Raw genomic sequence first — 57671 nt, 5'->3', positions numbered from 1 at the left:
GTACGTATCTGCCAAATAAATGACATCATAGTCACTATAATCATTTGGCAAATTCTTTTCTACAACACTTTTAGTTTCATCATTTGGGACCGTACCATAATAATCGCGTTCTACGTCATAAGGTTCATTATTTAATCTATATTTATAATGGTTTAAAAACCAATTCACCCCTAAGTGCTCTCGGTAAGACTCATTCGGAACGGTTTTATCTATAATGGCCACATTAAGCTGTTTTTCATCTTCTAAGTACCACCATGTAATAGGGATTATCATGAGGACTAGTACGACCATAACCCCTATATAGATTCGTTTCATACACTTTTCTCCTTTTCAGCAATGCCGACACGTTTCATATTACCCCAGTCACTTTTTCTTAAGACAAAACGAAGTAATCCCTCACAGCGCCAGAATAATGTTAGTGGGCGATACCAAAAAATTTCTGTAAACGCTAAAAGAATCATGCGTAACAACTCTCTTTTTTTCGGATACGTATTCATACTCCATGATTCAAACAATACTGCCGCTATTGAAAAAATAACACCATAAATAACGAATAGTAGTAGCAGCATGAGTGCAACCTCATAATAAATTTTCCCTAAGAAAAAGGCTATGACAATATAAATATATCCTCCTAACTCGACAAGAGGCCCTAGACATTCCACTAGCCAAAAATACGGGAACGAAAGAAATCCAATCATTCCATATCTAGGATTCAAGGTCATTTTTTTATGCTTCCATAGACTTTCAAATAACCCTTGATGCCACCTTCTTCGTTGATTGCGTAGTACTCCTAATGTTTGAGGTGCTTCCGTCCAGCAAACTGGGTCAGGTACAAATTCAATACGCTTATTTTCTTTTTTTTCTTTTATAAGTCGATGGATATTCACCACCAGTTCCATATCTTCCCCAATAATATTGGTTGAATATCCACCTGCTTCAACAGCCCATTTTTTAGAGAAAACACTAAATGCTCCTGAAATAATAAGGACTAAATTGAATTTACTTAACGCTATTCTCCCCATTAAAAATGCCCGCAAATATTCGATTACTTGCATGATTACTAGGTAATTACTAGGTAATTGAGTTTCATAAATAGAGCCAAACTGCATCTTCGCGCCATTTGCAATACGTATATTACCACCTGCTGCAATGACCTCACCATCAGATAAAATGATAGGCTTCATCACCCGCAGCAAGGATTTTTCATCTAAAATGGAGTCACCATCAATGGAGCAAAAATACGGATATTGAGATACATTAATACCCACATTTAGCGCATCAGCCTTACCACCATTTTCTTTATCTACTAAAATACAATTTTTATAGATTTCAGATTCATATATTTGTTTAATGTCTTTTGTAGGGATGTTAGTTCGAACAATTTTATTGATTGGCTTCATTTGAAAATGTTCGATGACCGTTTGAAGGGTTTGATCTGTAGATCCATCGTTAATAATGATAATTTCAGTTTGAGGATAACGTAAATTCAATAATGAATATACTGTATCTACAACTCCTACTTCTTCATTGTAAGCAGGAACAAGTAACGATACCGGTTTTGAATAAAAGGCATCGATATGTGCATCATCATACTCTGATAGATCGAGACGATAGCGTTTTCTTAAATCCAGCATAGCAATGATGAACATTGTACAATATGACACGATAACGAACAGCATATAAAATAAAATAATGCCCCCAAAAAACATCATGCAATAATCAATTATTTTCATTTACTTCCCCTCTTTTCTCGCTGCAATTTCTTGGGCCATTTCAATTGCATATTGATCATTTGAGGATTCAATGAATTGCTGTAATTTGGCAATACCATGTCGATCTTCTACAATCGTTTTTGCCGCTTGGGAACGTACCCACCAATTCTCATCTTGAAGAAGCTGCTCTAAATAACTATAAGTGTAAGTAAGCGGTACATGCTTGAAAATTTTGGCAACCATTAACCTGGCTTCCCACATTTCAGAAGTCACAAAAGAGACAAAGGGATCCATCTCATCAATAATTCCTATTTCATATAGCCCTTTTAATGCTCTGATGTTAATTTCCGGTGTATCATGGTGTAATAATTTTTTTAATTCATCCAAATACTCCATATTTCTTTTTACAGCAGCAGTATCAATAACAGCAAATTGCATTTTGGCCGACAAACTATTAAAATCATGGAAAAATCGAATAAATACATTATCATCTAATAATATAAATAGTCTTCTATATTCACTTTCAGCGTAATTTACATTGGAATTTTTTATTTTCTCCATAAATAAATCTGGTTGGAAAAGCGAGTATATTTTCATTAACTGGAAATATTCTTCATCTGTAATGTTATTTTTTTCGAATTCTTGGCACTTCGTTAGCAATTCATCTATTTGTAAGTCTGCAATTCGATAGAGGGCATTCATTCGAATACTCCATCGTTTACTGGATAAATCTTTTTCGTAGAATGCTTTTAAATATTGATTGGAGAATTGTTTAATTTTTAGTTCCACCTGTTCATTCCTTATATTCTTTAAATAGGATGAAAAAATTTTTTCAATAGCTTCTACTTGGGCGCTTCCTCTAGGTACCAATACGATACTAAATAATGCGTTATTGAATAAGTAATCATACCAAAGTTGAGAATAATTTTGTAAATAACGGTCACGAACTTTTTCAAAATAGCTTTCACGCTGTCGCTGAACAAGTAAATACATTAAAAAGATAAAGAGCACAACTAATAAGAAAGAAATTATTGCCAAAAGCGTCGAAACAGTCAGCTTGATCATTGCCAAAACCTCGCAAACGTTCTTTTAATTTTGGCTTCGAGCAAACGTAAATTAAATGGTTTGACAATATATTCATCAACACCGCCCTCATAAGCATTAAGCGCTGCCCCTTCAGAATTGCGTTCTGACATCATATAAATAATAAATTTCTTTTCATTTGGCATATGTCGTAAGATATGCAATATTTCTAAGCCATTTTTCAGAGGTAAAATATCATTCATAAGAATTAGATGCATATGCCCTGATTTATAATCATCCGATTGTAAAAAGCTATAGCCATCCTCGTAAACCTTTACATCTAAAGAAAAATAAGGGATATTTATTTGCTTAAGCGTTGACTCTAATACTTGTCTAAAAATGGCGTTTTGCTCAATAATACTAACTTTCACTAATTCAGTTGGTTGCTCACAGTAATCCTTTACCTCTGCTATACTCCATGTTAATTGCTCATCCCCTGATAACATCTGTTTATTTTTATTTAACAGCTCTTCAAAAATAACGTTATTATTTCTTATTTCTGTTATAGAGGCCTTTAATGCAATCTGTTGGAACTTCCGTTCTGCTTTTAAGATGGCAAATATTCGTTTTAAAAACGCCCTAGCTTCTACATCACTACTTTGTAAAAAGAAGATGCCCCAATGATCCCCGTCGGATAATTGAAAAAGCAAGTCTGTCTTGCGTATTTTTGATTGTAAAAACGAGGTAACTTGATCATTCACATTTTCATTCAGTTGTGTAGCATTAGCTGTTTTTAAAAAGACTGCTGTTATAGTAAGGCGTGATCTAATAACACTTTCTCGCCATATTTTAAAGTAGCGCTCTACTTCATGTTCTTGCATGATGTCATGGGTGAATTTTATATCATTCATTAGAATCACTCCATCTAGTTTTTTCTTATTATTACTTTCTATCATTTATTTCGTAGATTAACAACATTACTATAGTAATAAATGTGACTAAACAATAAATAGACGTCATAAAAAATACATAGTTTCTCATCAATTTAACTACAAATAAAAAAGAGTACATAAGTCGTTAAACTTATGTACCCTTTTATAAAATTTTTAATTCTTATTTTACCGGTACTACTGCACCTTTCCACTCTTCTAAAATGAAGTCTTGGATTTCTTTAGATGTTAATACTTCTAATAATTTTTTAATTTCAGGTTTTGATTCATCACCTGCACGTACAGCGATGATGTTAACATATGGAGATTCTTTATCTTCAAGAGAAATAGCATCTTCAATTGGGTTTAAACCGTTATCGATGGCAAAGTTAGAATTGATAAGTACTGCATCGCCTTCATCGTTTTCGTACATTTGTACAAGCATTTCTGGGGCAGTATTTGCATCGAATTTAAAGTTTTTAGGATTTTCTTCAATATCCTTTAATTCTGCTGCTGTTTTATCAATGCCTTCTTTTAATTTGATTAAGCCTTTAGCCTCTAACAATGACAGCATACGACCATGGTCAGATACTGAGTTAGAAAGTAAAATTGTTGCGCCTTCAGGCAGGTCTTCTAACGTTTTATATTTTTTAGAGTAAATACCGATTGGTTCAATATGAACGCCACCTGCATTAACGAAATCATAGCCATTGTCTTTAATTTGTAGCTCTAAGTAAGGAATGTGCTGGAAATAGTTTGCATCAAGTGTTTTTGAGTCTAAATCTTGGTTTGGTAGAACATAATCTGTATACGTTTCAATTTTAAGGTCTATGCCTTCTTTAGCTAAGATCGGTTTTGCTTTTTCTAAAATAACTGCGTGTGGTGTATTAGAAGCACCTACTTTTAATATTACGTTTTCTTTGCTATCTGTTTGATCGCCAGATGCTGATTTTTCATCTTCTTTTTTATCTGTACCGCAAGCTGCTAATGCTAGTACAAGTATTGATAAAAATAATCCTGCTAATAACTTTTTCATTTATGACACTCCCTTTTATTTGTTTAAAATATGTTAGCGGTAAAAACCGGAATAACCCCTTTTTCTTGCTAGCGTTTATCAATTTTCTCGGTAATTAAATCACCAATCCATTGAATAATAAATACGACTACTAAGATCAAAATAGTTGCCATTAATGTCACATCTTGGCGATTTCGCTGGAAGCCGTCTAAGAAAGCTAAGTTACCAAGACCACCTGCACCAATAATTCCTGCCATCGCTGTATATCCTACAAGAGCAACAGCCGTTACAGTGATACCAGAAATCAAAGCTGGTAATGATTCCGGAACCAATACTTTCCAAATAATCGTAGAAGTTTTTGCTCCCATTGAACGGGCTGCTTCAATCACACCTTTATCAATTTCACGTAACGCAATTAATACCATACGAGCATAAAACGGTGCTGCACCGATAATTAAAGCAGGTAACGCCGCATTGGCACCGCGAATTGTACCTAGTAAAAACTTCGTAAATGGAATTAATAAAATAATTAATACGATAAATGGAATGGAACGGAAAATATTAACGAGTGATCCTGTTAAAAAGTTAACGATTTTATTTGCCCATAACTGATTGGGGCTAGTTAGAAATAGAACAATACCAATGACTAACCCAAGAATAAATGTCACAACCGTTGATATAGCTGTCATGTATAAAGTTTCATAGGTAGCTTGCCACATATTTTCCCAGTCTACATTCGGAAAGAGATTAGTTAGCATTTTCAATCACCTCCGTCTGTACTTCCACTGTATTTAAATAACGAAGGGCTTCAGTGACGTTTGTCTGAGAGCCATCAATTTGCACAATCAATGTACCATATGCACCATTTTTTGTTTGCGAAATATTTCCGTGAACAATACTTACTTCTACATCAAATTGTTTCACAAGATGTGAGATGACAGGCTGTTCTGTTTTTTCACCAACAAAAATCAATTTGACAAGTTGTCCAGTTGGATAGTTTGTTTTAATTTGTGCTACCGTATCCTGTGTTTCCTTAGTGTCTGTAATTTGAGATACAAACTTCTTAGTAATAGCCGCCTGTGGGGCTTGGAAGACTTGTAATACCTCACCACGTTCCACAATTTCGCCTGCCTCCATCACCGCTACACGATGACAAATTTTGCGGATGACATGCATTTCGTGGGTAATCAGGACGATTGTTAAGCCTAAGCGTTCATTTATATCTACGAGTAAATCAAGAATGGCATCCGTTGTTTCAGGGTCGAGTGCGGATGTCGCCTCATCACATAGTAAAACCTCTGGATTATTCGCTAATGCACGTGCAATTCCTACACGCTGCTTTTGTCCCCCGGAAAGCTGGGATGGATATGCCTTATCGCGCCCTTCTAAGCCTACAAGGGCAATTAATTCCTTCACACGCGCTTCACGTTGAGCCTTTGGGAAGCCTGCGATTTCTAAAGGGAATGCAATATTTTCGGCAACTGTTCTTGACCAAAGTAAATTAAAATGCTGGAAAATCATACTTACCTTTTGTCTAGCTGCTCTAAGCTTTTGCCCTTTTATCGATGAAAATTCTTGATTGTTCACCGTTACTGTTCCTGCTGTCGGTTTCTCTAAACCGTTTAATAAACGAATCATGGTACTTTTACCAGCACCACTATAGCCGATAATGCCAAAAATTTCACCTTTATTAATAGTAAGGTTGACGTCTTTGACTGCCGTTAATTCGCCATTTGCTGTTTTGTATTTCTTTGTAATATTTTGAAGCTGGATCATAGCGAATACTCCTTTTCTCATATAGAAAACCCCTTCACTCACAGACAAGTAGAAGGGGTCACGTATGATACGTTAAACCGTTCTCTCATCTTTCAAAGAAAAATCTTTGGGTGATTTGGCACCTTTTCACATTGTGATGGTTGCCGGGCTTCATAGGGCACTTCCCTCCGCCACTCTTCATAAGAGTTCGATATATTTAATGTTTTAGTAATATATTTGATACTTTACCACGCTAGTAAAGTTCAGTCAATTGATTTTTTTAACAATTCATATAAAAATGGTACGGATTGAAAAGCATAAATCTTTTCTGTCACTTTTCCGCCATCACTGATGAGTAGACATGGAACACTTTCAATTTGATGCTCATAAGCTATGTGTTCCAAAAAGTTGATATTTGCTTTACCAATTTGTAGCTGTGGCAGTAATTGCTCAATAATGGACATCATTTTAGATGCCACTGCACACGTTCCACACATCGGTGTATATAAATAAAATGCAGTTTTCTCTCCCGACTGTTTAGCCGCTTCCCACTGCTCTATTGACCATTCTTCCATTTACTCACGCAACCTTACAAAATATATTCATTATGGATTGAAAAATGTGCACGCAGTAAGATCATTGCTAGCACTTTTCTTGGTGTCGTTTCTACTTCCTTGTATGTTGGCATTGTGCGCAGATGCTCAGCCTCTGGATAATGTCTGTCCATTAATGCACGTAGCTTATCACCAGAAGTATCTGCATCAAAAAAAGTAAATAGCTCACAGCCCTCATAGGGATCCAGTAGTTCTTCTAATTGATGCACACCAATTGTACCATTCGTACATAGTATTGTAACATTCTCATTCAAAATAGGCTCAATTTGTAGCTTATCTGAGCGCCCTTCTACTATCAAGCATTTTCCCTCGAACATTACGCCACCTCCATTTAGAGATCCCCACTTATAAGTCATTATATAACAAAAAACGCCGGTAGTTTCCGACGTTTTTCGATTATGGCTTGTCTTATTCAGCGATCATTTCTTCGTATTGCTCTGCTGTCATTAGTTTCTCAACTTCTGATGCGTCAGCAGGCTCAACAACGATCATCCATGCTTTTTCATATGGTGATTCATTAACGAATTCTGGGCTATCTTCTAAATCTGCATTTACTTCAACTACAGTACCTGAGATTGGTGCATATAATTCAGAAACAGTTTTTACTGATTCTACGCTACCGAATGGATCATCTGTTTTGATTTCGTCGCCAACTTGTGGAAGCTCAACGAATACGATATCTCCTAATTCAGATTGTGCGAAGTGAGTAATACCAATACGTACTTTTCCATCTTCTACTTTTACCCATTCATGTTCTTCAGAGTATCGTAAGTCTTTAGGTGTGCTCATGCAAAAAACCCCTCCATAAATATGTAATATATTCACTTTCAGTGTGCCATACTTCTCCTATAAATACAAGGTTTAATACGGTTATTTCCAAGCTTGCTCAAAATCTACTTCTTTAAAACCTAAAGTAACTTTTTTTCCATCTGTCACGATGGGACGTTTCATTAACATGCCATCTGAAGCAAGTAGCTCAAGCTGCTCATCCTCCGTCATTTCCGCTAACTTGTCCTTTAAGCCAAGCTCACGATATTTCATGCCTGAGGTATTAAAAAATTTCTTCAAAGGCTGTCCACTAGCTTGCCAAATAGCTGTTAGTTCTTCTTTAGTGGGAGGTTGCTCTGCGATATGTACCTCTTCATAGGAAACCTCATGCTCATTTAACCACTTCTGTGCCTTTTTACATGTTGTACATTTCGGATAATGGAAAAATTGAATCGTCATTACAATGCTCCTCTTCTGTCTTTTTCTGTAGTATACCATCATAGTTGTTTTCAATGGTGAACTTCACTCTTTTTTGTAAGTTTATCCACCAGTTGTGCAAATTTATCCGCTCCTTTTACGATTATCCATCTCATATAAAAAACCTAGCTATCTTTTGCAGATAGCTAGGTTAAATTTGCACTATTATACAATATATTTTTCAGCATCAATTAATTTAACGGAAGCCTCACGCTTCTTCGCAATTAAATTGTATGGATTATTACGCGTTAGCTTACGCAGTGCAGATAATGTCATACGGGCTGCATCGCCATCCGCTGAAGCAAGAATTGTGTCTTTTGCTTCTTTTTCGATTTCTGCGAATGCTTCTTGGCAGAAAATTTGTGTGTATAGCAATTTTTGATGTGCTTTTTCAGCACCGTCACGAGCAATTGCTTTTTCTGTACGTAAGACAGCTGATTCCATTGCAAATAATTGGTTAGCTATATTCGCAATGTTTACCAATACTTCTTGCTCTTGATCAAGCTTTGCACCAAAGCGTTGTGCTGCTAATCCTGCAGCTAATACAGCAATCTTCTTGGCATTTTTCACTAAATATTTTTCTTGTGCTAACGGCTCTGTACCGATATCCTCTGGCATTAGCATAAGCAGCTCTTGCTGTAAATTTTGGGCAACTTGTAATAATGGTAGCTCACCCTTTAGCGCCTTTTTCATAAATGTGCCAGGTACAATCATGCGGTTAATTTCGTTTGTACCTTCAAAAATTCGATTAATACGAGAATCACGGTAAATACGCTCTACCTCATATTCAGCCATAAAGCCATAACCGCCATGAAGTTGGACAGCTTCGTCAGCAATATAGTCTAAAGTTTCTGAACCGAATACTTTAGCAATAGAGCATTCAATGGCATATTCAGCAATCGCTCCTGCAATTACTTTACCTTGCTTTTGCTCTTCTAGGCTTAATTGGCTTAAGCGATCCTCAAATAGGCCCACAGTACGATAGTTTAATGATTCTGAAGCATACAATTGAGAAGCCATCGTTGATAATTTTTCTTTTGTCAGATTGAAATCAGAAAGCTTTGTCTTAAACTGCTGACGTTGGTTTGTATACTGAATAGCTAACTCCAATGCACGTTTCGATCCGCCAATTGTGCCCACGCCTAGTTTATATCGACCAATGTTTAAAATATTGAACGCAATGATATGCCCACGACCAATTTCGCCTAATAGATTTTCTACAGGTACTTCGGCATCTTCCAATACCAATGTACGAGTTGATGATGATTTAATCCCCATTTTCTTTTCTTCAGGACCAACTGAAACACCATTGTAGGCACGTTCTACGATAAAGGCAGAGAATTTATCGCCATCAATTTTTGCGTAGACCACAAATACATCAGCAAAGCCTGCATTCGTAATCCACTGTTTTTCACCATTTAAAATATAATGTGTGCCAGCTTCATTTAATTTTGCAGTCGTTTTTGCACCTAGAGCATCTGAACCTGAACCTGGCTCTGTTAATGCATAGGCAGCGATTAATTCACCTGAAGCAAGCTTAGGTAAATATTTTCTCTTTTGATCTTCATTACCGAATAGAACAATTGGTAATGACCCAATACCAACGTGGGCACCATGTGTGATTGAGAAACCACCTGCAACAGACATTTTTTCAGCGATTAAAGCTGAAGAAACTTTGTCTAATCCTAACCCTTCGTATTCTTCAGGCACATCTGCTCCAAGTAAGCCTAATTCGCCTGCACTTTTTAGGAGACGCACTGAATGCTCAAATTCATGGTGCTCTAAATTTTCCACTACTGGTAAAACTTCATTTGTAACGTATTCCTCTGTTGTTTTAGCAATCATTTTATGCTCGTCAGTGAAATCTTCCGGTGTAAATACACGATCTAATTCCACATCTTCAATAAGAAATCCGCCACCTTTAATGAAATCAGTTGTTTTTTCAGTCATGATTAATTCCTCCCAATATATCTTTTTGTTAGTTGATTCCCCTAATGATCATGTATAGAAAAGCTTGACGTATACAATGTTCGGAGGCAACCGTAAACAGTACACCTCAAGCTGATCTAGCAAAAATTATAGAATTTCAAATACGCCAGCAGCACCCATGCCGCCACCAATACACATTGTCACTACGCCATATTTCTTCCCTTGACGCTTCAATTCATGAATTAGCTTTAATGTTAAAATAGCTCCCGTTGCGCCTAGTGGATGACCTAATGCAATCGCTCCACCATTGACATTGACTTTCTCTTGGTCGATGCCTAAATGACGTACCACCTGTAATGACTGTGAAGCAAATGCTTCATTGATTTCCCATACATCAATATCTTCGATGGATAAACCTGCAATTTCCAACGCTTTTGGCACTGCCACGATAGGCCCGATACCCATTACTTCAGGAGGTACACCGCCAACTGCAAAGCCTAGGAATTTTGCCATTGGTGTCAGTCCTTGCTTATCAGCCTCTTCACGATCCATTACTAGTACAGCTGCTGCACCATCAGAAGTTTGAGAGGCATTGCCCGCCGTTACACTGCCTTTTACGTGGAAAGCTGGACGTAGTTTGGCTAAACCTTCAACTGATGTACCTGGACGTACACCTTCATCCATACTGAATGTGAATTTTTTCACTTGTGGTTTATTGTTATCGTCTACGTAATGCTGTTCCACTTCAATTGGTACAATTTCATCATTGAATTTACCTTCTTTAATTGCCTTTTCAGCAAGCTCATGCGAGCGAACAGCAAAAGCATCTTGGTCTTCACGACTAACATTATATTGACGAGCTACTTCCTCAGCTGTATGCCCCATGCCCATATAATACTGTGGAGCCGTTTCTGCTAAAGTCGGATTTAAACGTGGTGTATTCCCTACCATCGGCACCATGCTCATGGATTCTACACCACCAGCAAGAATAGCCTTTGAGTGTCCTAGCATAATTCGCTCTGCTGCATAAGCAATTGCCTGTAAACCTGATGAGCAAAATCTATTGATTGTCAGAGCAGGCGTTGTATCTGGTAATCCAGCTAGTGCCCCAATACTACGTGCTACATTCATTCCTTGCTCTGCTTCTGGCATTGCACAGCCTAAAATTAAATCATCAATTGGCCCTTCATAGCCTGCTCTTTTCAATGTTTCTTTGACTACAACAGCACCAAAATCATCTGGTCTTACTGTTGCTAAAGAACCTTTTTTTGCTTTTCCAATTGGAGTTCGTGCTCCTGCTACAATAACGGCTTCACGCATCGTATTAATCCCCCTTTGTTTCATGTGCAAGATTGATCTATTTCGTCAATTAGTTACGAAGTGGTTTACCTTTTAACAGCATGTGTTGCATTCTCTGCTGTGATAGCGGATCAGCAACAAGACTAAGGAATGCCTCACGCTCTAAGTTCAATAAATATTGCTCATCGACTAATGTGCCGTACGGAACCTTTCCACCTGCAATAACATAAGCTAATTTTTTAGCAATTTTTAAATCATGTTCGCTAATAAAGCCTGACTCAAACATCCCTTGCGCACCGATGAGTAATGTACCATAGCCTGATGCACCGACCACTGGCACTTTTGTTGGTACAGGTGGTTGATAGCCCGCTTCGTAAAGTGCTAATGCAACCTGCTTCGCATCATACAATTGATGATCTGGATTAACTGAAATACCATCCGCAAAGTTTAGGAAATTATTTTCACGTGCTTCCTCACCAGATGTTGAAACCTTCGCCATCGCAATTGTTTCAAATACTTTATTAGCAATATGTTGATAGTCTACCTCTACGCCGTTTGGTAAGCCCTTTAGGAATTTCTGATAGAGCGCTTTATTTCCGCCACCACCTGGGATTAATCCAACCCCTACTTCCACTAAGCCCATATATGTTTCCATTGTTGCTTGAATATGTGCAGCTGGTAAGCAAACCTCTGCTCCTCCGCCTAATGTCATGGCAAACGGTGCTGCTACAACAGGCTTACGTGAATATTTAATTTTCTGCATAGCATCTTGGAATGCTTTAATGACGAAATCTAGCTCAAATATATTATCATCCTGTGCTTCTACCAAAATCATTCCTAGATTTGCCCCAACACAGAAGTTTTTCCCCTGATTACCGATGACTAAGCCCTTATAGTTAGCCTCTACTTCATCTACCGCAAAGTTAATCATTTGAATAATATCCAAGCCGATTGCATTGGATTGCGAATGGAACTCCAGTAATGCAATTCCATCCCCTAAATCTATTAAACTAGCACCTGTGTTTGATTTAATCACACCATGCTTTTTCTTATAACGTTTTAAATTAATCTCTTTTTCATTGACTGGCACTTTCACATATTGTGAACCATTATAGTAAGCTAAATCTCCGTCTAATTCTGTATAGAATGTCTCCACGCCATTTGCTAACATCTCTTTGACAAAAGCAGGTACCTCTCGGCCCTCAGCCTCCATTTTCGCCACAGAGTCTTTTACGCCTATAGCATCCCAAATCTCAAATGGCCCTTGTTGCCAGCCGAATCCCCATTTCATCGCGTTATCAATGGCTACGATATCATCTGCAATCTCCCCATGTAGCTGTGCAGAATAAAGGAGCGTTGGTGCAAAAATCCCCCATAATAGCTCGCCTGTACGATCCTTTGCATAGGTTAACGCCTTCACTTTATTAGCCAATCCACGAGTTTGTTTTGCCATTTCAATAGAAGGTGTTTTTAATTTTTTGGCTGGACTATACGTTAAGGTTGCTGGATCAATCTCATGTATCTCTTTTCCTTGTTTTAAGAAGAAACCTTGACCTGATTTTGCTCCTAGCCAACCGTTTGTGACCATTTTTTGTAAAAATTCAGGTACTGCAAATACTTGCTGCTCCTCACCTGTTGTTTGATCGTAAACATTTTTCGCTACATGAATGAATGTATCTAAACCAACTACATCTAGCGTACGGAAAGTTGCAGACTTTGGACGGCCGATAAGCGGACCTGTTACAGAGTCTACCTCACCAACAGAGTAACCACCTTTTAACATTTCCTGTAAAGTGATAAGTAAACCATATGTTCCGATGCGGTTGGCAATAAAGTTTGGTGTATCTTTTGCAAGTACAACTCCTTTACCAAGCACATCTTCCCCAAACGTTTTCATGAAGCTAACTACTTCAGGTGCAGTTGTATTGGCAGGAATCACTTCTAATAATTTTAAATAGCGAGGTGGGTTGAAAAAATGTGTGCCAAGAAAATGCTTTTGAAAATCATCTGAACGTCCCTCTGCCATCGCATTAATGCTAATACCAGATGTATTTGAACTAATGATTGTTCCTGGTGAACGAACCGCATCAATTTTTTCATAAAGACTTTGTTTAATTGGTAAATTTTCTACAACAACCTCAATAATCCAATCTACATCTTTTAGTTTCCCTAGATCGTCTTCAAAGTTGCCAACTGATAATAGTGATAAATTTTTCTTAGAAGTAAGTGGTGCTGGCTTTTGCTTTAATAACTTTTGCAAAGCTCCGTTTACAATACGATTTCTAACAGCTGGATGCTCTAAAGAAAGGCCTTTTGCTTCTTCCTCTTGCGTCAGTTCCTTCGGTGCTATATCCAATAGTAATGTTGGTATACCGATATTTGCTAAATGTGCTGCAATTCCAGAGCCCATCACCCCAGAACCTAGAACAGCTGCTTTTTTAATGTTGTAAGTCACAAGCAATTCCCCCTTATTCTCCCATTGAATGAATAGCCATTCATTTTTTGGCCAAAAAAATATCAAGTGTTCCTTAGTGAATTTTTTGTCCTTTTGTTGAATGAGATTCCCTCCACTCAACCAAGCACGACTAAGGTTTATCTTCGCTCCAAAATGACACTTCTTAATGAATGAAGATAAAACTACTTTTCTGTTTTTAGTGTAGATTATTTTGTCTAATTTAGCAATCTTTTTTCAAGAATTATTTTTGCAGTATACATCTTTTTTTGTTTTTAACGAGCTAAAAGAGGACAAGAAGTAGCGATTGAAACGGCCAAACAGAAAACTTTCAGATTGCGAGAAAAATGTGTAGAATGGAAAGCAAGGAGAGTGAATACTTAATGAAAACTATTACTACTGCAGAACAATTTAACGAATTAATCGCTGGCGACCAAAAAGTTTTAGTGAAATTTTATGCTGGCTGGTGCCCTGATTGCACACGTATGAATATGTTCATCGATCCAATCATTGAAGAGTACAACCAATATGATTGGTATGAGCTAAACCGAGACGAGCTTCCAGAAATCGCTGATAAGTACGATGTTATGGGAATTCCAAGTCTATTGATTTTCCAAAATGGTGAAAAACTTGCACACTTACATAGTGCAAATGCAAAAACACCTCAGCAAGTAACAGAATTTTTATCTGCTCAACAATAATGGCGAGAGAGCTGCATTTCTTCTTGAAATGCAGCTCTTTTTGAAAGGAGTTTATTATGCGTCAACAATTGGCACTACGAGGGGCTTCACAATATGAGATTTCCATTGCATCAAGCTATCGCAATTCTGCCTGTGGACCTACTACGATTCATGTCATCTTAAAATTTTTAAATGAGTCAGCTCCTTCTATTAATGAGCTATATAAACTGCTTGGTGGTACAAAAATTGGCTTATTCAAATGGAGACTGATTCACAATCTTCGTCAATTGCTTCCAACGTGGGATATTCGAACATGTTCATTAAAGGAAGCTCTACAGGAAATTGACGCAGGTCGACCAGTTGCTATGCGTTTTGATCGCTATTTTAGCCTTCAGTGGCGTGATAAAAAATCAACCTTTGCTTATCATTGGGTACCGCTTATAGGCTATGAGATAAAAAATGATGAGCTATGGCTAATATTCCATGATAATGGTGGTCCACAACGTGATAGCCAAATTCGTCAGGCTCTCTATAAAGACAACGAAAAGGTATTATCCTTCGTGAAAATGGTTCCTTACTAGAGCAAATATCGATTAGCCTTCTTTTTGCTCTCTATTCTTTTCCTTACAATAAAAAAAGCAGAGCATATAACTATACTCTGCGATGATTGATTAAATAAGCGAATACAAAGAACGGGCGTGCTTGGCAATTAGTGTGTAGCCACGCTCTTCTATTGCTTTAAAAATATGTGGTTCGTAAGTTGGTAACACAAGGCTTGTAAAATCAGCGTCAATTGGTACATTGGTTTGAATCGTTGCAAGCTCATGTGATAGCTGCAACATATCTAAATTATCTTGAATTTTTGTTCTTTGACCTGGCTTCAATTCACCGAGTGATGCCAGTATTTTGTCTATTGAGCCATATGTTTGAATAAGCGTTAACGCTTGTTTTGGGCCAATCCCTTTCACACCTGGATAGCCATCACTTGAATCACCCATAAAGGCTTTCACCTGTGCAAACTGTGAAGGTTCAATACAATATTCTTCTTTAAAGCGAGCATGTGTATAAATATCGTATTCTGTATAGCCCTTTTTCATAAACGCAATTTCTGTAGACGGCCTTAAAAGCTGAAGTAAATCCTTATCACCACTAATGACCGTAATGTCTGCCTCGTCCTGCCATTTCGTTATCATGGAGCCAATTAAATCATCTGCCTCCATGCCCTTCACCCCGAAATTTTGCCAACCCATTTGCTGCGATAAATTTTTCGCCATATCAAATTGTGGTAGCATTTCCTCTGGAGGTGCTGGGCGATTCGCTTTATAGCCATCAAATAAATCATTGCGGAATGTATGTGCGCCCATATCCCAGCAAACAGCCATATGTGTTGGCTTCATAATAGTTTGTGCTGTTAGAACATGTCGCACAAATCCTTGGGCCCCATTCGTAGGTGTTCCATCTGCCAAGCGAATAAAATGCCCCATGGCAGCCGAAGCGAAAAAAGAACGGAATAACAGTGCCATACCGTCGACAATCAATAATCTTGGTTTTGTTGTCATCATAAATTTCCTCTCTATTACAATACAAAGTTTGTATTTATTTATTGTTTTCTATTTAAACATTATAGCAAACTTTTAAAAATCAGCATTGTTAATACTCGGAAATACACTTGCTTTACAACATAACCTTTCCTTTTTTCGAGATACGATTGCGATGATCTAGTTGAATGCCTGTCAACCATTGTAAAAATGCAGTTACACCGATTTTAACAGTTTCTGGACGTAGTATACCTTCTTTAGGATCAGCATAAACAAAATCAATATGACGAACACCCTCATTTTCGCCAATAAGCTTGAGGATATCGAATAACTCATAAGCCGTTAAACCACCAGGTGAAGCTGCAGGAACATCACAGGCAAATACAATATCAAGTGCATCTAAATCCACAGACACATAAATGCGATCTACTTCATACATAAGCTGACGCAGCATTTCACGTATTGTGAGTTGAATACCATCACGCCGCATTTGCTTTAACGTAATCATATGAATGCCTTGTTCTTTAGCATAATGAATCATTTCGGGTGAATTGAAAAAGCCATGCAAACCGACATTATAGACATGTCTCCCCTCCACAACCCCTGCTGCAATTAACTGATGAATTGGAGAATCTTGTGCTAAACCAATTTCCTCTTGGTTTCTTGCATCTAAATGCGTGTCAATCTGAATGATGCCAATGCGATCCTGTGGGAAGGCATTTTTTATACCTTTTATGGAGTGCGCTGTAATAGTATGATCTCCCCCAATCAAACAAGTAAAACTTCTTTGAAAGGCTATACTTAAATTTTCTGCAGCAGCCTCGATGGCAGATTCCGAAAGCATTCGATCATATTCTAGAATCGCCACATCCCCAATATCCACAACTGAAAGGGCACGTAAATTCACCTGCTCATCTAAATTATATGATTGAAAACCTGGCCAAGCCTTACGAAAGGCTGTTGGGTATTGCGCTTTTGACGACGCACCATTGGTATATGATAAAAGCGCTCCATATACGACAATATCCACCTCATTCGGATTCGGATTTGTTTGCTGCTTTATCCACTGATGCATAGCTGATCCATTCTCCTGCTTCCATTGGCATTCTGATTGTATAAACATATTCATCTACCACCTTCTTCTCTTTTCCATTCAAGTTCAATTGACCTAAATCAATTGGTGCTCCCCTGTAAATGTCCTAACATATTTTCTTTATAGTAATAGTACCATTCGTACAATGATTTTCGTCAAAGTTTTTCTTTTTTTCTCTTATAGTGAAAATATTCTTTTGATCAAACAAAAAAAGCAAACTTGAAATCAGTTTGCTCAGAAATTACATGTTTCTTTTGTTAGGAGATTGTGGCTGTTCTCAAATTTTTGAGTGTTGTTCACCTACCTTGAGCGCTTTGACACTCTTAATAAATGACTTTCTCTCGTTTGCAAGCACTTTAATTACTCTTCAGAGAGCAAACCTCTTTTTTACCAACTCTTCGTACAGAGAGCTCTTCCATTATTACTTCTGCTGTTTCGAAAGGCTTTCGCAAAGTTCTGCTACCTCATACATGGAATAGCTTTGGAAATCATATTGACTACGCAGCTCTTGATGATAACTTAATATTTCTCCTAGCATCGCCAAATTCTTATCAATATGCTTACCAAAATTATGAGGATGCCACCATAAATGATAAAAGGCTTGTGCCTGTGCAGCCTTGAGCATGCCTTCCTTTATTCGCTTTACTTTTAAATTTTCGAATATACGTAATGGACTACAGTATGGCCTTAAAAAAGCACTTGATCGAATATTAATCAGTTGCTCCTCTTGCATTTCTTCCAGGGTGGCTATATGATGACCAGTTATATTCCAATAGCTATCTATCCACTTCTTAGCACCTAAAAGTCTTCCCTTTTTCGTAAACTTTTGTGCGTCATATAGCTCATGATTTTCGGTGCCTCTATAGCAAACATATCCCTCTTCTAAACAAGCTGTAAAATAGTCTTTGTTTATTTGATTACGAGGAAAGACAATCGATTTCATAGGCGCAGTATAGCCGTCACTGATTGTTTTCGTTGCATGTAAATCCGCACAAAAGGCAGCTTTCGTTTGGCCCTTCTCCAAGCAATAAAAATGAGAAAAGGTATGACTTCCTATTTCCTGATGTGGTGTACGTTTAATTTCCTCAATTAATGATTTACCAAAATGCAGGAGATCTTCTTGTTCATTTTCGCCAACTTTTGCTAGCTGTGTATGTGCTGCAAAGCGCATATTTTCATATTTCACAGGGATACCTCGCAAATAATGAGCCATTTCTGCCTTTGATTCAGCAAACAATAATCCAACTGTAGCCCAAGTTGCATGGATGTCATATTGCTCAAATAACGCTAGTATCCTGGGCAAGGCTTTACGGACACCATATAGGTTTTTATTGTATTGGCCATAACGAAATACGTCATGGACACCCCAATTCAGCTCAAAATCTAATGAAATAACGAGACCCCCACCATTCATGTTGCTACTTCCTCCATTTTTGCACACCTAGTAAAAGTGCACGTATTTTTGATTGGATAATGTAGCCTGAGTAAACATGAACAACCTGGCCACCAAAGCTTAATTTAAAGGCTCGTACATTTCGATTGTCCGTTAATTCTCCCATATCATATAAGACAAAACCTTGCTCCTTTAGGTGTAGCAAGTTATGCCAAATTAAAAACCGATTTGCATAACGGAAAGGACGTTTTAATTGTGCAGGCAATGCGGTTGCATGACATGTTGCCTCAAAATAAGACATCGCTTTTTTCTCATGCACAATATCTAATCGATAACATAATGTCTGTCCACAAAAACTCTGGATCTCCGATAATAATAAGGCACCCTGTTCATTGAGGAGCAGAATGGTTTCCATTTGCGACTTGCCGATTGCTTCAATTTTTTTTCTTTTGGCAAATTGATTGTAAAATTGCTGAAAGGCTTTCAAATTTTCTATGGATGGCTCTTTATACAAAATGACTTGATAGGATTCTTTTTGGGCACGTCGTAAGATTTTACGATTACCTTCAGACAGTGCTAAATACAATGAAAGCTCATGCTCTTGCAAATAAATGTGAATCGTTTCGCTTTTTACAAGCTTCCGACTTGGTACCAATGAATGCGTATAGCCTACAACTTTCATAGACTTTCGAAAATTGGCTGGCTTTTCGAGAAAATAAAAATGCTGCATTGCGATATGCCATCGCTTACTTTTAATGGACAGAATGTACATCGCCCCCACTCTCTGTATATTTTTCTACACGGTGTCGCTCAAAACGAGCAAGTTTATAATGTTTCATTCGAGAAATAGGTTTATAGCCTAGTTGTACTAAGCGCTTGCGCTTGCGCCATTGCCAAAAACTTACCGATACCCACAATGTTTGTGCTGGTTTTATTTTCCGTAAAAAAGCTGTAATAATGTCGATTTGTTTGAAAACATCATAGGCTAAAAAATAGGTTTGCTTCGGTAAGGCTTCTACAATTTGCATTGAATCCACTCGCCAGTTTGTGGCATGTAATGCAAACGCCAGCTTATTCGTTTCCGCAAAGGAGTCTTTATAAATCGTATAGCCCTTATAAAGGAGGGCCATGACTTCTTCCTGATCAAGTTGCATCGCTTCCTGAATCGACATTTCTTCAAATAAGTTTCCGACAGGTTGCTGTGGTGATACGTCATCTGATGGGGATAATTCATACAGCTCCACTTGTTTCAAACGAATAAATTTTTCTACGAATTGTTGTCCATATTCTAGCCAATCTTTTACCTTTCCATACTTTACTAAATATCGTAAATGGCCCAGTGTGTTACGCTTCCAATCTACGACTCGTTGGTTCCCTTTCATAAATTCTTTGAGCCTTTGCTTTAACGATAAAAAACCTGCCAGTAGATTTGTACGTTTCGTACCGCTGCTAGCAAGCATCTGTCTTGTAAAATCAATGTCTGAGCGCCAATCAAATTTATAAGACTCATAGCCTATGCTCATATCATATAAGCGATAGTTAGCAGTAAACGTTCGCTGGATGGCTTCCTGAGTGACTATCCGACCAGCACCAAATAAATTAAAAGTTGGCTCATGTGCAAGGGCATAGGTTACATAGCGGCCACGACAGCATAATCCATAGGTAAAAGCAATCCACTGGTTTTCAAAGACAAGTGCATCGACCTCTACCTGTAACGCCTCACCTTTAAGCATCGTTAAACGCTCAAAAAAATCTCTTTTCTTGCCTTTTGTAAAGCCACTTGTATCTAGTTTTTTTGCCCAACGTCGATCAAATAACCGAAACATTTGCCAAAGCTCGTCCTGTGGAGCCTCACGTCTTTCTAAGGAGCCTAAATTTCTTAGTTTTCGTTCTCGTCGATCAACGCCATGCATTTTTCGACGTTGATTGAAATGGCGATGAAAATCAATTTCCGAAAAAGCAAGATAGGGTGTCACAACTCGGAACAGGCTTGTACGTAATTGTCTTTCTACAAAGTATTGCTCTAAGATCTTAGTAGACACCTTGCTTTCTAATAACCCATGCAAGGAAAAAAGAATATGCTGATGCTTTTTAATGAGCTCATCAAAAACAAAGGTTGTAACTTGCTGTAACCATTCCTTTTTAGCCACAACCCCTGTATAATTGGCGATGTTTTCTCCCGCAAAAGCATACACCCTTACCCCCCAACGAATAGACACTGTAAAAGGAAAAAAGGCCCTAATTGTCCCCTCATGTTCAATGGCGTAAAGCTCTACACGCTCTTTCCGTCCTACAATTTGCCACCAATTATAAAACCAAGCAAATTCTATAAATGGATTATCATTGTTCTCTTCTTCTAAAATGGCATCCCAAATTTCCTTGTACCACATAAGCTCATCATCAGTTCTAATGCGAATTAATTTCAATTTAATCCCCTTTCTTCACTAGTTCTGAAACAGCCTGTTGATAAACCATTAATGTTTTTTGATACATGGGGATGAAGGTGAAGTACTGTAAATAACGCTGCTCACTTGCCGTCCCCATTTCCCCTCTTAAAGGAGCATCCATTAATAATTGATGCAGCCTCTTCTTCAATAATTCATTATTCTCTCGCTCCACTAAAAACCCATTGTCATGATCAATAATAAGCTCTTTCACACCACCTACATTTGTTGCAATAATAGGAAGTCCTACACGCATCGCTTCAATAATCGAAATCGGCAAGCCTTCCCAATCTGATAACAGAACAAATAGGTGGCCTTTCTCAAGATAAGAATGAACGTCTAATTGATTACCTAAAAATGTTACACGATTTGATAATCGATTTTGTTCAACGAAATGTTCTAGAGCTGGACGCAGAGAACCATCTCCAATCAATTGAAGGTGCCAAGGGATATCTGTCAGTTCCGCTAAAGTCTTTAACAGGACATCTTGTCTTTTAGGCACTTCAAAACGAGCAACCATGACAATGACTGGCTGCTCCATGCATATCTTTTCAGTTGTCTTATTTCTCTCGATAGGGTCAATGCCGTTGTGAATAGTCAGCAATTTATGAGCAGGAGCGACCTTTTTCATTAGTGCTAGTTCCCGATCATATTCAGACACTGTAATAATTTTTGTCGTAAATGGCTGAATTGATCTTTCCATCCGTTGATAGAATAGCTTTTTCTTGTAAGGAACACCTTCTGTAAAGCTCCAGCTATGTGCCGTAAAAATAGTTGGAATTTGTAACAACCTACCAACTATGCGACCAATCACACCAGCCTTAGAGGAGTGGGTGGCTATAACATCTGGTTGTAGATGTTTGAAAACGGCTCTTAATTGCCAAAATGCTTGAAGATCTTTCGCTAGATGAATAGCCCGTTGAAGAGCAGATATACTGATAACAGGGATTTTATGCTCTTGTAAGTGCCACAGTGATGGTTGGTAGGAGCCCGTCACTACTGTGACATCATGCCCATCCTGTTTTAAGTGGATAGCAAGTGCCTCCACATGTTTTTGCGCACCTCCAACTTTATCCATTCGTGTAATAAGCTGAACGATCTTCAGTATGGCCACTCCTTATTTTTTAATAAGCACCTGTGCGTGCAACGACAACATAAATTGTCTTCAACAAAATTTGGACATCCAACCAAAAGGAATAATGATCAACGTATTCAATGTCATATGATATTTTTTGTCCATGTGAAATATTCGACCTACCATTAATTTGAGCGAGGCCTGTTAATCCTGGCTTTACCTCCAAACGCCGAGCCTGTAAGGAATTATATGCATTCGTGATCGTTGGTACTTCAGGACGTGGACCTACAATGCTCATATCACCTTTTAACACATTTAAAAGTTGTGGAATTTCATCAATACTGAGTTTTCGAAGAATAGCGCCCACTTTTGTGATGCGTGTATCTTGCTCTGTTTTAAAATAATAATCATCAGGGATACCATCAGCACAAATAGTCGGCATATTGACTGGAACTGCCTGAATACACATTGTTCGTAGCTTCCAAATCACAAAGCGGTGATGATCGAGGCCAGTTCGGATTTGTTTAAAAAAAATGGGGCGACCTGTCGTTATGAGTAAAATGAGGAATATAGCTAGCATTAGAGGAATTGTTATAAAAAGCAAAAATAATGCCCCAATAATATCGAATATTCTTTTGCCGTACTGACCATAGAATGTGAGATTCTGAGCTGTCTGAACGTGCAATACATCATCCTTTGCATTTTTTTAGCACTTAACTCTATATATTCATTTTGAACATTTCTAGAACTATTTTAGAAAAAGTGCTTATTTTATGAAAAAAAGAGTTATATCAGCGTTACTTGCTGAATAACTCTTGCTGTCTTATTATATGCTTGCTTCAAAAATTTGAACATCACATTCAATTACAACATTACCTTTTAATGCTTTACTGATCATACATGTTTGTTCAGCCTTGTGTGCTAAGCGTAGAAGTCTTTTTTCAAGATGTTCTGTTAGCTCTTGCACAATAATAGTCGGTTTATGGACAATTTTTTCATACGTAAAAATGCCATTTTCTACACTAACAAATCCATGGGCCTGCATGGATAATTCCAGTACATCTATTTCTGACCTTTCGAATAAAGCAGCTAGTGTAATTAAATAACAGGTTGCAGCTGCCCCTAAAAGCATTTCATCTGGATTTGTACCAATGCCAGGTCCATTCATTTCCCGAGGAATAGAAATTTGTGTTTGCAAATTACTAGCTTGGATATTTCCTGTACCGTTTCTTCCTTCTGACCAAGTTAAGTCCATTGTAAATTTATGCTGAACCATTCTAGATCCTCCTTTATTTGTAAAGCGAAGAAAAATGCCCGCTTACAAACGTAAGACGAGCATTCCATTTATTCAACTGTTACTGTATTTTTTTCTGTGTCAATATGACGACCTTTCTTAGTCACGGTTTGGTACTCTGCAAGACGAGCGGTCGTACGCCAATAGTGATAGACAAGTCGATCAATCCACAGCAAAGTCTCCACTTTCGATACAGCTGTCTCTAACTCTACCACATTTTCAACAGTGTGCTCAAAGTATGCGTTTCGTTTATCACGACGCACCGTAGCCATTTCAGAGGAAGTAACCTCAAGCAAGGTAGCAATCTCAGGTAGACGTTCATCCTCATCAATGATTAGTAGTACTTTTTCCAATACCTCTAACCACTTTTGGGTTAATGTCTCCTGTAATTGAAAGGCATTTGGATGTTGCTCACGTAATGCCTTTGACAAACGATATAAGTGGTCTAAAGCATGTAAAAGGGCAATATGCTTATACCGTTCTTTTTGAGAGGAAGATTGAATAGCATCCATAAATAAACGTGTTTTTTCGATTGCCTCATCTATTTGAGCCAATCTACTGTCTGTTTCAGCTGTGCGTTTTTTTCCTTGAATAAGGGAAACGAGTACTGTCGTCATTTCCTTAGTAATATCTTGCAATGTATTAAAGGATACCTCTACAGCAACTCCAGGTAGTTTGGCAACACTACTATCTAAATTACGAGTTAAATAATTTCCTTTTTCAGGTATCATTTTTTCAATGGCCTTTGCAAAAGGACGAACAAATGGCACAAAGAGTATCGCGCCAATCACACTAAATAATGTATGGAAAACAGCAATGCCGAGTGTTTCATCAAAGCTACCATTGATGGATTTCGTGACAAACTCTGTAAGAGCAAACATAAACCTTGCACCGAATGTCACTAGTATAGCAGTGACTACATTGAACATTACATGTGTCACAGCTGTTCGTTTTGCAGCTGTTGATGCACCAATCGCAGCAAATAACGCTGTAGCTGTCGTCCCGATATTTTGACCAATGACTAAATAAGCAGCCTGTTCAAAATCAATAGCACCTGCATATAAAGCTGTTAAAGTGGCTGCTATTGCAGCACTAGAAGCCTGCATAATAACCGTCATGATAAGACCCAAAACAATTAAAATTAGCTTGCCACTAATAGAATTTGCACTAAATGCATCGAATGGAATTTTATCTTGTACCGCAGCCATTCCTCCCTGAAGAACATCAATACCTAAAAATAATAAGCCAAAACCAGTCACTAGCCCTCCAATTGCTTTGTAATCACGTGGTGCGAGCAATTGGACAAATACACCAAGCGCAATAAAAGGTAGTGACATTGTCTGCATATTGATCTTAAAGCCGATTAATGAAATAATCCAACCAGTACTCGTACTCCCGATATTGGCGCCAATAATAACGCCAATCGATTGGACAAATGTGAGAAGTCCAGCACTGACAAAACCTATCGTAATCAAGGTCGTGGCCGTGGAGGATTGTACAAGCATTGTCATAAATGTACCAGATAATACCGAGCTAATGGTCCCACCTGTAAAACGATTGAGCCATTTTTTCAAGGCATCTCCTGCCAATTCCTTTAAACCGTTTGTTAGCATCGTCATTCCAAGTAAAAATAAACCTATGCCCCCAAGCACATTGATCAACCTATCAACACTCCCCGCTAAAATTGTATCTCTATTAAGAAAGCTCCTTTTAAAGGAGTTTTATTCCCCAAACATTCTTAATAGTACCATTATTAATTTTGAGAAAATAGGGATATTTCCCTGCATTGTACAAAATCATCCATTATTTTACGAAAAACAATGTGATAATTTTTATGGTAGAATAGAATAAATAATTCTTTAGGAGATTTTCAAAATGATTTTAACAAAGCAAGAAGCAATACAAGCACTTAAAAAGAACAAATTCATCGGTTTTACTATTACAACGGGTAATATTATTATGAAAAAGATTAATAAAACCGAGTATAATATTTTTGTTTTCGAAGAAGGAAGAGAAAAACCATTACGCTATGTAGGCTCTATCATGAACGTGATGGCGACAATGAGCGATAAAGCTTCAAAAAAAGATTTTGTGATTGTTGAACAACTACCAACAGGAAACAGCGCTAAAGAAACTCAATCTTCTGAACAAGAAGCAACGACAGAGGAAAATGTAGCACCACATGAAGAAAAGCCTTTAGTTGAAGGACAAGAAGAAAGCCGTGCGATTGCTGGCTATGAAGGCTTATATGAAATGACGGCAAGTGGTCGAATTATTACAGTAAGAGAAAACCGCCCATTGGCTCGCTGTAATGATGAATATGGCTTCCATATTGCGCGATTAACAAAGGACGGCAAAGCATCTAGCCATAATGTCTTTGAACTTTGGAAACAGACATTCCCAGAGCTGGAGCACACTCTTTTCAAAGGTGCCTTAAAAGCCAAATATGGTACAGGCTGTAAGCTAATTGATAAACCTGGTATTCATTTTTAATGAAACACCCTCAGCAAATATGCTGAGGGTGTTGTTATTTAGATATCGTATATTTTTTGCCACTTGAAAATCTTTATTATATTAATTTTAGCTACTTTATGGAAGCCTGCCTGCATGAGCTTTCTTCGTCTGGTTCTCTTATACCAAGGGACTATTGTACAGACTGCTCTCCCTTCCCGCTGCACATCTGCAACGATCTCCTCTAGTCGCAAGCTATCATATTCTTTTATAAACGACATATTGTCTGACAGCTCATAGGAATAGTTAACCGTTTCTTCGGCTACCGTTTGATCGTGTCGCTTATAGATGACATGATCGCTATCTGCAAAGAGTCGATAGCCCTTATAGAAATCTGTAACATTTTTCGCTCGATCCTTCGTTGTCATGATGTCTTTCATTGATAATTCTTGAAATCTCACATTTCCGTTACTCTGTTGTTGCTTTGCAATATAAACATCTAAAATATGAATGGCTAGCATTCGTTGGAACATTTTTGTAAAAGCTCTTAGCCAATCTTTCGTGCTTGCATGCTTCAGAAAATAACGCAGTTCTCCTAATCGGTCTCGCTTCAATTTTACTAGCTGATGATTATTCGTTAATAGCCCTTTTAGGCGATCACGTATGACCATCCATAATCGAATACTACGCTCTTTAATTCCTTTTGTACTCATCACAAACTTCCTAGTAAAATCAATATGTGTATACCATTCAAACTTATATGGCTCATAGCCACTTCCTAAGTCATAATAACGATAGCCAGCTTGATGTGCTTTTAGCATATTCTCTTTTTCAATGAGGCGTCCTGGACCAAATAGATTAAAATCTGGCTCATGGCCCATTGCCTGACAAAAATTTCGCTCTCTACAGCATAGGTCAATTGTAAAAGCAATCCACTGTCCTTCAAATTGTAAGCTATCGACTTCTACGCGAAGCTCCTTACTGTTGGTTTTAGCTAGCTGCTCATAAAATAGACGAGTTTGCTTCTCGGTAAAGCCACTTTTATCAATTTTCTTTTGCCATCTTCTCTTGAATAACGTAAACATGTCTTGTAGATGATTGTGATTCACTTCCTGAAAGACGACATGACCAAGAGACTTTAATTTATTTTCACGCCGTTTAAGGCTTTTGAATTTCTTACGATGCTTCTTTAGAAATGTTTCCATAGGAATGGTGTGGAAATCAATATAAGATGTGACAGTTCGAAAAATCGAATGAGGCATCTGATATTCAATCGCATATTTTTCTAATTCTTGAGAGGTATTTTTACTTTCTAATAATCCATGTAACACGATTAAATAACGCTTATATTTTCGTGAAAACTCCTTCAAAAGAAACGTAATGGAAGGTTCTAACCACTCCTTATCAGCAATCACTTCCATATAGGTCGCAAAACCTTGTCCTAAAAAGCTGAAATAATGGATTGTACCAAATCGTACAGAATGCACTAACGGAAAAAAGGCCACTGCTATACCTTGATGCTCCACTATGTAAATTTTGACATTGTCATGAATCCCGAGCGTTGTCCACCAAGTTGAAATCCATTCATACTCAATAAAAGGGTTATTATTATACTCTTTTTCAAGAATCTCTGACCAAATGCTCCGATAGGGCTCTAACTCTTCGATAGTCGTTATGAGTTTATAAGCTAGCAATGAACTAAATCGCTCCTTTTCATGTGATCATCGCCATACATTTAGTAGCCACTATATTCCTAGCAAGAAAGTATTAGAACATTACACCAACGTAAAAACCCCTCCTTATTAGAAAGGAAGGGCTTCGTTTCATTTACACGTTTACAAGTGATACCTCATCTTTTGTCACTGCATTGGCCATATGTGCTGTCGCCACAAAGCTTAGTGTCATACCAGGCCCAATGGTTGCGCCTGGGCCAGGATACGTTTCCCCCATGATAGACGCTGAACAATTGCCAGAAGCATACAACCCCTCAATGGGTTCGCCATTCTCCTTTATTACACGAGCATATTCGTCTACTACGAGGCCACCTTTTGTGCCGATGTCTCCAGGATATAGACGCAATGCATAGAATGGTGCTTTCTTGATTTCTGCTAAATTTGGATTTGGTAGTGTCGGGTCCCCGTAGTAATTATCGTAGGCACTATCTCCTCGGTAAAAATCATCATCATGTCCGTTCCGCGCAAAGTCATTAAAACGATTCACCGTTGCTACTAGGTTCTCCGCTGGCACTTCCATTTGTTTGGCAAGCTCTTCAATTGTCTCCGCACTTTTTGCAACTCCATGCTCAAACCAACTTTTCGGGAATGCCTGTCCTGGGAACAATCCTGTAAAAATATAACGGCTTTTAGCTGAAGCATCAATTAATATCCAGGAAGGAACTGCCTGCTGTGTGACCTCTTGATGCTTATACATCGTATCCACGAATTCATGATATGGAGCCGCTTCATTGACAAAACGTTGCCCTGCACTATCCACTACAATCATATTGGGCACGCCACGATCTGCCACAAGGAAGAATGGATGTCCTTGTGGATCAATAACAGAAGGCGCTCCCCATACTTTATCCATTAAATCCAACGTTGCACCAATTTTTACGCCAGGTTCAAGGATGTCACCTGTTTGACCTTCTGGAGAAGAAGTCCATGCAGCATTCGTAGGACTTGGTAAATACTTTTCACGAAGTGTCTGATTATGTGAGAAGCCACCTGATGACAGAACTACACCTTTCTTTGCCTCAATTTTAAGCTCTTGTCCATCTCGTTCCACAATAATTCCAATTACTCTTCCTTTGCCCATAATGAAATCTTTAAAGGCCGTTGATAGCCAAAGCTCACCATTTGCTTCTGCAAGGGAGAGGCGTAAACGTGCAATTAAAGCTTCTCCTAATGCTACTGGATCGCTCTTAGTCACCTTTGACTTGACTAAACGCGCCCCTAATTTCAGTGCAGTAGTTTTACCTTTTAGCGTCCGGGTAATCATATTTACTTTATGAAACTCGTAGCTATTCATCGTGAAGCCTTTTGTTGATAGAGTTGCACGACGCATAGAATTTGCTAAAGAGCCCATTTTTGTTAAATCGAAAATAAGTGGTTCAATGGAGCGTCCCTGTGATAACCCACCTGGTTTTTCTGGATAATAATCCGAGTAGCCTTTTGCATATTGGAAGCGCATATGCTTTGTTTTATTGTATAAAAAGCGTAACATTTCAGGCCCTCTCGTAATATAAGCTTCCTTTAGCTCTTCTGGCACACGATCACCGATTGTTGAATCTAGATATTGGCGTGCAAGTTCATGTGTATCTGGGACACCTGCACCTTTAATGATATGATTATTAGGAATCCATAAAGCACCGCCTGAAATAGCAGAAGCACCACCATAGCGATCTGTTTTTTCTATCACTAATGATTTCATTCCTTGTAACTTTGCTGTTAAACCTGCTGTCAATCCCGCTGCACCAGAGCCTACTACTACTACATCATAACTAGCATCCCATTTCATTCAACCATTCCTCCCTATATGAGCTAAATCGATGAATCTGTCCTTTCTATTAAAAAGTATAGAATTAAACCAATATTCAGTCAATTTAAACCATTCCCTATTTTTCCACAAAAAAAGGAGCATACTCACTCGATTTAGGGTTTAGAATCACCTTTATACAGTTATCTTCCCGTCCACAAAATATTTCATAGGCTACTTGCTTCTTCTAATGGCAATTGATATGTAATGGTACGATACATTAAAAGGCAAGAGGACACAGTCACCCTTTTTCACTTTTGTCACATGCTCTTACCTATTACATAATTCTTATGTGAAGAAATAGCGCCTTGGAAATATGCAAATCAGTTCCACGAATAGCAGTAGAAGTGATTTTCACAATAATATCGTCCTTCTTTTAACAGTTGGACCCTCTAATATCTTTATTTCCATGATAGGTTACAGCCTTCACGACAACACTCCCTTTGCATAGTATCATCACAACAAGCATATATTTTCGACTCTATTCTTTCCTTCGCTAACCTGCAGTATGTACATCTTTGTCATTATCGTTTTTATGCAGGCAATTCAATGTCAAGCATATTCATTTCTACTTAGCATATAGTTTGAAAAAGGCATTAAGTTGATGATAGGGCGGAGGAATTTTACAGGTGAGTGCAATGATACTTGGCGGTTTTCTATTTTTCAGTGTGAGCATTGGGGGCGCGATTGCCTGGATTTTCTCTAAGCTATTTCAGCATACGACACAGGGGTTATCATTATTGTGCGGAGGTTTTTTAGTAGGCTTACTTGTGCTAGATATCATCCCTTCTTCCTTTCAAATCTATCAATCATTTGGGATTATATTAGGTATTTTTATTGGTTATTTCATCTTCCAACTACTAGATACCTTATTTCATGCTTCTCATGCACAGAATCCCTCTGTCTCTCTATTAACACTAGCTATGATTATCCATACAATACCTATTAGTCTCACTGTTGGAAATTTACTTGGAAATGCTGCATTAAGTATTTCTCTCACAGCCTCCATTATTCTCCACCATGTTCCAGAGGGATTTGCATTATCTACTGCACTCATCTCTCAAGGTGAAAGGCTTTGGAGACTTTTCATTTATTTCTTCATCTTCTCTATTTTCTTTAGTATTTTCATCTGGTTTGGTCAGTATTGGGCTTTACCAGACAAAGCACAAGGGATCTTAATGGGCATTTCGATAGGATTGATTGCTACAGCTAGTATTTCTGAATTCATTTTGCATCAGCTACAGAAAGTCTCATTTAAAGCATTTTTTATGTATCTCTTTCTAGGTTATTTCCTAAGCTATATTTTCCATATACTTGTTGAATAACAAAGGGATGTCTCCGCGCATGAAACATCCCTTTCCTCTTTTATTTTTCTTCACTAACTAGCATTAAAGTAAGCGTTAAAATTTTAGAAACCTCTGCCCGAGTAAGATTACCTTTTGGGTTAAACTTACCATTCGTACCATTTAAAATACCTAGATGTTGCAATAGACCGATAGCCTCTACTGTTTCTTGACGCATTTGATTTTTATCTGTGAATGAATTGTTTTTGCTCACTTGCGCAACATTCACTTCCATACCTTCTAAATACCTAGCAGTAATATAGGCCATTTCCTCTCGTGTAACGGGCTTTTTCGGCTCAAATTTTTCACCATTGAAAATATCGATTAAGCCATACTCCTCAAGAATCGCTACCTCCTTAGCACCCCAGAAACCACTAAGATCAGTATAAGAAGCAGGACCCTCATAATCTTCATTCACATTTAAGCCAGATGCACGGAAAATAATAGCCGCCAGTTCTCCACGCGTCACTTGTCCATTTGGATTAAACGTAGTAGCCGTTGTCCCATTAATGATATCTGTTTGATATAGTAACTGAATATAGCTTTCAGCCCAATGACCAATAGCATCCTTGAAATATCCACCTGCTTTTAACTCAACGTCGGCACGAGCAAATACCTGTACCATATCATTTAAATCTTCTGCACTAACTGCTTCCCATTTGCCAGCTGTATATACCTCACTCTTATAGCCATTACTAGTTTGTGTAATTTTTATTTGAATCGCAGGCCCAAATAACTTCTTCAGTTCTTCATAGTTTTCCTTAAACTCTTTTTCTCCCTCTGGATAGAGGTTTGTACCATCTTTGTACGATTGAAGAATCGCCTCTAATGAAATTTTTACTGTAATACTATTTTTTGTTGTAACAATCGACACTTCGTTATTTTCAAAGCCTATTTTAGATAACAAAAGCATTTTATAAATATCTTGATAGGGCATGGCTTGTAACTGACTAGTGGCTGCAACATTCTGCTTTGGATGGATTATATTTGCCACATTTACTACATCCTGTGCATACGCCTGTCCACCAACCCCTGTAAAACATGCAATACTCAGTGCACCAGCTAACATTATTTTCTTCACTGTTTTTCCCCCTTCAATTCATAGATTCAGTGTACTAAAACAACAGTTTATAAATCTATAAAAATATGGGAATTAAACAATAATTATATAAAAGACCCATTTTTAACACATTATAATTTTCCTATTTTACTTTTGAGTTTGAAACTAGTTTAACAAAAAGACAAATTACAATGCTATCTACAACAATTACATATGTAATTAGATATATCTCTCAAATGAGGGCAGCTTAAAGGCTGTTCTTTGTTATATTTCTTTAACAGCGGGTACATACTTGGAAAGAAACTTCTTTCAATATACTTTATATTTATATAATGTTAGAGGCTTTCATTTGATTTTTATTCAACGGTAGAAGTAGTATGGAATTGTAACGAAGGATTGATCTACATATCCACACTATTATATTGATGTAACAATTTCAAAGGAGGAATTTCGATGAATTATCAAAACATTACGGTTGCAGGTAGTGGTGTATTAGGAAGCCAAATTGCTTATCAATCTGCTTTCAAAGGTTTTAATGTAACAGTGTATGACATTAACGATGAGGCGTTAAAAAATGCACAGGATCGTATTACAAAATTAAAACCATTTTATCAACAAGATTTAGGTGCTACACAAGAAGAAGTGGATGCAGCCTATGCACGTCTTACTTTTAATAGTGACTTGGCGCAAGCCGTTGCCAATGCTGATCTTGTTATAGAAGCAATCCCTGAAGTTGTGAGCATCAAAACAGAATTTTACACGAATCTTGGAAAAGTAGCACCAGCAAAAACAATTTTTGCAACAAACTCGTCTACTTTACTACCAAGCCAATTTGCTGAAGCAACTGGCCGTCCTGATAAATTTTTAGCTCTTCACTTTGCTAATACAATTTGGAAAAACAATACTGCGGAAATTATGAAACACCCTGGTACAGATATGAAAGTATTTGATGAAGTGATTGAATTTGCACGCGCCATTGGCATGGTACCACTACCATTGCATAAAGAGCAACCTGGCTATATTTTAAACTCATTACTAGTTCCGTTTTTAGATGCAGCTGAATCTTTACTTGTAAAAGAAGTGGCCGATCCAGAAACAATTGATAAAACATGGATGATTGGTACAGGCGCTCCACTAGGACCATTTGCTATTCTAGACATCGTTGGCATTAACACTGCCTATAACATTGTGGAAGCGAAAGCAACTGCCACTGGTGATGAAAACATGAAAAAATTAGCTAACCTCTTAAAAACAGAGTACATCGAAAAAGGCAAATTGGGCCGCGCAACAGGTGAAGGCTTCTACACATATCCAAATCCAAGCTTTGCGAAACCAGATTTCTTAAAGGGTTAATGATTAAAAAGAGCAATTGTCCTTCTTAAAAGGGCATTGCTCTTTTTTTATTATACAAAAAAATTCCAAAAACTAGGTGTGTTTTCAAATTCTTTCGTTGTCAGCTTTTCAATAATTTTCAGCTTAATCTCCTGCTCCAAGTCTTCTCTATCCTGGTAACTTGTTTGATGAAGACACTGCTTAATTTTTGGCGTAAAATTTTCGATAATTATTAGCATCTCCTCATTCATATTGTTCTGCATTGACTAAATCTCCTCCTTTCTAATAATATGATGAAGCTTCTTTAAAGCCTTTCGATGCAGGTTGGATATATTCTGTGGTGTTGTTTGTAATGTTTCAGCAATTACTTTTATAGAATAGTCTTTGACATAAATCATTTCTAAAATTTGCAGTTGCTTGTCTGTTAATTTTTGCAAGCCTTTAAAGAGCTGTTCATTTTCAATTTTTTCTAATAATCCTTCTTCTTCGCTCTCTTCGTCTCTTATACCATCGTCCATTAGACCACTATCTGCGACTAATAAAAAGCGATTTTGCAATCTTCTCTTTTTTTTATCGAAATCCAAGCTAAAGAAATAAATTAAATTGCTGATATATTTTATTTTCTGTACCCTTTGATAATGAGCTTGAAATGTTTCATCAACCATTTTCAAATTACAATCATTGGGATATAAGATTGCATGTTGTACCAAATAAAGATTTTGTGCATCTGCCAAAAAACTTCTGATAATTGGGTTTTTAACCTGTTCTCTATTTCTGTAAAAAAACTCTTCTATTATTTTGTACTCATTACACATTCGCATCACTCCTATATATTCGCCTTCTTGTTCATTAAAGTGAATATCATATATCTATTATAAACCAAAAACAGAACAAATGTTCCCTAATTTATTCATTCATATTGATTTTATTAATCGTACGTTCACTTTTCATAACTGTAAGCATCACATTAATGAGGGAGGAAGATGTTATGATACCAATTGAAACTATACAAATGTGGGTTCACCTAATAGGTAATTCAGGTTTCCCTATTGCCATTACCATCTATCTCTTTATGCGTTTTGAGAAGAAAATAGAAAATTTGCAAGCGGTCATCTTGAAATTGTTAGATAAAAAGGAAAATTAATAAGCCTATAAAAAAATATACGGCAGCATCCTTTAAAAAGGATGCTGCCGTGTGACTTAAAGATGCTTCTGCATACCATATATGTAAGAACAAATATGTAGATGGGGGGATTTTATGGAGCTTATATTGACCATTTTTCTCATGCTAGATATTCCCTACAATTACTTTCACCATTCATTCCCCATTATGATTGAATACTTGGGGAATCTTGGATTTTGGCTGGCACTCCCATTATCGGTCCTTACTATCTTGCTAAGTCTATGGTTACTTATAAAAAAAGTGGGCATTGTTAGCTCTTTACTTATTCTTTTTATTACGGGGATTCTTTTATTCCTTGCTTTAATTCCATTGTTCCATTGTTACTCATCCTAATAAATTGAAGCCTTTGAAGATGGAAGTCTTCAAAGGCTTTTTAGCATTTTTAGAAATACAGCACCATATAATCCTCATCAAAATATTGCTGCCCTATTTTTAAGGCGTTTCGTTCTGTTCCAAAAACGTGAAAACCTAACGATTTGTATAATCCTTTTGCTGATTCATTGGAAGAAACAACTGTTAAATTAATTTGCTCGACATCTACTAGTGTCTTTGCTTGATTGATGATCTCTATCATTAGTTGTTTTCCTATGCCCAATCCCCGTTTTTTTGAAGAAACATAAACGGCAAAAATACTCGCTTTATGCTTTAGCTTCATTTTATTTGCTTGCACCAATGTCGCCACACCGAGTAAATCCTCCTGGTCAAATGCCCCAAACGTAAATGTTCCCTGTCCTTCGAGCCTACTTGCAAACGACTCAATTGACAAATCCTTTTCTTCCTCGAAGCTAGCGCCAAAAGCTTCTGGATTTGTTTGCAATCCCTCTAATCTTAAATCTCTATATACTTCAGCATCTGCAGCTGTTAATTGTCTAATTTCCATGCCTTTTCCTCCTATCATACTTTTCCTATTTATCGGCCATAACGATTGGCATTTGATGTACTTTTCCTACAGTAATCCTTAAAATGGAAATAAGGGAGCTGAAAATCTATGGAATCTACTAATATGTCAAAACACTTTCTTACATTACAGGCGCAACGAGCACACTATCTACCAGCTATTCATTCACTTTCACAGGAAGAACTATGGCGAGTAACACGCGAGGGAAAATGGTCCATTGGTGAACACTTTTATCACCTTTATTTGATTCTCAAAATGCTCCACACAGCAACCAAATATTCTTTATTCCTTACGCCTATCGCTAAAATGCGAAGAAACAAGCCATTCTCTACTGAAATACATGATATTTATGAAGAATATCAATCCAAAAAAGGACATGGAATGCGAGCACCCAGTATTTTGATTCCACCTAAGAAAATACGCTTTGTATTAAACAGTTATGATATCGAGCAATTACTTATCAACGAGACACTTGCTTTGCAAAAGTTAGTACAAAATATAGACGAGGATGTTGCAGGGCATATTGTTTTTCCTGATCCCATTGCGCATTATCCTAATCTCATTCAAGCTATTCAGTTGTTGGCTATTCATGAGAGGCATCACTTTAATAGGATGGAAGGGCTTTTAGGAGGAAAGAATTTGAAAGGTACAATTAAAGAAATCAAATAGAGCCAATTTGATTTTATGCCCATCAAAACTGGCTCTGGATTTTTCTGTATAGTAACTTTGTCATGGGAAAAATTTCATTAGGAAACGCTACGAGCTCTTTGTTCTAGAACTACACTTAAAATTCCAAACAATAACAGTAACAACACACCCATTAACGTAATATTTGACCATTGTAACCGTGTATCGAATAGCTGAAAAAAGAAGGTGAATACAGGAATAAAACACAATGACATCATGACTAAAAATACTTCACAATATTGAATACCCTTCTGTAATAAATACATTGGTATCAACACACCGATGACGGTCATCAATAAAATCCAATCAATGTTTTCAAGCAAATAAGTAAACATGACATCATATGTAGCGATAAATGAAAGCAAAATGATCCCATAAAATCTTTTTGATAAAATCATCGAGCTTGTCCATCCTAATTGACTGAGCTGCTTAGAATAGACTGTACATAATACTGCACCAAGTCTAGACTATTTAATTTTCCTTCAACAAAAAAATCCGTAAAGGTCACTACGAATCTGACATTTACGAATTTTTTATCACTATTACTTATTATCGGCTTATTAACGTTTACAGCAGCATACGTAAAAACTTTTCAAAATGCACGCCTGCCTCACGAGGTACTTGCTCCTTCGAAGTAGCTTCAATTGCAGCGGCTAAAAATGTTTCTGCCAGTGTCATTGATTCCATTAAATCTTGTCCGCGCATCATGCCGCCCATTATGATGGATGCGAAGAGGTCGCCTGTGCCTGAATAGCTCTCACCATTATAGTTGCGGATACTATGAAAAGACCGCTCAGAATCGACAAACATATTCCCAACATAACGCTTGTCCCTATCACCTGCTGGGGGATTCAAACCCGTAATAATGACGTTTGCTCCAGTTGTTTGCTGTAGCTGCTGACCTGCTTCCTTAAGGGCATGAATATAATCTGTATCATTTTTATAGCTCAATAGCCTTTCATAGGATAAACCTGTAAGCAAGCAACATTCCGTAACATTTGGCGTAATAATATCAGCACACTTTACTAATGCTTTCATACGATCAAGCAATTCACCCGTAAACATTTTATAAACCTCACCATGATCACCCATTACTGGATCAACAAGCAACGTCGTCTTATTGGAGTGAAACACGTCTAAAAAGCGAAATATATTATCGATTTGCTCCTTACCTGTAACAAAGCCTGTGTGAATACCATCAAAGGTAGCTCCAAGCTTACTCCACTCATCTATGAAAGAGTCCATCTTTGATGTTAAATCTTCACAATAAAAGCTTGAATATCCTGTTTGAGCCGTTAAAATAGCTGTTGGTAGTGGGACTGCTTGCACACCCATCACAGAGAGTACAGGCATCGCAGCCGTTAACGAGCACTTTCCAAAGGACGACATATCTTGAATTACAGCAACTTTTTTCATCATACATTCCACCTAACTCATCCTGCTTTTACTCTCCCCATCGTATCACAATTAGAAAGATGCGAAAATAACCTCAAACTGACCCTTAACTTTTTTATGAAATTGACACTTTTACAATAGTCAGTCCTTTGTTAAAGTAAAAATCATCAAAATATTCATCATAGTGAGGAAGAGACAAATGCAAAATATACAAAGGCCAACATCCTATACAAAATCACGTACAAAAACATTTGATTTAGTCATTACAGCCATTTTAGCAGCACTTGTTTTCGTTGCTACAATGTTTATCAATCTGAAGCTACCGATAGGGCAAGGGGGTCTTATCCACTTAGGAACATCTATGCTGTTTATCTCCGCTATTTTATTTGGACCAAAAAAAGGAGCACTTGCTGGAGCTATTGGAATGGGCTTATTCGATATCGTAGGTGGCTGGTTATTTTGGGCACCCACAACCATTATTTCACGCGCATTACAAGGCTTCATTGTTGGTAAAATTGCTTGGTCAAAAGGACATAAAGGTGATAATCTTGGGCTGAATATTTTAGGAGCAGTAGTATCAATGCCCGTGATGATTGCTGTTTACTATGTTGGGCAAGCCATTATGTTCAACAGCTGGATTGCCCCGCTGGCATCCATTCCTGGGGACGTCATTCAAAACATCGTAGGCTTAGTTATCGCCATCCCAGTATGTGTTGTACTGAAAAAAACGCCATACTTCAAAAACAATTTTTAATGAAAATACACCATCTTGCTGTTGAACAGTAAAGATGGTGTTTTTTATGGAGTGATATACAAAAACAACGAATTTCAAGATAAAGTGAAACTAGCCTTGTTCTTTTTCATACTATAAGGTGGAGGTGGAAAAATGCCAAGAGTAAAATACCGTGATGCAGACGTTGCTTTAATGGCAAGGATGATGAGAGCAGAAGCAGAGGGTGAAGGTCAACAAGGTATGCTTTACGTGGGCAATGTCATTGTGAATCGTGCAGTGGCGTCCTGTTTAGACTTCAATGATGTAAGAACGATTGAGCAGGTTATTTACCAGGTACAAGGCGGAAACTATTCTTTCGAAGCTGTTCAAAAAGGCAATATGTTTTACCAACGAGCAAGAGAAACGGAAAAAAGATTAGCGAAACAAAACTTAGATTTCTGGCGAGAACATCCAGCAAAATACGCACTCTGGTACTTCAATCCATATGCACCATGTCCCCCAACATGGTATGGTCAGCCGTTTACAGGACAATTTAAGAATCATTGCTTTTATGAACCTGCTCCAGATACTTGTGCTAGTGTATATATGGGATAAGGTTTTTTGACTTTTAATAACCTACATTCACAAGTTTAATAACGCTCTACTACAATAACAAAGCCCAACGTGTTAATTGACTAAAAATCGCCGTATGTAAAGAGGCTGAAGGAATAGATGCAAATCTAGTTTCCTTCAGCCTTATGCTAGCTCTTATTTTTTAATCGTTACATATTTGCTATAAACATACCCCGACTTATTATTATAAGATATCTTATACCAGCCTTGTATTTCCTCTAAAATTGTAATTTCGGTATTCTTTGAAATTGTCCCATATACTTTTCCTGAGTTCGATGGCTTTGAACGAACATTTAAGTGATAAGCCGTAACAATCCCTTTAAGTGATTCTGGCTGAGTAATTGTTGGCTTCGATTTGTCTGGTGCTGACTTACTTGGATTCACCGGTTTTTCTACTGGCTCATCTTTAGGTTTATTCAATGCTTTTACCAGCTTTTGATAAAATTCACCTGACGTTTTTACCCCAGTAAATTGGCTAGCATCTACTTTTGCTTTTGTTGCTAGCATTTTTATTTCTTCTTCTGTAATCAAAGCTTTGACATTAATAGATGCTATATTTGTATACTTACCATCTTCCGTTGTAGGAATGGCTAAAATATCTTTATTGATTAATTCAACAACAGCAGCACGTGCAGGCGATTTCACATCGACACCAACGATTTTCCAGTTATGCTGGATCACTGGCTCATACACGCCGTTCATCTCTTCTTTTAGATATCGAATGGCTAGATTACGGATTGTACCGCCTGTTTCTCCATAGGCACTTTCTTCTTTAGAAGACCAAATCATATTAAACTTACGCCCTTCAAGTGCTTGACCTTTTGATACAAGAAAATCCATTCGATACGAGTTCATACCAAGCTTTAAATTGTCTTCCATCTTAATTGGCGTATCATCTAATTTGCGTAGATTTTTTATTCTGTTACCTGGCTGCTCCGTTAAATCGATGTCATATTTTACATTTCCGAAATAATCATTCGTACTATATTTAGAGGAACGACGAGTTTTATCAAAACTAATCGTCACATCTCCATCTCGCGTGCTATTAAAATAGCCAACTGCCCATTCCATATAATCTTTTAAATCTTTGCCCGTTACTTCATAAACTGATACTTCTCCACCAGCAAATTGATAATTATAGGCGATATCCTTTTTCTTAATAGGACCTACATCCAATGAAGCTTTGTCATTATCAATCTGATGTGCTACCACATCTGCCTTACTATAATGTAGCATGACCTCATGGAAAAAATCTGATAAAGATGTTTCTTGGATGTGTACAGCTGGTATACCCTTAATTTCATTTTTGGGAACAAGATTTGTTCCTTTAAGCTGTGCTACTTCGATATTAGCATCTTCACGTGCATACTCATGGTATGGGTTCAACGTTTTTTCTAGATCTTTATCCGATTCAACAAAGGTCCCGTCTTCATTCTTTACAGGAATAGTTGAAGCATCTTTTTCTTTAAGCAACAATTTCTCGCCTTGGCGAGTAAATGTTAAATCAATTCGTGAAATATGTGTTCCATATTTATTAGGCTCTGTTATAAAAACACCGTTCACTTCTTCTTTATTTATCAGTACATGATTGTGTCCTGCAAAAATAGCAGCTAGTTCTGGTACGGCATTAGCCATTTCCTTCACACCCGTTCCTGGAACACCATTTTCATTTTCCAATCCCATATGCATAAGGCCAATCATGACATCTACTTTACCCTCTAATTCCTTAACTGCCTTTTTAGTCTCTTCTATCGGGTTTTTGACAACTAAACCATCAAGATGATTTGTCCCCTTCTCATACTCTGTAATCAAAGGTGTTACCATGCCAATAACCCCGATTTTAACCCCTTCACGCTCAATAATTGTATATGCAGGTAAATAGCGTTCGCCATTTTCTTTATAAACGTTCCCAGCAAGTCTTGCTCCATTAAATTGACTGGAAACTTTATCTAAAACATCCAAACCAAAATTAAACTCGTGATTACCATATGTCCAAGCTTCATAGCCCATTTCATTAACAGCCACCATCATTGGTGACTGCGGCTGGTCATTAAATAATTCTGCAGAATTATCCTGTATTAAATCTCCATTTTCCAATAGGATGGTATTCGGATGATCTTTACGGATATTTTTAATAATTGTATATAATTGCGTTAAACTTCCTGTGAGATTTGGTCCATCCACTGCGTAATCCCAAGGCATAGAGCGGCCATGAATATCTGACGTAGCCAGGAGTGTAATATGAATATCTTTCTCTTCCTCTTGTGCATTGACAGGCGTTTGTGTAAAGACAATTCCTGTTGCCAGAATCAATACAGCCATACTTAGTATTGTTATAACTTGTTTCAATTGATTCATTTCCTAGTTTTCTCCCTTTTTATTCTGAATTTTAAGATTCCTAATCAGTGTAGCATTTATGGAGATGTCTAACCAGGTAAAATCTATCATAAAAGTAATATAATTTCATAAATTTAACAGATATTAGCGTGATTAAAGAGGAAAAAGCAATAGAAAATCGATATTCAACAAAAGTTTTACTCCCGTCCAATATCCCTATTTTAATAGGATTTATTTGATTCATCTGGATATGCTAGAGCCACTCTCACACGTTTTTCCTTTAATAACAGGACTCCCATCAAACCAATGAAGGAGAATATAACAGGCGAAATGAAGCCATAGTAGTACCCATCACTTACATTGCCTGTGGCAGCTTGAAAGTAATCTAAAATATACCCAAAAATAATGGGTAGCAATGCGGCACTTAGAAAGCCCCCTGTATTGGCAAATCCAGAAACAATGCCTGATTCAGCTAAAGGAAAAGTTTGACGAACTGCCGCAAAGGTTAAAGCACTTGCACCATAGCCAAAGCCGATGATAAAGAACAGGACAATGAGCATGAAAATGGACGGATGCCCTTTCAATAAAAGAAAGGCAAACCAACTCGCTAAAACCGCAATATGCACTACAATATAGGGTCTCTTAATCGTACCTAACCAGCCAGCAATCCAGCTCATTAAAGGTGCTCCTATAAGCGCTCCGACTAGACCAATCATAATTAGCTGACTAGCCTCTGACCGTGACATCTCATACATATTGATCCCATATGGTACTGCCCACGAGCTAATAAAGCCAACATACTCGCCCACAACGCCAAAATGACAAAAAAATAAAGCCCATGCTTGCCTGCTTGAAAATATTCTTCGTAATAATTTGGAGCTTTTTTCACGTTTTAGTTCTTTAGTTATGCTTACAGGTTCCTTTGAAAAAATGCGTTTTGTGTTTTGTACGAGCACAAAATAAAGAAGTACACCACATAAGCATAGTAAAAGTCCTGTAGAGAAAAAGGTGATTCGCCAACCTAATAAAAGAATCAATGTAGCAAAAGGCACTGTTGCCAATAAAAAGCCTAAGCTCCCTGTCATACCTGCAAAGCCAATTAATCGGACAAACTCCTTTTTATGAAACCATTGTGCCAAAATAAGCACCATATTCACCCATATGGTGGCATCTCCTATACCAGTAAGTATTCTAGAAAAGAATAGAATGAATTCATGTGTACCTAGACTGTAAAGAATCGTTCCTATACCTGTAAGTGTGGCACCAATGATGAGGAAAAGGTTTGGCCCAAATCGGTCAGCTAGAATCCCCATTGGAATTTGCAAACTCGTGTACACAAAAAATTGAATACTCGTCAATAACCCAATTGTCGATGCCGTTACCCCAAAATCCTCCATCAATTGATCTGTAATTAACCCTGGAGCAGTTCGCTGACTTGCCATTAACAAATAGGTAAACAATACAGCAACAAACACAATCCATCTGTACTTATGTTGTTGTTTGTCCAATAATCACTACTCCTATTAGCTTTTATATTATTTATATGAATGGTATACCATGATAAAAACCTTTTTTTGAATTAAGTTCTGCAAAAGGGAGTATCTCCATTACAAATATCGAAAGGCTTTTAAAGAACTGGTCGCGCCTGTAAATAGACATTTTCTACAATATCTGAATCTAAATAAGTTAGTAGTCTATATAATTGACGAGCAGATTCAGCGTTAGCAAAACTATGGCCTAGAATAACAGTACCAAGATCTTGATTACCAAATTCTAAGGTTTTGTATGTTTTCTCCGCTTCACTCCACTCACTTTCAGGGAGTAATCTAAAATACACTATTCGGGCGATATTATGATTTTTTAACCCATCTATATTTTTTAGCTTTTCTATATGCTCTCTTGTTGTCACAGCCTTATTTACAATTACCTGAAATCCTTCTTTCATATTATAAATTTTTTCACGTTCTCCAACTTCTCCATATATTAAAGTTTGTTTTTTCTCTAGTCGATATTTTTTCATATTATTAATAAAATCTAATAATTTCACATTAACAATATTACCTAGATTCTCTTCAGACTTTGTTTGTGATTGAGAACCACTTGTCATATCAGAACGTTTTAAAATTTTATTAAAAACAGTTAAATCCTCTTCCATCAATAATTCTGTCCCCTTTTTATTAACGGTTAACAATATAACTGTTTTTAAATAATCTAAAAATCTATCATATGTCTCAATACCATGTTTAATATCTTCTTCAAATAAATTTAAACTCTCTAGCTCAATAAATTCATCTCGTAACAAATCAATAAACAAACCTTCCTCACTCGTCGTTTTATTTAATAACTCTAGCTTAGAATCTGAATTTCTCATTGTTATGTACAATGGCTGACAGGCTAGCTGCATACAAATAATAGCAATTAAAATACATTGTTCATAAGATGAAGGATTCGTTTGCTTATCAATAATCATATTTACTTTATTATTTAAATAGAAGTTATTAATAAGGCGTTTCATCGCACGTGGGTTACTACCTACACTAAATTGAATCAAGCTTTGTAACTCATTCGATAACTCCTCATTTTCAGATAAAATCCCTAAATTATCATTCAGAAACTTTCTATAGTTGTAAATCTCTACTGGTATTTTGAATGGCACTTGAATCATTTTATCTAAGAAACTTTTAGTTTTAACCCTAGATGTTTGCTTTGCTTCAGTAATTCCTTCCTCAATCACACGATTATCAACAGCCAATACAAAAATACAGCCCTCTATATCTAAGAAGAGCTTTATTACTTCTAATAAACTTACTGCAATCGATGGCTTCAAACGATCTAAATCATCTATAAAAATAACTAGTCGTGCAGGATTATTGGGAGTCCCGTATTTTTCCATTAACTTTTTTACAACATCCTCTAATGAGTTTCTTAACATTTCGATTGCTTGCGCTGGATCCAGTACCGAATCTTTTTTGGCGTCATCAGAGTTAGTCTGTTGCATCCCTCCTTGAGCAAGGATCACGTTTAACCCAAATCTTGCAATCCCTTTAATGGCCTTTGCTGCTTCTGCGACAAACTTATTTTCTTCAGGTAATTCTTCTGTTAGCTTATTAATAATGTAGCTTAAAAATGAAATACCTAAATTTTGCTCTAAATTAAACTGAGTATATTGCCAAGTATTAAAATTCACAGTAATAATTGGTGATTTATCGTATGTCTTAGCTATATCAGGTTCTCCTAGCCTTTTAATTGGATTAAGCTGTTTATTGATTAAATTAATAAATGACGTTTTACCTGTTCCCCAACCACCCTGTAAAGCAATGGTGATAGGTGTTGCACTTTCACGAATAAAATCACTCAATGCCTCGATATATGGTTTAACTTCAAATAAATCATAACTATCATCAAAAATCGGTAGATCATGAATTCCTATATTCCTTACTTTTGTAACCACTCCGTCACCTTCCATTTCATTAAGTTATTGTCTTCTCTAAGATATTTTACCACAATAATCCAACTTATAAGCCTACTACTCAACTATAAAGAGCAGTGATACATTTTCATACAGCAAAACCCTAATCATGTATTTTAGAGAACATGCTTAATACAGGTGAAAAACAAGTTCCAATTCAAAGAAAACACCAAGTCAATACTATGATATGACTTGGTGCATTAATGATTTATGATACGGTTGGCTGAGGCTGTTCACTGACATGTACTGCTGGTTGACGGTCTTTCCAAGGCATGGCTTCCTCTAGCTGTCTACCAAGCTGTAATAACGTCAATTCATCTGCAAATTTACCTGTCATTTGTAGACCAATTGGTAGGCCTGATTTACTTTCGGCTAAAGGCAATGATATGGAGGGCTGACCTGTAGCATTGAATAAATTTGTAAACGGTGCATACGTGAAAATTTGCTCTGTCCATTCAACAGCCGAAATATTAGGATTGTTGGCATTTAACTCACCAATTTTAGCAGGAAGTGTGCCAATAGTTGGACTCAATAAAATATCATAGTCTTCAAAGAAGCCTGCAACTTGACGTGAAACGACTGCATTTGTATGAATAGCTTCCAATAAATCAGCCGCCTTTAATTGTCCACCATATTCATAGCATTTCCAAATGGCGGCTTCAATATAGTCTGGAGAAACTGCTTTACCAGTTCCCGCTGCAGCCCCCTTAATCATTTGATAAATATTCGCTGTCCAAATATCGACCGTCGCCTTTGTGAATGATGCTTGTTCATATTTCGGACGCGCCTCTACTACCTCGTGTCCTAGTTCTTTTAATACTTGAACTGTTTTATGAACCGCTTCTATACATTCCGGATCGACAAATGCTCCAGAATTTGTTTCAGTTGTCCAAGCAATTTTTAGCGGGCGCACTGTTTCCTGGATAAGTTGTCCATACGGTGCATGTGTTACTTCTAATTTGGAATAGCTCCCTAAGTCAGGGCCTGCTACTTGATCCAATAAAACAGCTGTATCACGAATTGTACGAGTCACAGCGAACTCAATGGCAATACCATTTAAAGGCTCGCTATTGAATGGACCAGCTGGAACTCTTCCACGTGTAGGTTTTAATCCCACTAACCCACTACAGGAAGCGGGGATACGAATAGAACCTCCACCATCATTGGCATGAGCGATTGGCACAATACCACTTGCTACAGCTGCTGCTGACCCACCACTCGAACCACCTGGACTATGAGTTAAATTCCACGGATTGCGCGTTGCACCATAAATAACCGCTTCAGTCGCTGCATTATAGCCAAACTCAGGTGTTGTCGTAGTACCTGCTAAAATCAGGCCAGCCTTTCTAAAGCGCGCCATTAATTCACTATCGACGGGGATAACCGTATTTTCTCCAATACGACTCCCCATACTATGCGGAATACCCTCTGCATGTAGCACAAGCTCTTTAATTAAAAACGGAACACCCGCAAACGGCGCATTTTCATCAACCTTCTCAATGGCTTTATCAGCCTGCTCTTCTAACACACTAACAACTGCATTAATGGATGGATTGACTTTTTTTATTCCTTCTAACGCTAGCTCCTTTAACTCCTGTGGTGTTACCTCCTTTGATTTTACTAGCTCTGCCAACCCAATACCGTCATAGGATGCATACTCTTGTAAATTCATATTATCACCTCGTATAGTAGTAATCTTGCAAATATAATGTACTGAATATTCTAAATTTAAGATATTACCCGAAAGGATAATTCTGTTTTAAGTAGAATATAAATGCATAATAGAGAAATGAGGTGTTTTCATGTTTTTAGAAAATGATTTAGAAAACATTCTTAAAGCAAGCTATCATATTTCAAATATGAATGTGAAACAAAGCAATGAATGTTTTAAACATGAACTATTGCAAACAATTAGTCAGCATCTCGGCTATCACCATATGTTATTTTGGGAAATAGCAAATAATGAGCTAACCGCCCCTGTGCTTTTTAATATAGAGAGTCACACGATTAATGACTATTTACAAAGATATAAAAACTTTGATCCATTGCACCCCCAAAATATAAATACACAGCCTTCCATTCAGCTAATGAGTAGGAATGAAGTTATGTGCCTGCAAAAACAAACCCACTATAAAGAAGTTTTTTTGAAAGAAAATCGCTATGAAGATGAAATGGCCATGTATTTAAGAATAGACAATAGGCTCGTAGCCGTTATTGGCTTTTTAAGGAAAACAGGAGAGAAGCTATTTAATGAAAAAGATATTTTAAAGTTAGTGTATTTGAAAAGAAATATCGAAAACATGTATTCCTTACATCACTTTTCACAGCCCTCCATCGTGTTGGAAATGACAGATCGAGAACGAGAAGTTTTAAAGTTTGTATTCAAAGGCTTGAAAAACCTAGATATCGCCCAGCAATTATTTGTCAGTGAAAATACAATCAAAAAACACCTTCAAAACCTATATAGAAAATTTCAAGTAACCAATCGTACCCAGCTACTAGCAAAGTGTTTAAAGTATATTGATCATATTTAGGAGGGTCATCTATTGAATTCAAAGGTAGTATGATTAATTGGCATAAAACTATTTTCCCTCAGTAAAAAATGTCCCACCAATTGGGTGGGACATTTCAAATTTTAATTCTAACTATAGAGGTGCTCTTTTACTTAATTACTTTGCACTTTATACACTTTACTATCAAGCTGTCTATTTATTGCCTGCTGTAAAAATCGTGTGGCAGTAAATAGTTTTTCTTCATCAATATTCGTTTGCACACCTAAACGATGCAGGAAATTTACTAAATCATTTGTTGACACATTGCCACTTGCACCAGGGGCATAGGGGCAACCCCCTAAACCTCCAATAGCACTGTCGTATTTTGTAATCCCCAGCTCAAGTGCTGCAAAGATATTGGCTAAAGCACGGCCATAAGTATCATGAAAATGAAGGGCAAACAAATCACGATCGTATTGAGTGAGTAGCTCTGATAAAATAGCCTTTACTTGTACAGGATCCGCTACCCCAATTGTATCACCGAGTGAAATTTCAGAAACGCCCATTGCTAGATAGGCATCAATGATATCCTTCACTGTTTGAAGCTTTACTTCATCACCAAACGGACTGCCAAATACAGTTGAAATATAGCCTCTTAACGATATACCTTCACGATTTGCTACTTCAGCTACAGCTTTTAAGTTCTGTAAAGATTGGTTAATTGAAGCGTTTACATTACTTTGATTATGCTCCTCAGAGGCAGAAATAAATAAAGCAATTTCATCAACCTTGTGTTGAATGGCTCCTTCTATCCCTTTCAAATTAGGCACAAGCGCTGCATACGTTATTTTTTCATCACGTGCGATTTGCTCAAACACTTCATGATGATCGGCTAAAGCTGGTATCCATTTGGGACTAACAAAAGAGGATACTTCGATATGGCGGACACCTGTTTCACTGATTAAGTTAATCCATTGCACTTTCAAATCAGTTGGAATAAAAATTTTCTCATTTTGTAAGCCGTCACGAGGACCTACTTCTCTTATTTCCACTTGTTTTGGTAAAGTCATCAAGATACACTTCCTTTAATTAAATGCCGAACAGCTGTAGCATAATCCAGCTTGATGCGTAGAATACCATGAATTGCACACCGGCCCCTACACCTAAAATACGATTTAATAAACCACCCACAGTTGCGACTGTAAATGTTAACACTACTCCTAGCAATTGTGCCTCGTTATAGGCAAGCAAAAATGCTAATCCGATAAACATCGCTACGATTGCTTCCTGGCTAATATATTTCAATACTAATACAGATGCTTTACGTGCATAATTCATCGCAAATGGATAAGCAATTAAAGCGGCTACACTAATACCGATTAACCCAAAAATGAAAAAGTCCCATGAAGACATTAGCGTGTGTAGGTTGTTAACTGGATCTACTGTAAAAATCGGTGGTGCATTAAATAAAGGTGATGCTGGTCCAAGTGCTACTGGGCTTAACGGAATACCGAATGCAATTAATGGAATAATCGCTTCAGCTATATATGTCGATTCCGTTACACCATTCATGACAGTAAGACTCGTTGTTGATTTTTTATAGGCACCTTTTGTACGAGAGCCTACAATTTCTCCCATCAATGACGTCATCCCAACAGGACTAAAGACAAATGTAAGGGAGGAAAGAAACGTTGTAATGCTCGTAAAAATGGTCTGCCTTTTCGATAAAATTTTAAATGGATTCGGGAAATAGCCTTTCCATGATTTCGTTTCAGGAGCAAGATTATATTGATTTGGCTTACTGCGTGCTAGATCATTTTTAGCAACAGAAGAAGCCGCCATTAAAATATTACAAAACATCGGTCCAATCGCAATTCCTAAAAAGAATGTAATACTTAAATGTTTATCCAGCATCGCGAAGCTAACGCTATCTAAAGCTTTAATGAAAAATGCAAATGGAATAATGATTAAAATACTTGCCCATTTTCCCTTTGAAAAGAATGCGATTAAAATAGCGGCAAGTGTAAAAATGATGCCTGATGAAGATTTAAAAAAGTCGGCAAATTGACCTAAAAACTGACCTAACAATACAGCGGTTGGTAGGGCGATAAATGCACCGATAACACCGCCAGAAATCATTTTACGTAGTGCAACGTGCGGCATCCCTAAACGGCGTAATGTATTGGCATGATCGATTAACGGTACAGCCGTAGTATCCCCTGGAATTCCTAATAACGCAGTTGGGACAGCATGTGTTAAATGCTTGGCTAACACGCCTGCCATGAAAAAGGCGAATACCCCTTCAGGAGGCGCTCCCAGCAAAATAACTAGCAATGTAATTGGTACCATAATTGCTGTTTCATCTGTACCTGAGATAAGACCAATGACAGTAAAGATAGCTGCACCAAGAAGTGCAAATAAAAGAGCTATTACATAAATACTCATTTTTTATCCGCTCCTTTCAGGCCTTGTAAGCTAGAAAGAATTCCAAAATCCTCAAGCTCCTTTTTTGTCACCGGATCTTCCTCGATTAAGCGTATTTCCTCGTCTATATCAATTTGTAAATCCTCAAATGCTTCCTTTAAAGAATGACTAGATGCTTCATCCTCTACTAAAATACGCTTTGGTTTAAAAAGAATCGTATTAATAGCAACAACAATCAGAATACCCGTGATTCCTGTTAACAGTGAATAAGAGTTAATCATCTGAGGGTCGGCAAACTTCGGAAAAACCCACTGACCAAACTGATAGCCTAAAAAGCTTGCGGCAACGCTTAAAATAATTGAAATAATTAACTGATTGCCAGAAACCGTGTCTCCTAAAATTTCAATAAACTTCTTTTCCTCTACATTTTTTTGCCCATTGTATGGAGTATTCGCCATGTATTATTCACCTCGCAGAGAGTTTGTAATCTCTAAAACACGATCATAACGGAAATCCTTCTCTTCTACCGCCTGCTGCACAACTCGATCAATAATATCGCCTGTTGCCCCAGCCATTACAGCCAAGTTTTTCGCATGCAGACGCATATGACCAGATTGAATCCCCTCTGCTGAAAGTGCGCGTAAGCTTGCTAGATTTTCTACTAATCCTACTGCGGCAATGTAGCTGGCTAGCTCCTCTGCAGATTGCACATCCATAATTTTTAGCGCTACTTTTGCAACAGGATGGGTCTTCGTAGCCCCTCCCACAATACCAACAGCTAATGGCAATTCCAACGTCCCAACAAGATTGCCTGCTTTATTCAGCTCCCACGTTGTTAAAGAACGATATCTACCAGAACGAGCAGCATAGGCATGAGCACCAGCCTCAACAGCACGTGTATCATTACCCGATGCTAATACCGCAGCAGTAATACCATTCATAACCCCTTTATTATGTGTGGCAGCCCGATACGGGTCAGCATCTGCAAATTCGTAAGCACTTACAATATTTTTCGCAATCTCTATCCCCCCGAGCATTTCTGTCGAGAATTCACCACGCGCACGAACAATACGCTTATCTGCTAAATTTGAAATAATCCGTAGCACAACTCGTCCATTTGTAATCCGTTCGATTAATGGTGACACAGATTCCGCCATCGTATTAACAGCGTTTGCCCCCATTGCATCCTTCGTATCAACGATTAAATGGACGACAACCATAGTTTCTTTTGCTGTGTCGATTAAGTGCACTTCTATATCCTTCACTCCACCGCCTAACTTGACTAACGTTGGATCCTTTTCATTACAATGCTCGATGATCTCATTTTTATGTTCAAAAATTTTCGCCCTCGCTGCATGAGGGTCCTCAATATTTAATACCTGAATCTGTCCGCGCATAACTGTTCCCGAGCTGGAAGTAAAAATACCCCCTAACTCATATGCTGCACGGGCCGCATTACTAGCCGCAGCGATTACTGACGGCTCTTCCGTGGCCATCGGAATAAATACCTCTTTGCCATTCACCTTAAAGTTGGCCGCTACCCCTAGAGGCACTGAAATATGTCCAATAACATTTTCAACCATTGCATCTGCAAGCTCTAATGAAATTCCACTTTTTAAAGCTTCAACTTCCTCATTGGTTAAATTTGATTTTTCAGCGATTAACTTAATTCGCTCTTCTACTGAAAGTAAATAAAATCCCTTAATACGTGAAGTCATCCCCATACCCCCAAAATTTAAAAAAGTGTAATATAATTCAACTTAGTTGAATAACATTACACCAATTGTAAATTGTCTGAATAGTATTGTAAACAAGAAATTTGTATTTTCGATAATATTTACGTTTAAAAGAAAGATTTAATCCTCAACATAAATCGTTAATACCTTTGAGTTTTCTGCAGAATTATTAATAAAGATATGCTCCTTTTTCCCAGAAAAATACGCAGAGTCCCCCTCTTCTAGATGGTAAAATTTATGATCGTATTTCAAGACGATACTACCCGAAATGACATAAATAAATTCATCATTATCGTGTGTATAAGGCGCTAAATTTTCCGCCCCATTATGTACAGTAACAATAGAAGGATTGATATTGCTCATATAGCTCTTATTCGCTAACAGCTCATATTGATAGCCAAGTTCATTCGTCTCAACCGTCTCATTGCGTTCTTTTTTCGAAACAATCGAAATGCCATCAAATTGATCCTGAATAACAAACCAAGCCATTGGCACATCAAATATTTCCGCAATCTTGGACAATGTCACCAGACTCGGTGTCGCTTTTCCATTTTCTATTTTTGAAATATGGCTTTTCGTTAAATTAATCTGCGAAGCTAAATCATCCTGAGACATTTTATTTTTCTTCCGCATCTGCTTTATTTTTACTCCAACTTCTAGTAAGTTCATCTATTCCAGTCCCCTCGATCATTTCGGTTTTTACAATAACTATACTATATTTTTAAAATGGATAGAAAAATACGGGAGTATATTACTCCTTCATTGTCGTCTGTTCAATTAAATACAACAGGGTGTGCTGAAAGTTTCTCGACTTTTAGCACACCCTTATACATTATAGTGATGACATTCACATCTTTTTAGGCTGAATCCCGCGAATCGTACTTTTTGAGATTGTTGCATCATGCTCTACAATAAATACTTTGAGAGGCCAAAATCAGCTTAAGTTGAACTGAAGAAAGACCACTTAATTCAAAAGCTCTTGATAGAATCGATGACATTTTCGCATTTGTCATAAAAGCGTTCGAAACAAAAATGAAAATGAGCTGGATAAATTCTCTCAAATTTTCAACGATTTCATTTGTTTTTCAAAAAAGAGTTTCTTCCCTATGACAACAAATGCACGGAGTATGAACAAATAAAAATTCTAGGGTGGTACGGTACAAGAAATGTTAAGAGGAATGGATATCTGATAATAAGTTTTCTGTCATCGAATCTGCCATTTAGGAGAATAATAAAATCTACCGCAATTTTATGTTAAAGAAAAACATAGGGAGATTTCAGTCTTCCTATGTTTTCATTCAAATTATTGATCTGTTTTTTCTTGCTTCTTTTTCAAATACTCCGCACGTATTTTCTCAAGTTGCTGCTTTTTATCAAATTTGGCTGGCTTGTGTTTTTCATGATACTTCGTCACAGCCGCCTTACCTTTAGTATCCAATTGATATTTCCCCACTTAGGTTCACCTACTTTTCCTGCCTTTAAAGAAATCTATTCAACAAATATAGTATACCTTATTTTGTTGATATAAACCTTTTTCCTATATTGTTGTACCGCTTAACCCTAATTTCAGTAAAAAATTAGCAAATTATTCATAGGGTATTTAAAATATCTGTTTCCCACACATTTCAGATGATGATACCTTTATCCTTTGCTATCGCTACAATATTCTTCACCTTTATGTATGGAGAGGGCGGGGCTTCTGGGAGTATCACCGCTCATCTCTATAATAGCAGTATTTATAAGGTTTTTTACCTCGTTATAAAAAAGATTAACTACGGATTTAACTACGATACATAATTCTTATGAAGCCTTTTGACTATTTTTAACCCTAATCAAAAAATCTTCTGTCATTCGTAATATCCATAAATCATCTACTAGCGTACTCTTCTCTGTATAAACTTCACCATCTATCATTGGCCCTTCAGAAATATGAGGTCCTAAATCGAAAGCTAAAAAATATAGTTGATACACTGTTTTGAATCTTGGGAATTTTACGCTTTCTTTAAAGGTTCCTGTAATACTAATAGGGCTTGTTTACTTCTACCAGCTCTCAAATACGTGTCTTCACAAATCATAGCTACTGTTTCACCTGACATATCTATACTTGTTTTATCTTCCCAAAGTTCTTGCATATAAGCTTGTAGTTCTTCAAATACATATTCTTGAAAAGGAGCAAAAATAAATTGCATTATTATCAAGAACACATGTAAAGGTACTGCTCGGTACACCCTCATAATAAACTGTTGCCATTCTGTTGTTGTATTCGATGTAGCTGCGTGTATTTGTGTCTCAACCTCTTGCTGAATATAAGCACGCATTTCATTAGTTAAAGATGCTTCATCAAACTCTGTATCTTCAACATCCAGTTCGTCAAGAAAAGTCAAATTCAACTGAGATATTTGTTCAAACGATATTGAATCACGCAACATATCTAAGCTAGGAATTAACGACACTGAAAATCTTTCTAATATTGGTTGTATATTTGTAAGTAAATCTATATGAATGTGGTGTAAAGTATTTTGTAAGCTCTGTTGAGAGGCATAAAAAAGTTGTAAAGGTAAATCGACAATGACCTGCATTCTTCAATATTTTGTTGAGCGATTCCAGCTGGCTCTAACTTTCTATTAATTATGTCTAGTATTTGTTGGTATGGTGAGTCATTTGATTCAATAGGTTTTGTATATCACGAAATGGGTCGTTAAAATTATTCATCCTTACCTCCGTAAACTATAGAATTAGAAGCATAGCTAAAGAATAATCATAGTTATGCTTCAACAATAGTGATTTATTTTATTCAGGTTTTTCAATAGGATTCAATTCTAATAAAGCAGCCAATTCATTATAAGCATCAACTAGTTCACCGTAATAAAAGTATGTGTGTTGCATACTATGTTTTGTTGAACGACTGGAAATAAACTCTCTACTAAACTGCGAAAATTTCTCAATGAAATTATCGAACTCGTAATGAGCCAAAATGTCATTTTGATAGTAATATACTTTTAAACCTGTAAAACTGCTAAATGCAGCTTAATGAATACCCCATAAAACAGCTTCTTCAACACCTTTTTCAAATTCGTTAGAAATCAAATGATACACTTTCTGTGTTTTGAATATGGTATCGATAATAAAGCCCTTAATATTTTCTTTATGATATTCAAACATACTCATCTCATTCGCCATAATATAACACCCCTTAATTTTACATTAGTCCTGCTCCTCCGCAATTGCCATGAAATATCCCGTTAAAATAGCTGCTTGTGGCAACTTATATTAACGGTTATACCGTTAGCCTACTGTGCTTGAACAAATCACATTAAAATAACTAGATATTTAACTATTCTAAATAAAATGGTCCATATCTATTGAAACCTTCGCTTACTAAGTAAGGCAATTTCACTCACTTCTTCGCTCATCATTTGTTTTAATCTAAAAGTAGTTGAGTAATCAAAGTCTCTACAGTTCTTGTCAAAGCTGGATTCTCATAAGTTACCAATAACCGATTAGGATAATATTCGTCATAAATTGCTTGTTTTTCTATCCAACGTGCATCATAATCATTCTTTCCTATCATCCCTAGATGTTCCCAATAATATTCCTTTCCATTAATAGTAAGGGTAAAATCAGGAGATAATATTTTATTACCGTCATACTTCAATTCCTTTTCATATTCGTACTGAATATTACGGTGATGCAATAAATTTGCAATAATAACCTCCGATTTTGATCGAACAAGATCCCCTTTAGTTGTTTTATAAATACGACCCAGCAAAAACTTGGGTACTCCCAGATGTCGACCTATTTCTTGGTGGAGTTCCTTTGAATTTTCACAGTTTTCAAGAACATGTACAAAATAATCCAAGTGAGCGTGCTTAAATTCTTTTTTCTCTTCCCCATACCGCACTAACTTTTCTAGTGTATGTTCATCCAGTTCATCAAAGTGACTATTTATAATAAGGCACTTTCCTAAACTTTTTTCTAGCTTTACCTGCTCAGACACGATTGCATTAAAAATTATATTGCTAATTTCTAGTACAGACCTCTCACTTTTTTTCATTGTCGTAATAATATTTTTAGTTTTAGTCAAAGAGAGTAGCTCGTTTAACTCCGTGTCTATTACGTTCGAAAAAACATCAAGTTTCATTATACTTTTTGCAACCATTTCAATAATTCCATTATCAACAAAATATGGTAAGCACTTTTGGATTTCTTCATCATCAAAATAAGGAAGGGTTTTATATCCTTTTTTATTTGATGTCATTTTAGAAAAAGCATTTTTCAGTTCAACTAATGTAGGGAATGATTTATCAATAAAGTGCGACTTCTTTACTTCAATATTTTTATTCGAATATAACAAATATGCAGTTGATGCCTCTTTGTCACGTGAAGCCCGTCCTACTTCCTGATAATACTGTGCTATGGATTCTGGGATCATAAAATGTATCACTACTCGAATATCAGGGATGTCTATACCCATTCCAAAAGCATTTGTTGCAAAAACAATATCTAATTCGTTATTTTTAAATCGATCAATAATATCCTGCTTTTCCTTCGAAGACATCTCTCCATGAAAATGTACTGCTTTCAAGCCATTATCTACAGAAACTTTAGCTAATTCTTCAGTACTGTTCTTGCCATGTACTCTATAAACATATACAAGAGTCTTTTCATTCTTATGAATCTTAAGCAACTGCCATAACTTTTCTAACTTTTCATCTTCATTAATAAATTTTAAAGTTTTTAATTCTATCTCTGAACGAACAAGCAGCTCACTTTTAATTACACCAGTATCTTTAATATTAAAAGACTCACAGATATCTGCAATCTCCTTTCTATTCAGAGTTGCAGATAAACCAAGTACAACTGGCCAAGCTTCACCATAGATATTATTTAAAAATGTTGGAATATGTTTATAGAACGGTCGAAAACTATGTCCCCATTGCGATACACAATGTATTTCATCTACTGCAATCAATTTTATTTCCTCTTTTCTAGCTTGTATACAATATTCAAATAAACCATCAGTAGATACTCTTTCAGGACTCGCAAATATAAAATCAGGATTTAGCTTTCCGTTATAAAAATTTTTTAATAATTTTACTTGTTTCTTTGCATCAATACCGGCATGCAAAGTCAACACATCGTACCCATGCCCTTCCAGTTTTGCTGCTTGTTCATCAATAAGAGCTGTTAATGGAGAAATGACAATAGTAATTCCACCAAGACCTATTCCAGATAGCCAATAAGTTAAAGATTTCCCTCCACCTGTCGGCATAATACAAAGTGTGTTCTCTTTGGTAAGCACCTGCTGTACTACCTTTGCTTGCAATTCTGTTAAATCAAATGTCAGATCGGGGAATGAAGTGTTAAATAAATTATTTATATCCATGAATACAATTTATCCTCCGAACTACTTGAAATAAATTTAATGTCTTCATCATGTTTTTTTGCAATAAAAGACAAGAACTGATCTACTAAAACATATCGATACTTATCAGATAAATGAACATTATTTTTCTCCGCTTCTTTCTTTAACAAAAGGTATACTTGATAAGCATAAAAACTAAACAATTCATAAGGGTAAAAATAATTTTGATTTGTTTGACTCTTTTCAACATTAATCATTAAAAATTGCGAGCCTTCTTCGCATCCAAAGGTTTTTTTATTTGTCAGATACCAAAACGCCCAAATAGCTTCTTTTGAACGATATGGAAAATACGCTGGTTGTAATTTAAATAAAAATTGACTTTTGATCCCTCCTCCGATTACACCAAAAACGGAATAATCTTCTGTGTCTAATAATTTAAATTCCAAATCTTCGAGGGCTTCTATTGAATCATACTCATAGTCTTCACATTCTTCAGCATAACAATTTGCAAATGATGCTAGATTTTGACTAACTGTTAGCAATTCATTTGGATTTGATATTCTAAATTCATATTTATATTTATCTAGTTCCTTAGCTGGACTATTTACTGTTCCACGAACGATAGGACAATCTTTTCTTAAAGCACTTTTAAATCCTGCTGGATTATCTTCATATTCTTCTAATGCTTCTTCATCTAATAACTCAATATATGAATTACGGTCTTTTTCAAATTTATCAATACCGTCGGCAATAATTCTTTTTAGAACTAATTCCGTATCTTTTTTTCGTACTTTAGCAATACCATCACTACCAAAATTTTCAGCAAGTTTTTTTACTTGATCCTCTGGTAAAGTTGTTCCAGCTTCTGATTTAATAAATAAATCAAAGTAGTCATAGAATTGCGCCTTTACTTCATTTATAACTTGCTCAATATGACTTTCTTCATAACATACATCTTCAATATTGTTAGGGTAATACATAGATTTTCCTCCTAATATTTCCATATATTATTAATTATATATTATTAATTCATTGTTCAAAAGGCATTTATGTGATTTTGTAGTCCTAAATAATAAATATAACTGAGGCTATATTTGCTGGGATTGAAACTGTTAATTTAACAACGCCCC

The 57671-nt window shown here is 36.9% G+C and carries 56 protein-coding genes, 1 pseudogene and 1 riboswitch (1 of these 58 running past the window's edge); of the genes and pseudogenes, 10 read left to right on the top strand and 47 right to left on the bottom strand.

Annotated features, from left to right (window positions below; genetic code table 11):
* The 14 genes from BFM98_RS09045 to BFM98_RS08980 form a co-directional block, all read right to left on the bottom strand.
* Positions 1 to 315, bottom strand: the beginning of a protein-coding gene (locus BFM98_RS09045) for a hypothetical protein (RefSeq protein WP_066037175.1). Its footprint begins 2865 nt before the window's first position; only the first 315 of its 3180 coding nucleotides appear in the window; the start codon lies at positions 313 to 315; its stop codon lies beyond the left edge, outside the window.
* Positions 312 to 1733 carry a glycosyltransferase family 2 protein gene (locus BFM98_RS09040; protein ID WP_066037174.1) on the bottom strand — a complete coding sequence of 474 codons (1422 nt, stop codon included), beginning with the start codon at positions 1731 to 1733 and terminating at the stop codon, positions 312 to 314. Before BFM98_RS09040 ends, BFM98_RS09045 begins: the two co-directional genes overlap by 4 nt.
* Entirely contained in the window at positions 1734 to 2777 is a 1044-nt protein-coding gene (locus BFM98_RS09035) for a HEAT repeat domain-containing protein (protein WP_066037173.1), read from the bottom strand.
* Entirely contained in the window at positions 2774 to 3646 is an 873-nt protein-coding gene (locus BFM98_RS09030) for a response regulator (protein ID WP_054549458.1), read from the bottom strand. The genes BFM98_RS09035 and BFM98_RS09030 overlap by 4 nt, the downstream gene beginning before the upstream one ends.
* A gap of 202 nt (positions 3647 to 3848) precedes the next feature.
* Positions 3849 to 4700: a MetQ/NlpA family ABC transporter substrate-binding protein gene (locus BFM98_RS09025; RefSeq protein ID WP_066037172.1), complete on the bottom strand. Its 852-nt coding sequence runs from the start codon at positions 4698 to 4700 to the stop codon at positions 3849 to 3851.
* A 68-nt stretch (positions 4701 to 4768) separates the two neighbouring features.
* Positions 4769 to 5437 carry a methionine ABC transporter permease gene (locus tag BFM98_RS09020; RefSeq protein WP_004228234.1) on the bottom strand — a complete coding sequence of 223 codons (669 nt, stop codon included), beginning with the start codon at positions 5435 to 5437 and terminating at the stop codon, positions 4769 to 4771.
* Positions 5427 to 6455, bottom strand: a complete 1029-nt coding sequence (locus tag BFM98_RS09015; RefSeq protein ID WP_004228232.1) for a methionine ABC transporter ATP-binding protein — start codon at positions 6453 to 6455, stop codon at positions 5427 to 5429. The genes BFM98_RS09020 and BFM98_RS09015 overlap by 11 nt, the downstream gene beginning before the upstream one ends.
* Positions 6456 to 6537: 82 nt before the next feature.
* A riboswitch (SAM riboswitch) is annotated at positions 6538 to 6641 on the bottom strand.
* 56 nt (positions 6642 to 6697) lie between these two features.
* Positions 6698 to 7009, bottom strand: coding sequence for a thioredoxin family protein (locus BFM98_RS09010; protein ID WP_054549461.1), 312 nt, complete (start codon positions 7007 to 7009; stop codon positions 6698 to 6700).
* Positions 7010 to 7023: 14 nt separating this feature from the next.
* The gene (locus BFM98_RS09005; RefSeq protein ID WP_004228229.1) at positions 7024 to 7365 is read right to left on the bottom strand and encodes a toprim domain-containing protein; all 342 of its coding nucleotides are present in this window, start codon (positions 7363 to 7365) and stop codon (positions 7024 to 7026) included.
* 91 nt (positions 7366 to 7456) lie between these two features.
* Complete coding sequence (gcvH, locus tag BFM98_RS09000; RefSeq protein ID WP_004228227.1) at positions 7457 to 7837, bottom strand: glycine cleavage system protein GcvH; 381 nt, start codon at positions 7835 to 7837, stop codon at positions 7457 to 7459.
* A gap of 81 nt (positions 7838 to 7918) precedes the next feature.
* Positions 7919 to 8275: an arsenate reductase family protein gene (locus tag BFM98_RS08995; RefSeq protein WP_054549462.1), complete on the bottom strand. Its 357-nt coding sequence runs from the start codon at positions 8273 to 8275 to the stop codon at positions 7919 to 7921.
* A 183-nt stretch (positions 8276 to 8458) separates the two neighbouring features.
* Complete coding sequence (locus tag BFM98_RS08990; RefSeq protein ID WP_066037171.1) at positions 8459 to 10243, bottom strand: acyl-CoA dehydrogenase family protein; 1785 nt, start codon at positions 10241 to 10243, stop codon at positions 8459 to 8461.
* A gap of 126 nt (positions 10244 to 10369) precedes the next feature.
* The gene (locus BFM98_RS08985) at positions 10370 to 11542 is read right to left on the bottom strand and encodes an acetyl-CoA C-acetyltransferase (protein ID WP_066037170.1); all 1173 of its coding nucleotides are present in this window, start codon (positions 11540 to 11542) and stop codon (positions 10370 to 10372) included.
* A gap of 49 nt (positions 11543 to 11591) precedes the next feature.
* Positions 11592 to 13976, bottom strand: a complete 2385-nt coding sequence (locus BFM98_RS08980) for a 3-hydroxyacyl-CoA dehydrogenase/enoyl-CoA hydratase family protein (protein ID WP_066037169.1) — start codon at positions 13974 to 13976, stop codon at positions 11592 to 11594.
* Positions 13977 to 14329: 353 nt separating this feature from the next.
* Here BFM98_RS08980 and BFM98_RS08975 point away from each other — a divergent pair, with 353 nt between their 5' ends.
* Together BFM98_RS08975 and BFM98_RS08970 are read left to right on the top strand one after the other, a co-directional pair.
* Positions 14330 to 14674 carry a thioredoxin family protein gene (locus tag BFM98_RS08975; protein WP_081010969.1) on the top strand — a complete coding sequence of 115 codons (345 nt, stop codon included), beginning with the start codon at positions 14330 to 14332 and terminating at the stop codon, positions 14672 to 14674.
* A 56-nt stretch (positions 14675 to 14730) separates the two neighbouring features.
* Entirely contained in the window at positions 14731 to 15234 is a 504-nt protein-coding gene (locus BFM98_RS08970) for a C39 family peptidase (protein ID WP_066037168.1), read from the top strand.
* A 90-nt stretch (positions 15235 to 15324) separates the two neighbouring features.
* Here the strand turns inward: BFM98_RS08970 and BFM98_RS08965 are convergent, their stop codons facing one another.
* The 9 genes from BFM98_RS08965 to BFM98_RS08925 form a co-directional block, all read right to left on the bottom strand.
* Positions 15325 to 16212 (bottom strand): 5'-3' exonuclease, encoded by an 888-nt coding sequence (locus BFM98_RS08965; RefSeq protein ID WP_004228212.1) that lies wholly within the window; start codon positions 16210 to 16212, stop codon positions 15325 to 15327.
* 115 nt (positions 16213 to 16327) lie between these two features.
* Positions 16328 to 17314 carry an agmatinase family protein gene (locus BFM98_RS08960; RefSeq protein ID WP_254660017.1) on the bottom strand — a complete coding sequence of 329 codons (987 nt, stop codon included), beginning with the start codon at positions 17312 to 17314 and terminating at the stop codon, positions 16328 to 16330.
* 391 nt (positions 17315 to 17705) lie between these two features.
* Positions 17706 to 18698, bottom strand: a complete 993-nt coding sequence (locus tag BFM98_RS08955; protein ID WP_066037166.1) for a polysaccharide deacetylase family protein — start codon at positions 18696 to 18698, stop codon at positions 17706 to 17708.
* Positions 18699 to 18702: 4 nt separating this feature from the next.
* On the bottom strand, positions 18703 to 19449 hold the full coding sequence (locus BFM98_RS08950) for a hypothetical protein (protein WP_254660016.1): 747 nt from the start codon (positions 19447 to 19449) through the stop codon (positions 18703 to 18705).
* Entirely contained in the window at positions 19430 to 21103 is a 1674-nt protein-coding gene (locus BFM98_RS08945) for a GNAT family N-acetyltransferase (protein ID WP_066037165.1), read from the bottom strand. The genes BFM98_RS08950 and BFM98_RS08945 overlap by 20 nt, the downstream gene beginning before the upstream one ends.
* 1 nt (position 21104) lies before the next feature.
* Positions 21105 to 22199, bottom strand: coding sequence for a glycosyltransferase family 4 protein (locus BFM98_RS08940; RefSeq protein WP_048394353.1), 1095 nt, complete (start codon positions 22197 to 22199; stop codon positions 21105 to 21107).
* Positions 22200 to 22245: 46 nt separating this feature from the next.
* Positions 22246 to 22881: a sugar transferase gene (locus tag BFM98_RS08935; protein WP_048394351.1), complete on the bottom strand. Its 636-nt coding sequence runs from the start codon at positions 22879 to 22881 to the stop codon at positions 22246 to 22248.
* Positions 22882 to 23022: 141 nt separating this feature from the next.
* Positions 23023 to 23472 (bottom strand): SACOL1771 family peroxiredoxin, encoded by a 450-nt coding sequence (locus tag BFM98_RS08930; RefSeq protein WP_054549471.1) that lies wholly within the window; start codon positions 23470 to 23472, stop codon positions 23023 to 23025.
* 68 nt (positions 23473 to 23540) lie between these two features.
* Positions 23541 to 25142: a Na/Pi cotransporter family protein gene (locus BFM98_RS08925; protein ID WP_233732847.1), complete on the bottom strand. Its 1602-nt coding sequence runs from the start codon at positions 25140 to 25142 to the stop codon at positions 23541 to 23543.
* 223 nt (positions 25143 to 25365) lie between these two features.
* On the opposite strand from BFM98_RS08925, the gene BFM98_RS08920 reads away from it, so the two are divergent.
* On the top strand, positions 25366 to 25983 hold the full coding sequence (locus BFM98_RS08920; RefSeq protein ID WP_066037163.1) for a 3-ketosteroid-delta-1-dehydrogenase: 618 nt from the start codon (positions 25366 to 25368) through the stop codon (positions 25981 to 25983).
* Positions 25984 to 26021: 38 nt separating this feature from the next.
* On the opposite strand, the gene BFM98_RS08915 is transcribed toward BFM98_RS08920, so the two are convergent.
* The 3 genes and pseudogenes from BFM98_RS08915 to BFM98_RS24640 all read right to left on the bottom strand — a co-directional run.
* Positions 26022 to 27635, bottom strand: coding sequence for a GNAT family N-acetyltransferase (locus tag BFM98_RS08915; RefSeq protein WP_066037162.1), 1614 nt, complete (start codon positions 27633 to 27635; stop codon positions 26022 to 26024).
* Positions 27636 to 27768: 133 nt separating this feature from the next.
* Positions 27769 to 29457, bottom strand: a complete 1689-nt coding sequence (locus BFM98_RS08910) for an FAD-dependent oxidoreductase (protein ID WP_066037161.1) — start codon at positions 29455 to 29457, stop codon at positions 27769 to 27771.
* Positions 29458 to 29688: 231 nt separating this feature from the next.
* Positions 29689 to 29905, bottom strand: a pseudogene (locus BFM98_RS24640) (glutathione-dependent formaldehyde dehydrogenase); the annotation flags it as partial.
* 208 nt (positions 29906 to 30113) lie between these two features.
* Here BFM98_RS24640 and BFM98_RS08905 point away from each other — a divergent pair.
* Positions 30114 to 30800, top strand: a complete 687-nt coding sequence (locus tag BFM98_RS08905; RefSeq protein WP_231595704.1) for a ZIP family metal transporter — start codon at positions 30114 to 30116, stop codon at positions 30798 to 30800.
* A 40-nt stretch (positions 30801 to 30840) separates the two neighbouring features.
* Here the strand turns inward: BFM98_RS08905 and BFM98_RS08900 are convergent, their stop codons facing one another.
* Positions 30841 to 31899 carry an S-layer homology domain-containing protein gene (locus BFM98_RS08900; protein ID WP_066037160.1) on the bottom strand — a complete coding sequence of 353 codons (1059 nt, stop codon included), beginning with the start codon at positions 31897 to 31899 and terminating at the stop codon, positions 30841 to 30843.
* Between the two features lie 432 nt (positions 31900 to 32331).
* Between BFM98_RS08900 and BFM98_RS08895 the strand changes: the two genes are divergently transcribed.
* Positions 32332 to 33231, top strand: a complete 900-nt coding sequence (locus BFM98_RS08895) for a 3-hydroxyacyl-CoA dehydrogenase (RefSeq protein ID WP_054549488.1) — start codon at positions 32332 to 32334, stop codon at positions 33229 to 33231.
* A 50-nt stretch (positions 33232 to 33281) separates the two neighbouring features.
* Here BFM98_RS08895 and BFM98_RS08890 read toward each other — a convergent pair whose 3' ends face one another.
* Together BFM98_RS08890 and BFM98_RS08885 are read right to left on the bottom strand one after the other, a co-directional pair.
* Entirely contained in the window at positions 33282 to 33473 is a 192-nt protein-coding gene (locus BFM98_RS08890; RefSeq protein ID WP_004228187.1) for a hypothetical protein, read from the bottom strand.
* 3 nt (positions 33474 to 33476) lie between these two features.
* A complete protein-coding gene (locus BFM98_RS08885) occupies positions 33477 to 34025 on the bottom strand; it encodes a sigma-70 family RNA polymerase sigma factor (protein ID WP_048394336.1) in 549 nt (182 codons plus the stop codon).
* 173 nt (positions 34026 to 34198) lie between these two features.
* Here BFM98_RS08885 and BFM98_RS23380 point away from each other — a divergent pair, with 173 nt between their 5' ends.
* Positions 34199 to 34354, top strand: a complete 156-nt coding sequence (locus tag BFM98_RS23380) for a YvrJ family protein (RefSeq protein ID WP_083225341.1) — start codon at positions 34199 to 34201, stop codon at positions 34352 to 34354.
* 421 nt (positions 34355 to 34775) lie between these two features.
* On the opposite strand, the gene BFM98_RS08880 is transcribed toward BFM98_RS23380, so the two are convergent.
* Positions 34776 to 35273 carry a GNAT family N-acetyltransferase gene (locus BFM98_RS08880; protein WP_066037159.1) on the bottom strand — a complete coding sequence of 166 codons (498 nt, stop codon included), beginning with the start codon at positions 35271 to 35273 and terminating at the stop codon, positions 34776 to 34778.
* A gap of 108 nt (positions 35274 to 35381) precedes the next feature.
* Here BFM98_RS08880 and BFM98_RS08875 point away from each other — a divergent pair, with 108 nt between their 5' ends.
* Positions 35382 to 35960, top strand: coding sequence for a DinB family protein (locus BFM98_RS08875; RefSeq protein ID WP_066037158.1), 579 nt, complete (start codon positions 35382 to 35384; stop codon positions 35958 to 35960).
* A gap of 77 nt (positions 35961 to 36037) precedes the next feature.
* On the opposite strand, the gene BFM98_RS08870 is transcribed toward BFM98_RS08875, so the two are convergent.
* Positions 36038 to 36376: a hypothetical protein gene (locus BFM98_RS08870; RefSeq protein WP_066037157.1), complete on the bottom strand. Its 339-nt coding sequence runs from the start codon at positions 36374 to 36376 to the stop codon at positions 36038 to 36040.
* Between the two features lie 169 nt (positions 36377 to 36545).
* Entirely contained in the window at positions 36546 to 37394 is an 849-nt protein-coding gene (locus BFM98_RS08865) for a pyridoxamine kinase (RefSeq protein WP_066037156.1), read from the bottom strand.
* Between the two features lie 178 nt (positions 37395 to 37572).
* Between BFM98_RS08865 and BFM98_RS08860 the strand changes: the two genes are divergently transcribed.
* Complete coding sequence (locus BFM98_RS08860; protein WP_066037155.1) at positions 37573 to 38127, top strand: ECF transporter S component; 555 nt, start codon at positions 37573 to 37575, stop codon at positions 38125 to 38127.
* A gap of 132 nt (positions 38128 to 38259) precedes the next feature.
* Entirely contained in the window at positions 38260 to 38700 is a 441-nt protein-coding gene (locus BFM98_RS08855) for a cell wall hydrolase (RefSeq protein WP_004228176.1), read from the top strand.
* Positions 38701 to 38853: 153 nt separating this feature from the next.
* On the opposite strand, the gene BFM98_RS08850 is transcribed toward BFM98_RS08855, so the two are convergent.
* The 4 genes from BFM98_RS08850 to BFM98_RS08835 form a co-directional block, all read right to left on the bottom strand.
* A complete protein-coding gene (locus BFM98_RS08850) occupies positions 38854 to 41076 on the bottom strand; it encodes a 5'-nucleotidase C-terminal domain-containing protein (protein WP_066037154.1) in 2223 nt (740 codons plus the stop codon).
* A gap of 200 nt (positions 41077 to 41276) precedes the next feature.
* Positions 41277 to 42563, bottom strand: coding sequence for an MFS transporter (locus tag BFM98_RS08845; protein ID WP_066037153.1), 1287 nt, complete (start codon positions 42561 to 42563; stop codon positions 41277 to 41279).
* Between the two features lie 119 nt (positions 42564 to 42682).
* The gene (locus tag BFM98_RS08840; protein ID WP_083225339.1) at positions 42683 to 44521 is read right to left on the bottom strand and encodes a KAP family P-loop NTPase fold protein; all 1839 of its coding nucleotides are present in this window, start codon (positions 44519 to 44521) and stop codon (positions 42683 to 42685) included.
* 211 nt (positions 44522 to 44732) lie between these two features.
* Positions 44733 to 46196, bottom strand: a complete 1464-nt coding sequence (locus BFM98_RS08835; RefSeq protein WP_066037151.1) for an amidase — start codon at positions 46194 to 46196, stop codon at positions 44733 to 44735.
* A 130-nt stretch (positions 46197 to 46326) separates the two neighbouring features.
* Here BFM98_RS08835 and BFM98_RS08830 point away from each other — a divergent pair, with 130 nt between their 5' ends.
* Positions 46327 to 47058 (top strand): response regulator transcription factor, encoded by a 732-nt coding sequence (locus BFM98_RS08830; RefSeq protein ID WP_066037150.1) that lies wholly within the window; start codon positions 46327 to 46329, stop codon positions 47056 to 47058.
* Positions 47059 to 47189: 131 nt separating this feature from the next.
* On the opposite strand, the gene BFM98_RS08825 is transcribed toward BFM98_RS08830, so the two are convergent.
* The 11 genes from BFM98_RS08825 to BFM98_RS08790 all read right to left on the bottom strand — a co-directional run bounded on the left by BFM98_RS08825 (position 47190) and on the right by BFM98_RS08790 (position 57521).
* Complete coding sequence (locus BFM98_RS08825; protein WP_066037149.1) at positions 47190 to 48086, bottom strand: hydroxymethylglutaryl-CoA lyase; 897 nt, start codon at positions 48084 to 48086, stop codon at positions 47190 to 47192.
* 19 nt (positions 48087 to 48105) lie between these two features.
* Positions 48106 to 49461 carry a tripartite tricarboxylate transporter permease gene (locus tag BFM98_RS08820; protein ID WP_066037148.1) on the bottom strand — a complete coding sequence of 452 codons (1356 nt, stop codon included), beginning with the start codon at positions 49459 to 49461 and terminating at the stop codon, positions 48106 to 48108.
* Positions 49458 to 49898 (bottom strand): hypothetical protein, encoded by a 441-nt coding sequence (locus tag BFM98_RS08815; RefSeq protein WP_004228167.1) that lies wholly within the window; start codon positions 49896 to 49898, stop codon positions 49458 to 49460. Before BFM98_RS08815 ends, BFM98_RS08820 begins: the two co-directional genes overlap by 4 nt.
* A 3-nt stretch (positions 49899 to 49901) precedes the next feature.
* Positions 49902 to 51158: a hydroxymethylglutaryl-CoA reductase, degradative gene (locus BFM98_RS08810; RefSeq protein WP_066037147.1), complete on the bottom strand. Its 1257-nt coding sequence runs from the start codon at positions 51156 to 51158 to the stop codon at positions 49902 to 49904.
* A gap of 138 nt (positions 51159 to 51296) precedes the next feature.
* The gene (locus BFM98_RS08805) at positions 51297 to 51845 is read right to left on the bottom strand and encodes a helix-turn-helix domain-containing protein (protein ID WP_066037146.1); all 549 of its coding nucleotides are present in this window, start codon (positions 51843 to 51845) and stop codon (positions 51297 to 51299) included.
* A 634-nt stretch (positions 51846 to 52479) separates the two neighbouring features.
* On the bottom strand, positions 52480 to 52629 hold the full coding sequence (locus tag BFM98_RS23895) for a hypothetical protein (RefSeq protein ID WP_175400732.1): 150 nt from the start codon (positions 52627 to 52629) through the stop codon (positions 52480 to 52482).
* Between the two features lie 347 nt (positions 52630 to 52976).
* A complete protein-coding gene (locus tag BFM98_RS23890; RefSeq protein ID WP_175400731.1) occupies positions 52977 to 53147 on the bottom strand; it encodes a hypothetical protein in 171 nt (56 codons plus the stop codon).
* 20 nt (positions 53148 to 53167) lie between these two features.
* Positions 53168 to 53755, bottom strand: a complete 588-nt coding sequence (locus BFM98_RS08800; protein ID WP_066037145.1) for a hypothetical protein — start codon at positions 53753 to 53755, stop codon at positions 53168 to 53170.
* Positions 53756 to 54203: 448 nt separating this feature from the next.
* Positions 54204 to 54356 carry a hypothetical protein gene (locus tag BFM98_RS24265; protein ID WP_254660014.1) on the bottom strand — a complete coding sequence of 51 codons (153 nt, stop codon included), beginning with the start codon at positions 54354 to 54356 and terminating at the stop codon, positions 54204 to 54206.
* 241 nt (positions 54357 to 54597) lie between these two features.
* Complete coding sequence (locus BFM98_RS08795) at positions 54598 to 56562, bottom strand: RecQ family ATP-dependent DNA helicase (protein ID WP_066037144.1); 1965 nt, start codon at positions 56560 to 56562, stop codon at positions 54598 to 54600.
* The gene (locus BFM98_RS08790; protein ID WP_066037143.1) at positions 56553 to 57521 is read right to left on the bottom strand and encodes a hypothetical protein; all 969 of its coding nucleotides are present in this window, start codon (positions 57519 to 57521) and stop codon (positions 56553 to 56555) included. Before BFM98_RS08790 ends, BFM98_RS08795 begins: the two co-directional genes overlap by 10 nt.
* Positions 57522 to 57671 lie beyond the last annotated feature (150 nt).

The organism is Lysinibacillus sp. AR18-8 (assembly GCF_001705465.1).
Classification (GTDB): domain Bacteria; phylum Bacillota; class Bacilli; order Bacillales_A; family Planococcaceae; genus Lysinibacillus; species Lysinibacillus capsici.
This window is presented reverse-complemented; position numbering and strand designations above follow the sequence as displayed.

Bases quoted from the DNA above. Each gene is read 5' to 3' on its own strand.
- BFM98_RS08825 (WP_066037149.1), bottom strand. From the start codon at position 48,086: ATGACTTTACCAAAACAAGTGGAAATAAGAGAAGTAGGTCCTCGTGAC.
- BFM98_RS08865 (WP_066037156.1), bottom strand. From the start codon at position 37,394: ATGAAAAAAGTTGCTGTAATTCAAGATATGTCGTCCTTTGGAAAGTGC.
- BFM98_RS08990 (WP_066037171.1), bottom strand. From the start codon at position 10,243: ATGACTGAAAAAACAACTGATTTCATTAAAGGTGGCGGATTTCTTATT.
- BFM98_RS08970 (WP_066037168.1), top strand. From the start codon at position 14,731: ATGCGTCAACAATTGGCACTACGAGGGGCTTCACAATATGAGATTTCC.
- BFM98_RS08955 (WP_066037166.1), bottom strand. From the start codon at position 18,698: ATGAATGGTGGGGGTCTCGTTATTTCATTAGATTTTGAGCTGAATTGG.
- BFM98_RS08790 (WP_066037143.1), bottom strand. From the start codon at position 57,521: ATGTATTACCCTAACAATATTGAAGATGTATGTTATGAAGAAAGTCAT.
- BFM98_RS08805 (WP_066037146.1), bottom strand. From the start codon at position 51,845: ATGAACTTACTAGAAGTTGGAGTAAAAATAAAGCAGATGCGGAAGAAA.
- BFM98_RS08800 (WP_066037145.1), bottom strand. From the start codon at position 53,755: ATGCAGGTCATTGTCGATTTACCTTTACAACTTTTTTATGCCTCTCAA.
- BFM98_RS08880 (WP_066037159.1), bottom strand. From the start codon at position 35,273: ATGGAAATTAGACAATTAACAGCTGCAGATGCTGAAGTATATAGAGAT.
- BFM98_RS09015 (WP_004228232.1), bottom strand. From the start codon at position 6,455: ATGATCCAGCTTCAAAATATTACAAAGAAATACAAAACAGCAAATGGC.
- BFM98_RS09010 (WP_054549461.1), bottom strand. From the start codon at position 7,009: ATGGAAGAATGGTCAATAGAGCAGTGGGAAGCGGCTAAACAGTCGGGA.
- BFM98_RS08815 (WP_004228167.1), bottom strand. From the start codon at position 49,898: ATGGCGAATACTCCATACAATGGGCAAAAAAATGTAGAGGAAAAGAAG.
- BFM98_RS09005 (WP_004228229.1), bottom strand. From the start codon at position 7,365: ATGTTCGAGGGAAAATGCTTGATAGTAGAAGGGCGCTCAGATAAGCTA.
- BFM98_RS08960 (WP_254660017.1), bottom strand. From the start codon at position 17,314: ATGTTTATACAATCAGAATGCCAATGGAAGCAGGAGAATGGATCAGCT.
- BFM98_RS23380 (WP_083225341.1), top strand. From the start codon at position 34,199: ATGATACCAATTGAAACTATACAAATGTGGGTTCACCTAATAGGTAAT.
- BFM98_RS08910 (WP_066037161.1), bottom strand. From the start codon at position 29,457: ATGAAATGGGATGCTAGTTATGATGTAGTAGTAGTAGGCTCTGGTGCA.
- BFM98_RS08985 (WP_066037170.1), bottom strand. From the start codon at position 11,542: ATGCGTGAAGCCGTTATTGTAGCAGGAGCACGAACTCCAATTGGAAAA.
- gcvH (WP_004228227.1), bottom strand. From the start codon at position 7,837: ATGAGCACACCTAAAGACTTACGATACTCTGAAGAACATGAATGGGTA.
- BFM98_RS08875 (WP_066037158.1), top strand. From the start codon at position 35,382: ATGGAATCTACTAATATGTCAAAACACTTTCTTACATTACAGGCGCAA.
- BFM98_RS08895 (WP_054549488.1), top strand. From the start codon at position 32,332: ATGAATTATCAAAACATTACGGTTGCAGGTAGTGGTGTATTAGGAAGC.
- BFM98_RS08885 (WP_048394336.1), bottom strand. From the start codon at position 34,025: ATGTGTAATGAGTACAAAATAATAGAAGAGTTTTTTTACAGAAATAGA.
- BFM98_RS09020 (WP_004228234.1), bottom strand. From the start codon at position 5,437: ATGCTAACTAATCTCTTTCCGAATGTAGACTGGGAAAATATGTGGCAA.
- BFM98_RS09035 (WP_066037173.1), bottom strand. From the start codon at position 2,777: ATGATCAAGCTGACTGTTTCGACGCTTTTGGCAATAATTTCTTTCTTA.
- BFM98_RS08810 (WP_066037147.1), bottom strand. From the start codon at position 51,158: ATGACTTCACGTATTAAGGGATTTTATTTACTTTCAGTAGAAGAGCGA.
- BFM98_RS08820 (WP_066037148.1), bottom strand. From the start codon at position 49,461: ATGAGTATTTATGTAATAGCTCTTTTATTTGCACTTCTTGGTGCAGCT.
- BFM98_RS08930 (WP_054549471.1), bottom strand. From the start codon at position 23,472: ATGGTTCAGCATAAATTTACAATGGACTTAACTTGGTCAGAAGGAAGA.
- BFM98_RS09040 (WP_066037174.1), bottom strand. From the start codon at position 1,733: ATGAAAATAATTGATTATTGCATGATGTTTTTTGGGGGCATTATTTTA.
- BFM98_RS08850 (WP_066037154.1), bottom strand. From the start codon at position 41,076: ATGAATCAATTGAAACAAGTTATAACAATACTAAGTATGGCTGTATTG.
- BFM98_RS08920 (WP_066037163.1), top strand. From the start codon at position 25,366: ATGATTTTAACAAAGCAAGAAGCAATACAAGCACTTAAAAAGAACAAA.
- BFM98_RS08965 (WP_004228212.1), bottom strand. From the start codon at position 16,212: ATGACAACAAAACCAAGATTATTGATTGTCGACGGTATGGCACTGTTA.
- BFM98_RS08975 (WP_081010969.1), top strand. From the start codon at position 14,330: ATGGAAAGCAAGGAGAGTGAATACTTAATGAAAACTATTACTACTGCA.
- BFM98_RS08835 (WP_066037151.1), bottom strand. From the start codon at position 46,196: ATGAATTTACAAGAGTATGCATCCTATGACGGTATTGGGTTGGCAGAG.
- BFM98_RS08795 (WP_066037144.1), bottom strand. From the start codon at position 56,562: ATGGATATAAATAATTTATTTAACACTTCATTCCCCGATCTGACATTT.
- BFM98_RS08995 (WP_054549462.1), bottom strand. From the start codon at position 8,275: ATGACGATTCAATTTTTCCATTATCCGAAATGTACAACATGTAAAAAG.
- BFM98_RS09025 (WP_066037172.1), bottom strand. From the start codon at position 4,700: ATGAAAAAGTTATTAGCAGGATTATTTTTATCAATACTTGTACTAGCA.
- BFM98_RS24265 (WP_254660014.1), bottom strand. From the start codon at position 54,356: ATGGCGAATGAGATGAGTATGTTTGAATATCATAAAGAAAATATTAAG.
- BFM98_RS08830 (WP_066037150.1), top strand. From the start codon at position 46,327: ATGTTTTTAGAAAATGATTTAGAAAACATTCTTAAAGCAAGCTATCAT.
- BFM98_RS08905 (WP_231595704.1), top strand. From the start codon at position 30,114: ATGATACTTGGCGGTTTTCTATTTTTCAGTGTGAGCATTGGGGGCGCG.
- BFM98_RS08860 (WP_066037155.1), top strand. From the start codon at position 37,573: ATGCAAAATATACAAAGGCCAACATCCTATACAAAATCACGTACAAAA.
- BFM98_RS08840 (WP_083225339.1), bottom strand. From the start codon at position 44,521: ATGGAAGGTGACGGAGTGGTTACAAAAGTAAGGAATATAGGAATTCAT.
- BFM98_RS08890 (WP_004228187.1), bottom strand. From the start codon at position 33,473: ATGCAGAACAATATGAATGAGGAGATGCTAATAATTATCGAAAATTTT.
- BFM98_RS08940 (WP_048394353.1), bottom strand. From the start codon at position 22,199: ATGGATAAAGTTGGAGGTGCGCAAAAACATGTGGAGGCACTTGCTATC.
- BFM98_RS08870 (WP_066037157.1), bottom strand. From the start codon at position 36,376: ATGATTTTATCAAAAAGATTTTATGGGATCATTTTGCTTTCATTTATC.
- BFM98_RS08950 (WP_254660016.1), bottom strand. From the start codon at position 19,449: ATGTACATTCTGTCCATTAAAAGTAAGCGATGGCATATCGCAATGCAG.
- BFM98_RS09030 (WP_054549458.1), bottom strand. From the start codon at position 3,646: ATGAATGATATAAAATTCACCCATGACATCATGCAAGAACATGAAGTA.
- BFM98_RS08855 (WP_004228176.1), top strand. From the start codon at position 38,260: ATGCCAAGAGTAAAATACCGTGATGCAGACGTTGCTTTAATGGCAAGG.